Here is a 57,671-nt window from a genome sequence, read left to right on the forward strand (position 1 = left end):
ATACAGTTAAAATTATAAATGCATTTATTTAATATTGCTATACTATGAAAAGATATTTAATATTATTTCTTGAAAAGCTAACAAATATGTGAACATTTCATATAAGCATGATTTAATGGGAGACCTATCACATGAGAGAGATTTGTGATTTATCACGTAATAAACTTAAATTCATTTGAGTGACTAGGCCTTTCTATCAGACATATTAACTCATCCATGTATCATTATGTGTACAGTGTGCTATCTCTTATTTACCTATTGGAACAACCATAAACTCATCCATAGTTTACCTTTTATTAATAGCAGTCCTCACTCACACAATTTCTCATAAAAATCACAACGCTCCAACGTATTTCCAACTTACTTTCACCTATTTTAATTCATAAAAACGACACTTTAATTGTCATTATCCAATAATAGCAAGACGTTATTATTGCAATCTTTTTTATAAAATAATAGAATTATAGTATTGTCATTTAAAGATAAAGTAAGAACGTTTTTATTTTTCAGATTTTTTAAATTATTATGAATATCTAGTTTTAGGAAGGAAATTACATTGAAAAAACAAGTTATTATTTCGGGCCTCATGTTATTTTCACTATTTTTTGGAGCCGGAAATTTAATATTCCCGCCCATGCTTGGCCATACAGCGGGTCAAAATATGTGGATTGGTATGCTAGGCTTTGCCCTTACAGGCATATTACTCCCCTTTATTACTGTTATTGTTGTTGCATTTTATGATGAAGGTGTTGAAAGTGTAGGCAATCGTATACATCCATGGTTCGGGTTTATTTTTGCTGTCGTGATTTACATGTCTATCGGAGCATTTTACGGTATTCCACGTGCTGCAAATGTCGCGTACGAAATTGGTACAAGACACATTTTACCTGTGCACAACCAATGGACTTTAATTATATTCGCAGCAGTCTTTTTTGCCATCGTTTACTGGATTAGTTTAAATCCATCGAAAATCGTTGATAATTTAGGTAAATTATTAACACCGTTATTACTATTAATGGTCGCTCTATTAAGTATTGCTGTCATTTTCAACCCTGAATCTGCACTAAGTGCACCTAAGGATAAATATATAACACATCCTTTCATTTCAGGAAGTTTGGAAGGCTATTTTACAATGGATCTTGTTGCTGCGTTAGCTTTTTCCGTAGTCATTGTCAATGGCTATAAGTTTAAAGGCCTCACAGATCGCACGAAAATATTAAAGTATGTCTGCTTTTCAGGTCTTATTGCAGCCATATTACTTGGTATGATTTACTTTGCGTTGGCATATGTAGGTGCGTCAACAGCTCCAGGAAACTTTAAAGATGGTACTGATATATTGACATACAATTCATTACGCGTATTTGGTTCGTTCGGTAACCTCGTATTTGGAATGACGGTTATTCTTGCATGCCTAACAACATGTATAGGACTCGTCAACGCTTGTGCAACATTTACTAAGAAACACGTGCCTAAGTTTTCTTATAAAATATTCGCACTTGTTTTCTCTATCATAGGATTTTTATTTACAACACTTGGTTTAGAAATGATTTTAAAAATTGCTGTACCATTGTTGACATTAATATATCCCGTGTCTATTGCACTTGTACTGATATCATTTGCTAACATGTTTAGCACATTCAAATTCAGTTGGGCCTATCGACTCGCAACTGTTATTACATTGATTATTTCAATTTTACAAATACTAAATAGTTTCAACTTATTACACGGTGTTATTTTGAAATGGTTTATGATGTTACCTTTAGCAGATATCGATTTAGCTTGGCTTGTACCATTCATTCTTTTGGCAATCATAGGTTTCATCATCGATGTAGTTATACGTCGTCCGAAACAAGCGACAACTTAATAGATGCATAATCTCCTAGTAATGATCGTCGCATCATTACTAGGTTTTTTTGTATGAAAATCTGTATTTATTCATTGATACTAACTGACGATTAATTATTTTAAAATAAATGATTTGTTAAAAAATCCTAGCTGTTATTCAAAAATATTAGTTTTTAAAATTAATTTTGTGAAATTATTCACAAATAAAGCGATTCATAGTATACTCTGATTAACAAATGCAAAGTGAGGATGTCATTGTGAAGGAGAAACATATTAAATGGGATAAAATATTTTATGGAGACGACTGGGTAAATAACGTAGTCGAAACGATAAGAACGAAAGATATATTACAAAGCGTTTATTTAAAACGTTATTTATTACGCGCTATGATGGCAGGATTTATTATCGGTATTATTACGGTCTTCGTGCTATCAGTTAAAGCAACACACGAACCAGATTTACCGCCAGGCATTGTGAATATGGCCAGCGCCATTACATTCAGTTTTGCGTTAGTACTCATTTTATTTACAAACTCCGAACTACTAACCAGTAACTTCATGTACTTTACTGTAGGCCTGTATTATAAAGTAATTAAACCGACTAGAGTATTGAAAATATTTTTATTGTGCTTTGCAGGAAATATTTTAGGTGCTGCTATTTTATTTAGTTTCATGCGTTTTTCAAATGTAATGACGCCAGATATGTTAAATCAGTTATCAGCAGTTATTGAGCATAAAACGTTGTCTACTGGTTTTGTAAGTATATTAATGAAAGCGATATTCGCCAATTTCTTTATCAATATTTCATTAGTTATTGCCATGCAAATTGACGATGTACTCGCAAAAATGTTTGTCATGATGTTCGGTGTTACCATATTCGCCTTTATGGGTTATGAACACGTAGTCTACAACAGTTGCTTATTTATGGGTGGTTTAATTTATCAAGTTGATACATTGCACTTCATACCAGCTATTTCGAATATCGCTGCGGCTTTTATCGGTAACTATATTGGAGGCGGACTCATTATAGGTTTATTCTATGCTTACTTGAATGATCATCATCAATTTTATAAAAATAATTAACTCTATTTGAACAATGCGTTAGTCGATGCCTTTAATATTTAGAAGTGCATTGTCTAACGTATTTTTTTAAAGTTCGTCAATGGTTTTTATCCGATGCTATGAGCATTATCAAATACAAAATGCTCTCTTAAAAGCAGTTATTGACTGAAAATCTACTTCTAAGAGAGCACTTTATTTAATTGGTTAATTTGTTAAAAACTAACAGAAATATAATTACTTAAGAAATCTTGAAATTTCAATTTACGATGTTTATGATAAGTCGCTTATTTCATCTTTAGGCTTGTTATTAGTAAGGAGTTTAATACCACTGACTAACCATAAAGCAAATGTAATTATGTTACCACTTATTACTGCTCCAATAATCAACAATATACCACTCATTTTTTTGTTTTTAGATGCTTTAAACATACCGATTGCACCTAAAATAATTGAAATGATTCCAAATATAAATAGGAATAAGAATAATACAGTGAAAATTGCTGCTGCTGTTTCTGCATCAACTGGGTCAACCTCACCATTAACTGTTGTTGACACATCTGTAGTCATTACACCTGATGCTGCTAAAACCATAAATAGTAAACTAAATACCGTTGCTAAACCCTGAACAACAATTCCTATTATTGTCATTATTTTGATCGATTTTTCCATTGTCTTACTCCTTTATTATTATTTACAAACTTACGTTTGTGTTCTTATATATAAATGTTTAAATTTATATCGTGTTTATTTTAAAAACTATTGTCGCTAAAGCTCATTTACTTTTTGAAACTGGTTAAAAGTTTTAAAGAAAGCATACGTTAATCTTTTTCCACTTCTACATTTTCATCTTCATAATCTGCTTTATGGTCTTTCATATACTTAATTGGATCTATTTCTCTATTGATTTCTGCCTTACCATCTTTTATTTCATATGCGAAATAATACATTTTTTCACGATCTTTATACAATTGAATACCAATAACAATGACTTTACCATCTTTATAAACATGTGTATTACTGTCTTCTTGTTTAATGTCTGTTTTAATAGTGTTTTGTACTTTCGAGGCAATTTTATTCATTTGATTCTGTTCTTTGTACACTTTATCAATATCCTTTTGATACTTTTCACCTTTATTAGAACAACCTGCCAATACAATTGCTAACATTAAAAATACTACCAATATTCTTTTCATCATTTTTCTCCTTAGATGGCTGTCATTTTCCACACACTACAATACTGATAATATGCTTTATCATTGTAATGTTTGAAAAATGTTTAACCAATTGTTATAAACTTAAAATTCGTTTAAATGTTTGACGCAAGATTTTGATTAATTATGATATTAAAGTCTTCTTAATATAAACATCTATTTCAGTGTTAATTTACAACTATTTACTGAAAATTATGCAATAACTATTTGATACCTTTACATTGCTATGTATCTCTAAAAATTGCCTCCTATATATTTATTTAATTCCCAAATATTTAACTATTTATAATTATAGTAAAAAACATTTTAATAGTATATACTTTTCTCATATTTTTTTGATATAAGTTTTAAAAAATAAGTCTATGTGCATCAACTGTATAAAATACACTACAATAACCTTTTCAATTAATGGCAATTTTAAATTTATATCGTGATTTATTAATTAGTTAAACTCATTTATACATGATGTAAGGATACCGATAAGCTAATAGACTTTTTAAGTTGCAAATAATCTTATCGTTTACCTTCTTCTTTGAGTCAAATGTAAAACGAGGTTGGTTTTGCACAGCCTTCTATAACATATATGCTACTCTTGTTCTTTAACATATTTCTCTACTTCTCGAATTTCTTCCATTTCATATTCCATTTCTGGTAAAACACCAAACTTTTTATACATATAGTAGTTTTCCTTTCCAGATGGGCCAAAACCTAATTTAATCCAATCTATATAATCAAACGATACTTTCAAATCACCCTCTCTTGTAAAATCAAATTCACATGATGTCCATGGTTCAAGACCTTCTTCTATAAATAAATCCCTTAAATTCATAAACAAGTAATAAAGATTCATCCATAAATCATCAAATATTTCTTCTGAAATATTATAATCTCTAGATATATCCGTGTAATAATTCAATTCATCGCTACCTGGTTTAGTATAATTAAAAACGACTTCTCCACCTTCATCATCTAGGTAGGCAATTGTATATACCTTTTCCCACTCTACTGGTATCATCCCACTGATCTCATTTGCAATTTCATTGTACATTTGACTTAGTTTTTCTTCGAAAGTCATGTTATCGCCCCTATAGTTCAGCTTCTTCTTGCTCTTTAATATATTGCTCGATTTCTTTAACTTCTTCCATTTCGTATTCCATTTCTGGTATAACTCCAAATTTTTTATACATATAATAATTTTCACGGCCTAATTGATCAAACTCTGTATTTATCCAATCAATATAATCAAATGAAACTTTTAATTTACCTTCGCTTGTAAAGTCAAATTCACATGATGTCCATGGTTCATGTCCTTCTTCTTTAAATGCATTTCTTAACTTCTTAAACAATCTATATAAATCCATCCATAAATCATCAAATACTTTTTCAGAGACATTATACTCTCTAGGGATATATGTGTAATAATTCAATTCATCGCTACCTGGTTTTGTATAATTAAAAATGACCTCTCCACCTTGATCATCTACATAGGCAATTGCATATACTTTTTCCCACTCTACTGGTATCATGCTGCCAATCTCATTCGCAATCTCGTTGTACATTTGACTTAGTTTTTCTTCGAAAATCATATTATCGCCCCTATAGTTCAGCTTCATCTTGCTCTTTAACATAATTTTTTATTTTTTCAACCCAATTTATGGCATATTCTTTTTCAGGCCAAATTCCAAATTTTTTATACATGTAATAATGTTCTCTTCCCATTTGTCCAAACTCTGAATTCGCCCAATCAATATAATCAAATGAAACATTCAATTTGCCGTCTCTTGTAAAGTCAAATTCACATGATGTCCATGGTTCATGTCCCTCTTCTTTAAATAAATCTCTTAGTTTATCAAATTGCTTATATAATTCATATACTGAGTCCATAAATTCTGATCTTGATATATTATAATTATTTAACACGCTCGTATAGTAAACTAATTCATCACTTCTTGGTTCAGTATAATTGTAGAACACTTCTCCGCTTCTTTCATTTACATAAGCCATTGCATATACCTTTTCCCATTCTACCGGTATCATGCTACTAATCTTATTCGCAATCTCGTTGTACATTTGACTTAGTTTTTCTTCGAAAGTCATATTATCTCCCCTATAGTTCAGCTTCTTCTTGTTCTTTAACATATTGCTCGATTTCTTTAACTTTATTAATTTCATATTCCGTTTCTGGTAAAATTCCAAATTTTCTATACTTATAGTAATTTTGTCGACCTATTTGACCAAATTCTGAATTTATCCAATCTATATAATCAAATGAAACTTTTAATTTACCTTCTCTTGTAAAATCAAATTCGCATGATGTCCATGGTTCATGTCCTTCTTCTTTAAATATATTTCTTAACTTTTGAAATTGTTTATACAACTCATACTCTGAGTCCATAAATTCTGATTCCGATATATCATATTTATTTAATACACTAGTATAGTAGTATAATTCATTCCTTCCAGGTTCTGTGTAATAGTAGAACACTTCTCCTCCTCCATCATCTATATATGCCATTGCATATACCTTTTCCCAGTCTACTGGTATCATTCCATTGATCTCATTCGCAATCTCGTTGTACATTTGACTTAGTTTTTCTTCGAAAGTCATGTTATCCCCCCTATATTTTCATTACCGTTAAATAAAAAGCATTAAACAACACTTCTACGTGGATTAATGCTTCTTCAAAATAATATTACTCATTTTAAACCTAAATAAACTAATGAAACTAAAATAACTGAAACTATTGTTACAATAATTGAAATTCTCAATGATTTTTCACATTACAATTTATTCAACTTCTTATATTATAATAATCTTGATAAAATCATATTCAAAATAAATAACCAGCAACTAAATAATATTGGCCTTATTACAACAAAAGCAAACGTTCCCTTTCTAACTCTAATAATCAAATCCCAAACTGCAAATATTATAATGATAAATAAGCTGAGTATGAAAAATGAGATACTTAAGTCACGTGTTTCTGCAGTGATTTGAGGTGTTGACTTTAATGTCATTAATACCGTTAGTACTATAGCTACTATCAAAGAAATAATCCCTTTATACTTAGCTATTTCAATGTTTATACGTAAGCTTTCAACTGAATTATATTCAGATTTATTAACTATTCCACTTGAACTATCTGTAATGTTCTTATATTTTAATAATAATGGTCTGTTCCAAAGATTTCTAAAAGCCATCCATGCATAAAACAAACTCCCCATATACAAAATCACATTGAAATTTGTTAACTGATCATAGCTGTCACCTATAAAAATATAAGTGATACCAATTACTACAAACACAATGGCATAGATGATTATAGGCAATACTACTATTTTTTCAGAATACATCACAGCAGTTAAATATATAATATAATACAGTCCGGCTACGACAATTAATAATAAGAACTCCATATTCGCACCTCAATATTCCATAACTTTTACTTTAATATCGATCTACTTAAATTCTTTCACATCATTGAGTAAAAAATAATGTGTTGAAGTTGATTTTTTATATAAGTATACTCCAATAGTAATTTATAAAATTATTTAGTCATCATCTTCAGTGTTTAATTCAAAAATATAGAATCTACTGTATTGCATAATAAATTGAAATGCCACAAATTGTGCTCCAGCGATAACCAACATACTTACAATAATTATAAACTTGGATTCTACGACATTAGGAACCAATATATATTCGATAATTTTTTCAATATATATAAATAAGCTCAACGCAGTTAATAATAAACCGAAATGTGTTTTAGTTTTACCACCCCAACTTTTTGTTACTTTAGGTAATTTTAACAACGTAAACATTCCGCCAATTACTAATAATAAATAGCTAATTATGATTGAAATCGTACCCATTAACCAATAATTGAATAAATCATAATGGTTTTGTACAGCTGCAAAATAATAAAGGTTACACAGTGCAAATACTACAGTGATAGTAGTTAACACATTTATAATAACTAAAAATCGAGCATATATTTTTTTATATTTCTGTGCGCTTTCCTTTTCGAAATCTATAAATCTAATCCATTGAAGTAAACTAATTACAATAATTATTAATTCTATAATTGTCGTTATCTTTAAATAATTAGGAAACCTTTCATAATTTAAACCAAAAAAGAAAGTCAGACATGAAAAAAGTATCAAAAACAATGATATTAAACTTAAGGCTTGTGCACCTGGCTTTCGAAGAGTATCAATATTTTCTTTAGTAGTCATATCTATCTCCTATACATTATTTTTTAAATAGCATATTACGTATTTAAAGCTATATACTTAGATTCTTTTCGATTAAAAGTTTAAAAACCTAAAATTATCTTTATATTATTATTTGATGAACATCAACTTTACGGTATCTATTGATTTTTCCTTAACCGCCAAAAAAGACTAAACAAAGCTTTATTGTTTAGTCTCACATTAAGATAGTTTATTCTTCTTGCTCTTTAATATATTGCTCGATTTCTTTAACTTTATTAATTTCATATTCCGTTTCTGGTAAAACACCAAACTTTTTATACATATAGTAGTTTTCCTTTCCTGATGGACCAAAACCTAATTTAATCCAATCTATATAATCAAACGATACTTTCAAATCACCCTCTCTTGTAAAATCAAATTCACATGATGTCCATGGTTCAAGACCTTCTTCTATAAATAAATCCCTTAAATTCATAAACAAGTAATAAAGATTCATCCATAAATCATCAAATATTTCTTCTGAAATATTATAATCTCTAGATATATCCGTGTAATAATTCAATTCATCGCTACCTGGTTTAGTATAATTAAAAACGACCTCTCCACCTTCATCATTTAGGTAGGCAATTGTATATACCTTTTCCCACTCTACTGGTATCATCCCACTGATCTCATTTGCAATTTCATTGTACATTTTACTTAAATTTTCTTCAAATCCCATATTAACACCTCTATATATTGTATATTGTTTTAACATTTCGTTTATTATTAATTTCATATCTAACCTTAAATATAGATGGCCTTTTACTATTACCACTATATTTAACTTCCATTTTAATATTTTTCACCTCATTCCCAGAGTTTAAGAACTCTTGCCACTCTTTCTCAAGATTGTACCAATCACCATTTTCCTTAAATGGACGGTTAATAAATTTACTTTGTGCCACAAGGTTATCTATGTCTTTTGAACCACCAAACATTCTAGCAATTAAATGACCTCCATCATCGTCTGGTAATCTATCCTCTCCACCTACAGTTTTTTGCGCATAGTTATTACGATCTCCATCTTTTAGAGAGAGATTGTCTACATAAACTTCTTTTATGCGCCCTTTATGATCAGTCCGATATATGTGACCATTAGGCGTTGTGTATTCAATATTCGCCTTTAGTTTCTTAGGTCTAAGTCTTGCATATTGCTCTCCATATTTAACCTTGGTGTAGTTTGGTGATTCAACATATTTTGATGAATTTATTTCATGGCTACTTACACTATGTTTACCTTCACTTCTCACCATACTATCTTTCGGACCATGTGTCACGTGATTTTGTGGTGTAACAGCACGTTTCATGTTTTGACCCATGTTTCTCAAAGTAGTTGTTTCAGCAAATTTTATACCACCCATTCCCGCTGGTGCAAGTTGTTGTTTAAATGGATGTGCTATTTCTTTATCAAGTCCATTATTCACTATTCGTTTGACATTTTGTGCTTGTTGTCCAATCCAATTTCTACTTTGTTGAACAGTATGAGTTGCTTGACCACGCATGTTACTCAGCATTTGTCCAACATGAGTATTTTGAGCAAAGTTACGAGAATGATTCAACACACTGTTTTTCATCATTCCCATTTTAGGTGAAATACGACTAACTGCTTGTTGCATTGTCTTTTGCAATCCTGTTTTAACTGCAAATTTTTCTCCGCCTTTGAAGCCTAATTTCATTAAACTTTTCCCAGCACCTTTGAGGAAGCCCATACCTGGCAACGGAATAAGTGAAAGTCCTTCCATGATGCGTTCTTCTTTAGATAGCTTTCTTCCAGTTACAATATTTTTTCCTGTGGCTGCATTTGCTGCTGAATAAGCGGAATAAGCACCAATAGCTACTGCTCCAGCAACCGGATTAATACAAGATAAAACTACCATACCAGCTAGTGCTGCAATCTCTATAGCTTCTTCTTTTTTCTTTTGCTCCTCTAGCTCTTCCGCTTCAGCTACTGTCATGTAATCACAAGAAGCACCTTGAGTCATCATTTTTTCAAAATCACTCTTAGATAGTTTCTTATCTTCTTTTTTCATTTCTTTGTAATGCTGATCAATTACTTTTACAAATTCTTGATCCGATTTTAATATTTCATCGATGCTATAAACATCGCTGTCACTTTTCTTGGCATCTCCCTTTGCAATTTTCCCAGAAGCCCCATAGGTATCTCTACCATGACCACCGCCATTTTTTATTAATATATTTTCCAATTTGACATTCGTTATACCTTTGAATGCTTTATCTATATCTTCTATAAATGGCGTGTCAATAATTTCTTTCATTTTCGAATCTAATTGAGATGCATAATCATATAGCTCATTTTGATAATAACCCATTAATTTAGATCCTTGTGGACCTACTACACTACTTGTTAATGATATTGCGCCATCTTCGTCTAAAGAACTGACATCGCTTACCGCATCATCCATTGTTGTATCTACATCTAAGAAGTCTTGCCCCTCTATTGCATCTATTACACTTTGGATAGATGACTTTTCATTGTCATAATCAGCTGTTAGATATTCAATATCTTTTGTCATGTCATGCACCTATCCCTCAATATTATAGTAAAGCTTGGCAAATTCCGTACCCCAATGTTCATCTGCTTCAAAGAACTTTTGTGCTGAATTCATGACGCCACCACCGAGTGTGCTCAGTGGACCTTTGAGACCACTAATGACTGTTGCAGCACTACTATAGCCATTTTCCATAGAATGTGCAGCTTTTTCACTACTGTAATAATTTAATTGCGCTATTTTTCCAAAGTTTTGAGCTATTTCATCATACTTTTGACTAATGCTTTCTAATTCTTTTACAACATGTGCAATCGTTTCAGCTTTAACACTAATTTTCCCACTCAACGTCATTACTCCTCTGTCTTATTAATATGATTTTCATCAGTATTGAATCCAAATAATTCTCGTATAAATGTATTAATGACACCAATATGAACATTCAGCACTTTATCTTTTAATGGGTATCGAATGAGTAGCAAATCATTTTGTTCATAAATGTTATATAAACTTTGTTGAGGGTCACCTTGATGATTGTATATTTCAATTTCTAAAACACGCCCAATCGTATCGATACTTTCATTATTTAAGTTCTCCAATGTTTCATCGTCAATTTGTTTAAAGTCCCAATCATTGGACTTTTCTTGTCTCATTAATAAAGGATATGATTGTACAATCGACCACCATGCAATGTCTTTACTTATAATTCGTATTTGAAACCCATTATTTTTAAACCGGCTTAACAAAATATATTCATCTTTTTCATAGCTAAATGGTGCAAAATACATATCATTAATTCGAATATTTACAATGGCGCTAATATACTCTCTGACTAATGTAGCCACTTTAAAACCTGCATCAGTTAACTTGTCATTCTCTGTTACTAATTCCTTTTCAATTAAAGCCGCTTTAGCTTCTTCAAAATTTGATGGATCAAACAATTCAAAATTTACGAGAGGCAATTTACTACCACCTAAAATTGTTAATTCTTCGTAAGAAAAATAATCTATTCGCTTAACATCTTTCATCATGGGTTCACCCTATCAAGCCCTTGCTTAATTGATAATGTATCGTATTTCGCTAGATTTTGACTTAAGTTATCAATTGCTTTTTGATGGTCAGCCATCGGTTGTACTAATTCTTCTTGAAACTTTGCCATAATGAGTAACACATCTTTCACCTTATTGGCGAACTGTCCTTCCCAATCACTACCTTCGATATACTCAGCGAGCTGTTGCGTTTGCTTTTGACATGCTTCAATATCTTTAGCTGTTTTTGCCGCTAATTGTTTCGCTTGATCAACCTTGCCACCATCTGCTTTAATACCTTTATATCCACCCATATCTTCACCTCAATATTAATTCATTGCTTTATTAAAATATTCACTTGCCTTTTCGCCAGCAATTTCCTTAGCTTTTTGGAGGGATTCTTTATTTTTATCGATATCTTCACCCAACATTTCAAGCTTTTGTTTCATCAAATTTCTTTTTTCAATATATAACGTATTGGGCGCCTTTCCCTTAACAGTTACACTGTCCTTATTAGCACTAGATTTTGCAATTTGTACGTCCTTTGCTGTGCTTTCAATATCATCTAGTGCAAAACTCAAATTAAATTCTAATCGCTTATATTGTTCAGCTTTTCTTAAATATCCAGAACGAACTTCAATTTCATGCGCAATCTCTTCAGCATGCTTTTTAATATCTTTAAATTTCGACTTAACCATTGTTTCAATATCATTAAAATTCATAACATACCTCCCTCCTATTTAATTCATTGCTATTTAAACCATCTAATCTTTTGATAAGCTTGGTTTGCGACCATATATGCTTCATTTTCTTTAATAACAGGTTCTCGTTGAATAAATCTAAATTTAAAGAATTGTTGGTCTGAAATACGAATACCTATACTAAATTGGTTAATCATTTTACGTGCAACATCAATCTGTTTATCATAAGCATCTATTAATTCTTTATGAATGCCGACAAATAAAATGTTCAAGCCAAGTTCTGGTCCTTTTGTAATAAGCTTTTTAACATCATCTTCCGGAATATACGTGCAATCAATAAATGTTTTAAAATCATTGATAATATAAAGTGAATCTTTTTCAAATGGGCCGTCCATTTCTCTTTGTTTTAAGTCTTCAATCATTAGTTGATGAATCGCTTTAATGTCTTCTCTTTCTTCGGCAAAGTTAGCCACTTGATGCCTATAAGCTTTAAACTCTCCACTTGAGTCTGCGATACAAATCGCATATTTTTCATTTAATATGTCAATTTCTTTCATCATAATTTCAGCAATATGCGCAATTTCTCTCGGATTTTCTGATGAAATCATTGCTGGTTCAGTTAATTTAATTTTTTGTAGTGTAACACCTTCATAATCTAATCCAATTGGTAAAGCACCATTTGCAACTATATCCGGTAAGCTTAATGATTCTCTGTAATCTTCATATTTAATTTCATCTGGCATCATAGGAATATCACTTGGTGTTTCACCTTTATAAAATTCTGTCATCGCCGATACTTCATCATTAATTTGATCATTATATGATTTGGTCTCATCATGTTTAAATGGTTGGCCAATATGGAATGATACGTTGTCATCGCTGCTTAACAATGCTCGACCCACTACATCTTTAACCGCAAATTTTTGCTGTCCTACTACGTTCGACACCTCTGATTTATCATATAAAAACATGGCGATACGCGTTTTCATATTAATGTACATTGGTGTTTTCATAGCGTTAGCTCTTGAGGCAGTTAAGGTTACTTGCATGTCTAATGCTAGCCCTTCACGTGTCATTTTAATCATCATATTTTCAAAAACTTCTTGGAAAGGTGAATCTTTTACTGCGTCAAAGTTATCAATAAGAATAAAGACATGCGGAATTGTTTCACCAGTTAATTTTCGATATTCAGAAATACTAGTGACACGATACTGACTTAAAATCTTCTTACGACGATCAATTTCATCATTAAATATACGTATCGCCTTAGCAATCTTGTCTTCTTGATCTACTGTAAAGTAATCAGCGACATGCGGTATGTCTGTGACTGGCATCAAACCATTGGTACCGAAATCGAACAAGTACATGTGTGCTTGATCAGGACGATGGTGTCTTGCAACATCGAAAATAATGTTGTGTAAGAACGTTGTTCTACCATATCCTGGACTTCCGATTAACGCGATGTGACCAGCTTTTTTCAATTGCAATACCATCGGCCCTTGATATTGTTCTTCTGGTACGTCTTTAAGTCCTAATGTTAATTCCACTTCTTTTGCATCATCTGACCATAATTTTCTGAAATCTGTTTCTACTAAATCTTCTTGATATACATTTTCTGGTAATGGTGGTAACCATGGACGCTTAACTTCTTCAATTTCTAATCGTGTTGTAATAGATTCGATATGATCGATAACCGCTTCTAACTCAGTTTGGTTTTCTTTCGTTTCTTCATCTTCAAGTCCACTCAAGTCTTTGTTGATTGCTTGAAGTTGACCATAGTCATTAATCATGTAAATCGTCTTATCTTCAACTTCTAATTTATCGCCTTCGATGTCATATGTTGCACCACTCCATGCAGATTGGAATAATTCATAAATTTCATTATTACCAACTTGTAAATACGCACGACCTGGTAATGTAATGTCTGCTGCATCTGGTGTTTTTAAAATTTCATTACTGTCTTGTCTATCTTGTACTTTTAATGCCAATTTAAATTTAGAGTTAGACCAAATTTGGTCATCAACAACACCCGATGGTTTTTGTGTCGCAAGTATTAAATGAATACCTAACGAACGTCCAATACGTGCCGTTGATACAAGTTCTTTCATAAAATCAGGTTGTTCTGATTTTAATTCGGCAAACTCATCGGAAATAATGAATAAATGTGGCATTGGTTCTGTCGCAACACCTTCTTTAAATAACTTATGGTATTGATTAATATGGTTAACATCATGTTCTCCGAATAAACGTTGACGTTTTCTCAATTCGGCTTTGATTGATGTTAAGGCACGCATCGCTTCATCGCCATCTAAGTTTGTAATCGTACCAACTAAATGGACTAAATCTTTAAATAAGTTCGCCATACCCCCACCTTTATAGTCAATCAATAGGAATGCAACTTCATGCGGGTGAAAATTAATAGCTAAAGATAAAATGTATGATTGGATAATCTCAGATTTCCCTGAACCAGTGGTACCAGCAACTAAACCATGTGGTCCGTGTGCTTTTTCATGTAAGTTCAATGATAAAATGTCATCTTTACCTCTTACACCTAAAGGTACTGCCATCGTTTTGTATGTTTCGTTTTGTCTCCATCGATTAACCACATCAAGCTGATCTACTTCTTTCACGTTATACATCTCTAAAAATGTAATACTATCAGGAATTGCATTTTTCAAATGTTCGACGTGTATCAAATTCGCCAAACGTCGCGCGATATATTCTTTATCGACGTTATCAATATTTTCAGGTGTAAATTTCAATTGAACTAATTCTTTTTCTTTCGTAATCAGTTCGCCTTCAGTACGAGACTTAATATCAATAATGGTATCTACATGCTCTGGCAAACTTTCAATCACATCTTCAACAAAGATTAATGAAATACCATATTCTGATAAATCTTGGTTTACATATTCTAAAATGACATGATCAATAATTAATGACATATCTGTAATGACAAACACTAATTGCGGTGTGAAAATAATTTGCTCATTACTTCTGCTGCGTTCACGCACAGCTTGGATACGTTCTTTAATCATGCTATAAATTGACGTTAAAATTTGGTCACGTGTTCGTTGATTGTAAACAAACCCTCTAATGTTTTGCCCTCTCAATGTCATATGTGGCAACCAACGTGCCCATTTCAATGTTTCAACTTCATCTTCACGTGTCACAAATAGAAACTCTAAATCATGATAACTATGGAACGTTGATAATTGGATTAGCATTTTCTCCAATTCTTCTAAAATGAGATGTCGTGCACCAATATATGCAATCGGTCCATGATTTAAATCATTGATTAATGGTGCTTGTTCTACATCTGTATAAAATTCATACAATTCTTTAGCATCGTCGAATAGTTCATCACGACGTTGGTTAAATTCTTCTTCTTGGTAATCTAATTTGAATGACTTTTCTACATTCGCAATACCTAACTTATAATGTAAGAAATCGTGATGATGTGATGTTTTTTCATATATTCTTGGTGCTTTCGTTTCAACGATATCTTTAATTTCAGCAACCGTTGGATAATGATAATTCAAACTAAAACGTTGTGCTTTAATCGCTTTATTAATTTCTTTAGATTTATTATCCAAATAAGCTTTGTAATCTTTCTCTCGTTTTTCAACATCTTTGTTATACTTTTTCTTTTCAGAGAAATACGTTGTAATACCAAATACTATCGTTACTGTACTCATACCAATCATCATTAAAATATAAATACCAATTGGTCTCACTAAAAAGATGACAACAGTTAAAGCAATCATTACTAATGGCGGTATAATGGAACGCCATATCACTGTATTGTTCTTCTGTATTGGCTGTGGCGGTCTTTCAATCTTAATATCATCGGTCGGTTCACGGTGAATAATCCTTGGCGAACGATGGTACGTATTGTAATCATCTGCCTGTGCATGTGGCATCTCTTGTGTTAAGCGAATTAATGACGATGCCACTGTATTCTGACTCAATATATTTAAACCATCAGCTTGTACTTCGAGCCATATCCCTTCAACATAAATATGATCACCAATGTAAGCTTTGTTCGTTAATTGCTCTTGTAGTTCATAGTTAATATACACATCTGTATTTTTATCGTGCACAATGCGTACGTATTGTGATTCTTGTATTGATTGAAAATCTTTAATAATGATGGCATTCATCAAGCTTTGAATAACCATATCATCATACGCATTTGGCCCAATTGTCATCGTATCTTGAATTGAAGGATAAGCAAATGATGCATAATCAGCTTCTGTATAAAGCTGTAATGTAATGTCATCAAGGTCACCTTTTCTAACAAGCACCTTATTAATAGAAGTATGATTCGCTTGCCAAGTACCTTGATTATTTTGTTCTAAATGAATGACTTCGCCTAACGATTTCAACGTAATATCTGCACGCTCGTCTTCGCTAATAGTATATGTCTTACCATCTCGCAAATTGAGCATCTTCAATTGTTTGTTATATTTTATAATCAATTTATGCATTGTCTTTGCCTCAGTCCTATACTATTTTTTTCTTTCAGCTTCTTGACGTTTTTCTTTATCTTTTTGTGCTTGTTCTTTTTGTTTCTTTTCGTTCTCTTCTTGTTGCTTTAATTTCTCATCTTTCGCTTTTGCTTTCTCTTCTTCAGATTTCGCTTTTTCATCTTTAACTTGTTTTTCTTTGTCTAAAATATCTTGCAATTTATCGTTATACTTTTTCGTTTCTTCAGAACGTTTATCATTCGATAAATCTCCGTTATTTTTAATCTCATTTAATTTATTAATCAACGCTAACTTTGTAATATCGTTATCATCTAAATAAGTGGCAATATTAATCGCTTCATCAAGATGTCCTTGTCCTAATTCCATCCAATATAATAAGTAGTCTTTGTTTGAATTTGGTGTCACGTTATTAAGTAAATTTTCTTTCTTATCTTTTTCTAAACCTTGTTTATTTGTTTGGATATAACTTTTGGCATAAATGTAAAGTGCCTCTTTATCTAATTTTTTTCCATCTAAATCATCATACGTATTTAGTACTTGCGTATAATCATCCTTTACAAATGCTTGGTATCCTTTTTCAATGCGCTCATTATGCTTCATTACTGAAAAATATAAAAAGGCTAAGAATGCAATTAATAAAACACTTAACGTTGTCATACCGATAGCAACCCATTTGAAAACGGTATGCCCTACTTTGCGTACATATGCATAATTTTGACTATAATCTTGTTCTTGTTTCTGATACTGTTCATCTAAAAATGCCGTTAGTAAATCTAAAGTTGCCGCTTCAATAACTTTAGTTTCAAATGGCGTTCCTTTATGTAGTTCTAAGTTTCCTTCAACTAAAGCATCAAATGATTGTTTCTCATTGAATGCACAGATAACCAGTGCTTTATATCTTGTTAAAAATTCAGCTTCTGACACAGGTAATGGATCAACAACATTTTGTAACCCTCTTGTTTTAGCAATTGGTAATCCATCTCTTGTGAAAAATAATTCATCTGGTGCCAACACAAATGTGTAGCGTGTACGATTTACTTCTTCTAAATTTTTGATATTGAGTAAGTAACGTAATTTTTCATTTTTAGTAAATGATTTAATATTATCAAAAGGTGTATGATTGTCATTAATGTCATAATGTATTTGGAAACTGTCACGTAGTTCAGTTAATTCAGCATCTATAAAATATGGAGAATGTTGTTCTAATAAGTACATTAAATGAAAATGTTCTGGTTTAATTGAAGACTTAGGAATCTCTCTCATATCTAAGCGTAATTTTGTTTTAGCTGCTTCTTCAGCATCTAAAGGCGTTAACATATCTTGCATTTCATTTTTAGGGTTATGATTTTTAACCATCTATTTTTCCTCCTATAGTAACTTCAAAATATCTCCATCAGCGATTTGATAATCAATGAGTCGATCATTTTCAACAAGTAATTGACCTTTCGTCATCACTTTAATTTGTGTATTGACATCAAATATTGAAATGTCCAAACTATCCAATACTAAAGCTATTAAGTTTTTTATCGGTAAATATGCTGGTACTGCTAAGTCATATGTGCCGTAATTATAATTAGTAAAATCAAATGTTACTTTTACGTGCTGATTCATTTTTCGTTCGTCTCCCTTTATGAATTGAAAAAATGACAAATCCTAAAGTCAAAAAAGCCCCTACAGACATCAAAATGTACGGGAATATTTTTTTCTCCTGCTTGTTTTGAATATAGGGGCTTTTATCACTCTCCGAAGTCTTTTCTAAGTTAGATTTGGAAAATAACACTTTTTTAGTTTCATTCAAGCGAGTCGAGTGACTCGCTTGATTTTGAAACATATCATTTTTTATTTGTTGTTGTCGTTCTTTTTTCTGCTTAGCAATCGCATCATTAACCGCTTTGCTGTCTTTATTAAATAGCGTTGTATCATATTGATTTAAATCATTATTGATTCGCTTTTCCTCTTCTTGTTGCACATCAATATTAAGTCCGCCATTATTGCTAGATGCTGTTAAAAAAGTTAAAGCAATCACGCTATTCATCAACATTAGATTAATCTCTCTTTCTTAAAGTGTTTTACAAACATGTTCAGTACAAAGCCAATAATCACAAGTACTGTTAATATTACTAGCGCCAAGCCTATAGGATGCTCTGCATTTAAATAATTGAAGAACATGTTATCGATATAAGATAATGGTGAAATTTTATTAGTCACACCTTGTCCAGCCGCTTTCAAATTATTCATAGCTACAAAGTATAGACCCAATGCAGCAATCATTAAGAACATACCGATAGATTTTACCTGTCTTAGTAAATACGTATTAATAAGTACGAAGACCATCATAGTTAAAATAACCATTAAGATGAATTTCGCTCTATAGCCAGCTAATACATGGAACTTATTCATTGCAATTAAACCGACAATTAATCCTTCTACCAAACCAGTTGTACCAATAACACCTGACGTAATGACATTATTCCAAAGATGGTTTTTACTACTATAATCATCTTTAATGAAATTCATTTGTCCTTTGGCACGTTCATAACTATAGAAAATATATGCTGTAATCATTGATAGTAAATACATTAATAATACGAATAATGTCGGTGAAATCACGTCTGTATTACCATTATTAGCTAAAACATTTTCTAAGTTTTTCTTTTGAACCGGATTACTCATAAATGCTTTTAATGCTTGGTTTTGTCTGTCGCCATCTTTAGAATTTTGTAATACTTTTTTAAATTCTTTAGCGAACAACTCATTATCTTTATCGTTTTTAGCCATTTGACGGTTCAAGTCATTCGCTCTTACGCCTAATGCTCGACCTGTCGCATGTAGCTTATTAACATTATTGTCGACTTGATTTAATTGGCCACTAACAGAATCTGCAATTGATTTTGATTCTTGTGTATCTGATAGCAATTGCGTACTCTTTTCAGAAATTCTACTAATTTCTTTATCTAAATTTGAAGACATCGTATTAAATTCATCATTTTTGCCTTTATCAATTTTTGGTTCTTGTGGCTCTTCAGCAAATGTCTTTTTAACGTTTTCTAACTGATCAATCAGCTTAGAAATATCTTCTTTATTTTTTGTTGTATTCTTTTTGTTATTTAAAATGTCATCAATCAGTTTGTCTGAGTTTTCTTCCATTGAATCAATTTGATGTAACACAGCTACTTTATCGTCTTTGAAACTTTCCATGTCATTGATAACTTGGTCAACCATCATATCAATTAAACGTTTATTGTCGAATGGTTTATCTTCTCTGCCTTTTGTATCTGTGTACATTTTATAATGTGCATCAAACCTAGATAATGCACTCAATTGCTGGCTTAATGCATCTTTCGATAAGCGACCATCAAGGTTATGATTCAATGTTACATCCACAACACTCGTTGCTTTCTTATCATTTGGTTCATCTTGACGATTTGCTTGTCCAAATAACAATTGTAAATGCATTGTTTTATCTTTTAAGAAATCTTTCTCAGCATCCTTTTTCAATTTAGCAACGCCATTGACTTCAACTTTATATTCCTTGTTAGATGTATCGAGTTGAACACTTTGATCCTTAATATCATATTTTTTACCATTAATTTTAATGTCGCCTTCAAAATTAAAATGAGGATCTGTTGCAACAGTTAATTGATTAATATCATTACTTTTAATCGTTTCAGTACGTTGCACTTTGACACCATCATTAATCAAACTACTTGTGTCTTGCGCAACTTGGTTATCATAATCTGTTAAATTAATGTGTTCTGCTAACGGTTTTTTCAAATTATATTCGTTTTTATAACGTTTTGCTTCTTTGACAATTGCTTCGTATTTATTAGCTTCATCCTCATTTAAACCTGCAGCTATAAAGTCTTGTTTAGACATGTTATAGATAAATGTTGTATCTGTATCAGGTTCTTTGACAATATCATCATGAAGTTGTTTCTCTAAGTTTTCAGCGAATTGAGCATTGTTCATTTTAATGCTATTTAGCGCATCTTGTAAGTCTTTGTTATTTGCAAGCTCATCTTGTAGTGATTCTGTTAATTGCTTACGATAGTCTTCAATCATACCTTTTGAAAATGGTGACTCTTGTGATTGAATGATTTCTCTTAATTTATCTAAGTTTTCTTTAACAGTTTGTTTATATTCTTCTTTACCTGTATCTTGCATACTTGATTGTTGATCAATTTGGCTGTCCATCTGTTTTAATGCATTGATATAGTTATCAAGTTCCACGCTATCTTTTTGCAATTTATAATCTTGTAACATTTTATCCATCGCTGTATTGTGCTCGTCAAATAATGAATTTTGTTTTTCAATTAAAGTCGAAACATTATAATCTGTGTTCACTCTGAACGTATCTGAATTCGCACTCAATAATGATTTATTGTATGTTTGGAACCATTTTGTAATATCTTTGTTTGCAGAAATTGAATTTACAAGCGTATCTGTAAATAATTCCGGGAAGTCGTTAATTGGATTTAATAAGTAATTCGAGAATTTACTATTCACACCATGTTCACGCGTCATAATAGCGCCAACATTTTTTTGTGCATTATGTAAATTATCAATGATGCTTGTTAAATAAATTTCGACTAAGTTTTTGTTAAAGTCGTTAAGTACATTACTTACAACTTTTTCTGTGTTTTTAGCTACTTCTTCTTTTTGTCCTACAGCTGTTTTATACTGTAGTGATATTTTCGATGGTGTTTTAGCGTCTAATTGCATTGCCAATTTTGAAAAGTTTTCTGGGATAACAATCATGACTTGGTATCCGCCATTTTTCAAACCAGACTCAGCAACGTTTCTTGTTACTGTTTCAAATTTATAGTTTTTCTCATTTGCTAACCTTTTAATAAATGCTTGACCCAGCTCAACCTTTTTACCGTTATATGTCGTTGGTTGATCCTCGTTAACAATTGCGATATGTATTTTATTATTTTTATTACTTACACTTTGGGATCCTTTTTCTGATTGATCTCCATATTTTGTTTGAACAAAAAATATCATACTAACTATGGCAATTATAATAATTAAAGTGACAATTAATGCATAAATCCAATTTTTCTTTTTCATGCTTATTTCCTTTCAGTTGTTTTCTTAAAAAATGATAAGCAAAGCCACATTAGAAAATGTGACTTTGCCAATTTCAGAATGCTTATTGCAAACCGAAATTATTAGAAAGTTGTTGGTCTTGCTCTTGAACGGCATCAGCAGTGCTATTCAATTGTTGTTTAATTTCTTCTAATAATTGTGCAAATTTTTCTACTTTAGGACTAAGTTGTTGGAATTGCTCTTCGAAACGGCTGAAAGCTTGACCTTCCCAGTTCGCTGCAATTTCACCTTGTGCACGTGTTAAATCAGATAAAATTTGACGGATTTGGTCTGAACCTTGCCCGTAAGATTGCGATTTTGCTCTGATTTCCTCTGGACTCATCTTAATCATTGCCATAACTAGAAACCTCCTGAATATTTTAAGTTTATCAAAACTTTTTAGGGACACTATTTTTTGAAAAAGTGCTCCTTACTCAAATAATATATAAATTATTAGTATATGTATATAGTTTTTTAAGTATTTTTAGCTTTTTTTAAATAAATATATTGAATATACCCATATATTTTTAATTAACCATTCATTTTTGTAATATAAATGTGTATACTAAAATTAAATTAAATACATAAAGGATTAAATGGTTATTATGAAGAAAACAATTTTACTGACGATGACAACTCTTACTTTATTTAGTATGTCGCCTAACTCGGCTCAAGCATACACGAATGATAGCAAAACATTAGAAGAAGCAAAGAAAGCACACCCAAACGCACAGTTCAAAGTGAATAAAGACACCGGCGCGTATACTTATACTTATGACAAAAACAACGCGCCAAACAACAATCATCAAAATCAGTCACGTACAAACGACAATCATCAACACGCAAATCAACGTGATTTTAACAACAATCAGTACCATTCTTCATTAAGTGGTCAGTATACGCACATTAATGACGCAATTGATTCACACACACCGCCTCAAACGTCACCAAGCAATCCTTTGACACCAGCAATACCGAATGTCGAAGATAATGACGATGAATTAAATAGCGCTTTTTCAAAAGATAACAAAGGGCTTATTACAGGCATCGATTTAGACGAATTGTATGACGAATTACAAATCGCCGAATTTAATGACAAAGCAAAGACTGCTGACGGTAAACCTTTAGCATTAGGTAACGGTAAAATCATTGATCAGCCTCTTATCACAAGTAAGAACAACTTATATACTGCTGGACAATGTACATGGTATGTCTTTGATAAACGCGCCAAAGATGGACACACGATTAGTACATTTTGGGGAGATGCTAAAAACTGGGCAGGCCAAGCTTCAAGCAATGGCTTCAAAGTAGATAGACACCCAACACGAGGATCAATTTTACAAACAGTAAACGGTCCATTTGGCCATGTAGCCTACGTTGAGAAAGTTAATATTGATGGAAGTATTCTAATTTCAGAAATGAATTGGATTGGTGAATATATCGTTTCATCAAGAACCATCTCTGCTTCAGAAGTTTCATCATATAATTACATCCATTAAATTAATCATGACATCAATAAAAAGCGACCAGTTCGCAGATTACAATTCGTAACACTGCAAAATTGGTCGCTTTATTTTGTATGTTATTCGATTATAAAATATGATGTCTACCTTCAAAATTGCAATAACTTGTCACCTTAAAGTTAACCGACATTTTCAAGAATCATTATGTAATCAAACTATTTTTTGTAGTTTATTAGATTTTCAATAACTTATTAAACATTATTATAACTAAAATTCTATTAATTTAAACAAAATTTAAAATAAACCATTTAATAAAATGTATTGTTCTGATATGATTAACTCATAAATAATTGGGAGGAAGCAAAATGTCTAAAAAGTTAAAAATTATAATTCCTATTATTATTGTCTTATTATTAATAGGTGGAATCGCATGGGGAGTTTATGCATTTTTTGCAAACACACCGAAAAATACATACTTAAAAAGCGAACAACAAACTGCAAAAATGTATAAAGATTATTTTAATGACCGTTTTGAAAACGAAGTGAAGTTCCAAGAAAAGATGAAAGATAATTCATTTTTATCTTCATTAGAATTAAGCGCAGATGCATCAGATGAAATTGTTAAGGGGCTTGGTATTCCTAAATCTGTTGTTAATGCTTCGAAAATTAAAATGTCATATGGACATGATCCTAAAAAAGAGAAATCAATGATTAATCTTGAACCAACAATAGCAGACTCTGCATTAGGGAAATTCCAGTTAGCTGCAGATAAAGATAAGCATTATTTCGAATCACCATTATTTAAAGGAAAATATAGTGTTAATAATTCTGATTTATTATCAACTTATTCAAAACTTACAGGTGAAGATGAAGAAACAGCAAAAGAAAATGGTATTACAAACCAACAACTAAATTTAAATACTCTTTTTAGTAATGCTCAAGCACAACAAAGTGACTACAGCAAAATTGCCGAAAAATATTCCGAACTTATTGTCGACAAATTAGATGACGATAATTTTGATAAAGGTAAAAAAGAAGAAATTAAGGTTAATGGTGAAAAGTACAAAGTTAGACCTGTCACGTTAACACTTAGCAGAGCTGACACTAAAAAAATTACATTAGCTGTATTAGAAGAAGCTAAAAAGGATAAAGACCTAAAAAAATTACTGGAAGAACAAGGTGCTACAAAAGACTTTGATAAGGACATCAAAAAAGCAATTGACGATGTCAAAGAAACTAAAAAGGATGAATTTGCTAAAATTCAATCTAAAATTTATACCGAAAAACATACGATTGTAAAACGAGAAATTACTATTACAGACAAAGAAAATAATAAAACTAAAATCAAAGGTACTAATACTTTAGAAGACGATAAGTTAAAACTAGATTACGCACTTGATTTCGATCAAGATAAATACACGTATGCTGAAGCGAAATATACAATTAAAGGCGTATCTTCTAAGGAAAAAGACAATAAATACAGTGATAAATACGAATTTGGTAAAAAGACAGAATATGATGAATCAAAAATCAAATTAGATAACCAAGAAAAAGTAGATGGCACAAAACGTCAAGATAAAGGTAAAATCACTGTCGCATTAGATAAATATAGCGACGAAAATGAATTCACTTTTGAAAATAATATAGATTCTGACGTAAAAAATAACACTCAGAAATCTACGTTAAATATCGGCATCAAATATGCTGAAGAACCAATTAATTTCATTTTAAAATCTAGCACAAAATTGAAAGCAGATATTGATTTTGATGATAGTGGTGCGAAAGATTTCAATAGTCTATCTTCAAAAGACCGTGAAAAACTTGAAAAAGAAATCGAAAAAAATGGCAGCAAAATGTTTGAATCAATTTTAAAAAAGGCATCTAAATAACTAAAATATAAAAATAAGATTGGAAGGTCATCTTGCCTTTCAATCTTATCATTGGAGGAGTGGTTAAATGAAAACAATACATTTGTTTCGCATCTACCACTCTTTTTTATTGAAAAAGTGGTATTTGATTATCTATTTACTATTTATATTAGCGGCACTCCTTATTACATTAACGACAATCCAACATGTAACAGAAGATGACAATCATTTTAATATAGGTGTCGTAGATAAAGATCAATCAAGTGAAACGAAATTAATCTTAAACTCTATTGGTAAAGGGAGTAACCTAGGTAAAAATGTGAGCATTAAAGCATATGATGATAAACAAGCACATACTTTGCTAAAACAGCAGAAACTTCAAGGCTACTTTGTCTTTGATAAAGGTATGACCAAGGCATTTTATAAACAAGGCGAACTACCAATTTCAGTATATACATATGATCAACAATCCATGAAAAGTGTCGTGCTATCTCAGCTAACAGATTCTGTTTACCAACGTCTTATGCGATCAATGGGTGGCATCTTAGCTTTTCAAGACTTAGCACCGAAAGCATTACATTCTGACAGTATCAATGTTATGACTGATTTGCTGATTACAGGATTAAACCGTTCAGGTGCATTTAACTTAGAACCGATTCATTTATACGATACGGGCAGTTATTATGCAATTACAGGATTTTTAGCAACGGTATTCATCTTTGCACTATCTTTATTTACAGTTTTGAAAATGAATCAAGATACTGTATTGAAAGCGCGATTGAAAATGTTTCATTTTTCTAAAGAGCGTTTGTTAATCATTCGTGCGTTGATTACATGGTTTTATACTATGTTATGGAGTATCGTTGGTGTAGTTTGGATTATGTTCAGTATTCCGAATACCTTTGAATTATATAATTGGCCAACGTTAGCCATTCATTTAAGCTATTATGTTACCTTTTTAATACTGTGGTTATTACTCATCGAACTTTTAACAACAGGCTTGTTGAATAGTATTAGTAAAGTCATATTAGCTATTGTCATCCTGGTGTTATCTGGTTTAACAATACCTACGATTTTTTTACAACATATAGCAAATGGCGTTTTCAATATTCAACCATTCGCGGTTGTAACAAATCAATTGTTAGAAATTATTTTAAACAACTACATTTTAGAACTGCACCCTAGTTTCTACCTTAGCTTCATCGCACTTTTGATAATTAATTTAGTTGTATTGGTTTGGAGGTATCGTCAATGAAGCCTTATTTACAACTTGTTGTGTTCAAGCAATGGTTACAATACATCTTGCTCGTAACAACCATTGTCATCGCACTCGTGCTTATTGGTATGGGTTACCGTGTAGCACATGACAACTTCAAAATACCGATTACCGTTCAAGATTTAGACCAAACCACTGCATCAAAATCATTCGTCAATAAAATTAAACAATCTGACTATGTAACTATTAAAAAAGTCGATGAAGATGAAAGCTATATTGAAGATGATGTTACTAAAAAGGAAGCTATTTTAAGTATGCAAATTCCTAAAGGTTTCTCTCAAAAATTAAAAGAGAACCGTTTAAAAGAAACGATACAGTTATATGGTAGAGATGACTTTATAGGTGGTATTGCTGTAGAAATTGTTAGTAGTTCATTATATGAACAGCAAATTCCTAACATTATTTATGAACACCTTGAGGATATGAAACAGCATCAATCCATCGATGCTATCAACAAGTCCTATCATAAACATACACCTGAATCTAAAATCAAATTTGTGTCGCTTACTAAACAAGCACAACACTCTATTTCAATTAGCTTAATCTTTGCGGTGATTTTATTTGTTAGCGCTGTTCAAGTAGTACTTCATTATCGTTTAAACCAACAAGCAGCATTGCAACGATTATCACAATATCATTTAAGCCGTTTCAAGCTATATAGTACTTATGTAATGACACATACGATCTTGTTATTGTTGGTACTATTGGCAGTTAGTCTATATTTGTCTCAACCACTCAGCTTAATATTTTACTTAAAATCACTGTTACTTATATTGATTTATGAGATAGGTATCGTCTTTATCTTATTCCATATTCAAACAATAAGTCATCGATTATTCATGACATTTATATATGCACTTGCTATGGGTATCGTATACTTGACCATTTTCATGTAAAGGAGCGTAACTGATGATAGAAATTAATAACCTTTCAAAGCGTTACCGTAACAAACAGATTTTCAATCATTTAACCATGTCCTTTGATAGTAATCGATTAACCGTATTACTTGGTGATAATGGCGCTGGAAAATCAACATTACTTCGTATGATTGCTGGTATTGAAAAAGCTAATGATGGAACTATCAACTATTTCGGCGAAAAATGGAATCAAAGACAAATACAAAATCACATCGGTTATGTGCCACAAGACATTGCATTATTTGAACACATGACAGTGGCTGAAAACATTAAATTTTTTAAATCACTTTGTAAAAATCCAATTAACGATACAACTATCAACGAATATTTACAGCAATTAAACTTTGATGATACGTCTGCCAAAGTATCTACATTGTCTGGTGGGAATAAACGTAAAATTAATATATTAGTAGGTTTACTAGGTCAACCTCGAATTCTCATTTTAGATGAACCGACAGTTGGTATTGATTTAAAATCTAGACATGACATCCACCAACTACTTAACATTATGAAATCTAAATGTTTAATTATATTAACTACCCATCATTTAGATGAAGTTGAAGCACTTGCAGATGATATCAAGTTAATTGGACAAGATCCTTTTTATCAACATGTTTTAGAGGACAAGCAATGGGCTTATACCTATTATTAAAACGAAAAAAATCCCAAGTTGCGTATGATATCGTAACTTGGGATTTACTGTATTATCTACTTTGTAAGTATGACGTTGGGTCTACTGCATATTGATTACCGATGCCACCAGACATACGTTGGAAGTGTACGTGAGGTGCTGTTGAATTACCCGTACTACCTGAATATGCAATTTGGTCACCAGCTTTGACTTTATCACCAGCTGAAACAGTTAAACGATTATTATGCATATACCATTGGTAGTTATTACTGTTCGCTTCTTTAATCGTTACTTGATTACCACCACCATAGTTACTCCAACCTGCTTGTACTACTGTACCATCAGTTAATGAGTAAACTGGTGAATTTTCAGGCATTGCATAGTCGACACCGTAATGCGCACCACCACCGTGATATTGTCCATATGGTTGTAGTTGTTTACGACTTGTTAACCAGCTTGCGTCTTTCGCATGACCACTAGCTGTCGCTTTACTTGCTGAACCGCCATTTTGATTAGATGTGCCATTAGGGTAATTAACCTTTCCATTACCATTATGACTGTTATACGCTTGGTTGTTGTTACTATGTGAATAATAGCTCGCGTCTGGGCCTACATTTGATTGATAACCATATTGATTAATGTGTTGTTGGCTTTGACTCGCTGTGTAGTCATTGTTATCTCCTGCTGTTGCTGGATTCACATATGTTTGACCGCTTCCATTGGCATTTGCATTTTTTGGATAACAGTTATAAAAATAATGCGTATGTCCTTGTGCATCTACGAATGTATAGCTATATTCTTTATTATCAAACATTGCTTGATTCCAGTTACCATCAGGTGTGTGATGATAATCCCCATTAGAATCAATTGTATAATAAGTACCATAAGATACGTCTTGTGATTGTGTTGACATTTGTGTATGTGCTTGTTGGGTGTTTGTCGTTTCTGCTGCATCTGCTTGATGCGCCATTGTAAATGTAGCGAAGCCCATCGTTGCAATCGCTGCTGCTGTTAATTTTTTCATGTATAAAACATCCTCCATTAAAGTTAAAGTTAGTTTTCAATTAAACTGTACTGCACATACTAAAAGAATTAGACAACTGAGTAAAGGATTTAATTCTCATTTTCCAACTATTTAATATTCCCGAAATGTTTTACTAAACTCATTACATTGTCATTACAAAATAGCCATACATTGATATTAAAATGACATCTCTCACTGCATTCGTTTAACCTTTTATAAATTTTCAAAATTAACAACTAATCATTCGTCCATGTTCGCGGTTCAACGTTAATGTATGATAGTAATCATCTATCAAATCATATCAACCAAATTCCACTATCAATCGCTATTGATTGTCATTCAACTTTCTAATAGTGATATGCTTCTCAGGCTTAAAAATCGTCATATCTTTTCTATTAATTAATTCATCTGTGAGCTTTAATGCTACTATTTCATTGCTGCCATAATACTTAATATATAACGTTCTTGTAGTTAAATTTATTACGGTCTGATACATCGTATAGTGATTGTCAGCATCATGCGGACGTACAATTCCAATCGGTATATTTACCGCATCTAATAAATAAAATGCATTCATTAAATCCATTTCTTTATCATTGTTTTGAGCAATGTTTGCTTTCATAAATGCCATTCTCACAAAGCGCTCAGTTGAAGTAAATCCACCTGGCAATCCAAATGTACCTGCTTCATTGCCTAAAGGTTCAATCGTTACACCTTCCAATAAATTTGCTGTTGCTGGATAAGGAGAAATATTGATATATTGTCTTAAATTACTATAATGCCAATCTAAGTCTGGATGATTTGTTAAGACACCAATAGGGTTATCTTTTATAACCACTTCACCCTCTTTAAATGAAACTTCGACTGAATGTCCAGTTGCATCGGAAACATGATAATGCAATGGCGGAACTTCACCGATATCATTTAAATATACAGCTACAACATGTATTTGGGATGCTTGTTGTTTCATATCTTTAATGCTTGTTGTATATCCCAAAATCCATGTCACAATTTCATTTTGCGTAATATTCATCGCGTCCGCTTTGTGTGTTGATCCATATGAACTATAACCTCGGAAATATTGTGTTGAAATGGCAACGCCATGTTCATTAACACCATCACCATAAATAAAACCTTCCATATCTGTTCCTGTACCAATAAAGCCATATTGCGTTTGGCCTGTCGTGCCAGTGCGAGATGTCCAACGATAATTTCTAGGCGTCACTGCTGGCGAACCATCTAATGGATAATCATAATCCATCGTGCGTCCAAGAAGTACTTGATTATTTAAAGTTTGTATTGTGAATCCTGTGCACATTGTTCTCACTCCTCTGTACCTTCATTTACTTTAATCACTTTCAAATAAAGCTGTTTCACTTAAACATACTATAAAAAATCAATCATACAAGCAATTAATTGATATTCATTCTCAATAACTGTGGTATGATATGTAAGGAAATCATGACTTATGTGTGAGTGAACGATCATCTATACATCCGTTCACTTCATCTCATGACTTTCTATATTTAATTTTTACAAGGAGTGACATCTGTGAATAACACACAATCTTCACCACGCAGTAATATTATTATTGCGATTATGTTGTCTGCATTAACATATTGGTTGTTTGCACAATCATTTATTAATATAGGACCTCTCGTTGGTCAAACATATCAAACCTCTCCTGCCGTGTTAAATTTATCTATTAGTTTAACTTCCTTCGCCACAGGTATCTTCATGGTGGCTGCAGGTGATATTGCTGATAAAATAGGACAACTGAGAATGACATACATGGGTCTCATAATCAGTATGTTTGCATCTCTTCTATTAATTATATCGGACATCACTGCACTGCTCATCATCGGTAGAATTTTACAAGGTCTATCAGCAGCTATCTTGTTACCTTCAACAGTTGGCGTTTTAAATAATCAATTTAAAGGAGATCATTTAAGACTAGCGATTAGTTATCTAATGATTAGTACTGTTGGTGGCATCGGCCTAGCTGGTGTTATCGGCGGTTTAATCGCCACAAATTTTGGATGGCAAACGAATTTCATCATTAGTATAGTCATTGCTTTCATTGCCATATTGCTTCTAAAAGGCACACCTGAAAAAGTAAATCAACATAGCCATCGTCATCCATTCGATTACAAAGGTATGTCTATTTTCGCTGTTATGATTGGTAGCTTTACATTATTGTTAACACAAGGATTCGAACAAGGTTGGTTTAGTACATTTTCATTCATTTGTCTGAGCATTTTTATCATCACTACGTTGATATTCATCATCATCGAACGTCGACATGAAGTACCTTTTATTGATTTCTCAGTATTACGCAACCGTCCGTTCATTGGTGCATTTTTAAATAACTTTGTTTTAAATAGTGGTCTGGGCGTAACAGTGGTCTTTTTCATATATGCTCAAACACACCTTGGTTTATCAGCTGCGCAATCTGGACTTGTTACATTGCCATATGCCATTGTGGCAGTTGCGATGATTCGTTTAGGTGAAAAAGCAACATTACGTTTCGGTGGCAAATTGATGCTCATCATTGGTCCGTTGTTCCCTGTCATCGGCATCACTATTATTAGCATGACATCACTTCAACCATCACAATATATCATTGCTGTTGTTATTGGGTTTGTCATTTGCGCAATCGGAAATGGTTTAGTCGCAACACCCGGTCTTACAATTGCAATTTTCAGTATGCCTAATGAAAAAGTTGGTTTAGCTACAGGATTATATAAAATGAGTGGCACACTAGGTGGCGCCTTTGGTATAGCACTAAGTACTACAGTTTTCAGTATGTTACAACTAAACTATGCACCAAGTGTAGCTGCAACTGTAACATTTATCGTTAGCATTGTATTAATGATACTCGGCTCATTGTCTGCATACATGATCATTCCAAAAACAGTTAAATCTTAAATATAATAGAAGAATCATGTTTCGAAATATCTGTATCACTTTAAAATGATACGCATCAAATTCAAGAAAATAAGCGAACTGAATAAATAAAGATTCAATTAACGCATCAGTATTAGGATTCACTCTAAAACGATTAATAGTTTTATAAGAAGGTGTTTGATCTTGAGCTAACCACATCATTCGAATACTGTCATGAAGTAATTTCTCTATTCTACGACCAGAAAATACAGATTGAGTATATGCATATAAGATGATTTTTAACATCATTTTTGGATGATAGGGTGTTGCGCCAGGATGATGTCTGAATTCATCGAATTCGCTATCAGGTATCGTTTCAACAATTTCATTAACATATCGCGAAATATCATTTTGAGGAATTCTAACAGAAGTTTCTATTGGTAGTGTAAGTTGGGCAAAGGGTCTTATTTTTTAAAGTATTTCAAAGTAAAATTACATGTTAATACGTAGTATTAATGGCGAGACTCCTGAGGGAGCAGTGCCAGTCGAAGACCGAGGCTGAGACGGCACCCTAGGAAAGCGAGGCCATTCAATACGAAGTATTGTATAAATAGAGAACAGCAGTAAGATATTTTCTAATTGAAAATTATCTTACTGCTGTTTTTTATGGATGTATGTCCCAGCCGCTTACTCTAATTATATTCACTATCAATTAGACAAAATGGCCATTTTCAAATATCACGCGTTGTTTCTGACCTTGAATATATTTATTATAATTGTCCTTTTGAAAATCAGTTAACATTAATTTAGATGTACCGTATTTTAACACTTTTTGCATTGTTTCTATTCTCATTTTTCTAAATAACCATCCATCTTTTAACACAATACGATTAACAGCATCATATGATAATTCTACTGTTTCTTTAATTTCAAATGTCTTGAATGAAATAATCGTGCACATTAAAAACGTATCACCAAAGTAATAAACATCTAAATCATCACGTTTATGTTGTCCAACTAACAAACGACCATATTCGAACTCTTTTTCTGGATATTTCAATTCTAAAAAACTAATAATCTCTTCTTCTTTTAATTTGAATTGCATTTAAAAACATCCTCTCTTAAGTTTTAACAAGCCTTAATTAAAAATTTTTTCAATCACATAGTTCAATATACATCATTTCGTTATGTTTTTTAATACTTTTTTCAAAAAACAAATATTTTATTCTTTAAAATAATGACTTTTGTATTTTTCATCGCAATAAACATTTTAAAATTCTTGTTATCATAATCATTAAAAGTTATTTAACCTTAATAATATATTCTCTCGCCTCAACTTTAATCGCATACTATAGGCGTCTGTTTGTAGACAATAAAAGTCATGCACGTCTGCGTATGTCATCAAATGTTTATCATGATATGATGAATATAATAATCGGGTATATAACTGTATGATTAATTACACAATAAAGAGAAGGAATATAATATGAAAAAAGTGTCAATTAAAGATGTTGCTAGAGAAGCTGGTGTATCAGTTACTACGGTGTCACATATTTTAAATCATAATGATAGTCGTTTTTCCACAACAACGATAAAAAACGTACATGCTGTTTCAGAACGTTTAGGCTATGCCCCTAACAAACATGCAAAACAATTGCGCGGCAGTAAAATTCAAACTATTGGCGTCATTTTGCCTAGCTTAACAAATCCGTTTTTCTCAGCACTGATGCAAAGTATTCATGACCATAAACCATCTGATGTTGATTTATGTTTTTTAACATCTACAGCAACTGATTTGTATGACAATATTAAACATTTAATTGATCGAGGTATTGACGGATTAATTATCGCACAATACATTTCATCCCCGGATGCCCTAAATAACTATCTAAAGAAACATCATGTACCTTATGTCGTACTGGATCAAAATGACCATCAAGGCTATACAGATTTTGTTCGGACGAATGAATATCAAGGCGGACAACTTGCAGCACAACATTTAATAGAACTCGGTCACAACAATATGATGATTGTTGCACCATATGACATGATGGCGAATATGTCGACTCGTGTCGCTGGATTTGTTGATACTTTGCGCGCGAATCAATTGCCCGAACCACAAATGGTCCATACTGAATTATCTAAGCGCGGTGGGCTAACCATTGTTGATGACATCATGGTTCAATCTGCCACTGCAATCTTCGCTATTAACGATGAACTCGCTATTGGCATTTTACGAGGACTAATTGAACATGGCATCAGTATCCCGAAAGATATCTCATTAATAGGTTATGACGATATTGATTATGCCGCGTATGTCACGCCACCTTTGACTACTGTGGCACAACCTATAACTGATATTGGCAAAACATCTTTAACCTTATTACTTCAACGATTACAGCACTTAGATAAAACCATTGATATGATTGAATTACCAACGACTTTAAAAGTTCGTGCAACAACTGGCTATCATCTTTCAAACTAACTACGTATCTTCCGAAATATACTCATCATTGTTATGCCCTTAGCGTTGCTTTAATGCTGAGGGTTTTTAATCATAATTATTTCACTAAGAAATTAAAATAATAATGTATGAATTTTTAAATATGATTTAAACGTTTTCAGTTTTTATGAAAACGCATGCATTTTACAAATAAAAATGGTACGATGGCACTGGTAAAACGTTTTACTAAAAACAAATCGTGAGGTGTATAACATGAGCATTGTTGCATTACTTATCGGGTTAGGCCCCTTAATTGGCTGGGGCTTCTTCCCAACAGTCGCTTCAAAGTTTGGTGGTAAACCTGTACATCAAATTATCGGTGCTACTGTAGGTACGTTAATCTTCGCTATTATTTTAGCCGTAATCACATCAAGTAGCTTCCCTACTGGAACAAATTTACTATTCGCCTTATTATCAGGTGCAGGATGGGGATTCGGACAAATCATTACATTTAAAGCGTTCGAATTAGTCGGTTCATCTCGTGCAATGCCTGTCACAACAGCATTCCAATTATTAGGCGCATCTTTATGGGGTGTCTTTGCATTAGGAAATTGGCCGGGCATTGGTCATAAAATCATTGGTTTTACAGCATTAATCGTTATTTTAATTGGTGCGCGTATGACAGTTTGGAGTGAACGCAAAGAAGCAAGTAACGCCAAAAATTTACGTCGTGCAGTGATTCTTCTGTTAATTGGTGAATTTGGATACTGGTTATATTCAGCCGCACCACAAGCAACTTCTATTGATGGCCTAACTGCCTTTTTACCTCAAGCAATGGGTATGGTAATTGTTGCAGTCATTTATGGCTTTATGAATATGAAAGCAGAGAATCCATTTCGTAATAAAATTACGTGGTTACAAATTATTTCAGGTTTCTTCTTTGCATTTGGTGCCTTAACATATCTTATTTCAGCACAACCTAATATGAATGGTTTAGCAACTGGATTTATTCTTTCTCAAACATCCGTTGTGCTTGCTACATTAACTGGTATTTATTTCTTAAAACAACATAAAACATCAAAAGAAATGGTTATTACAATCATCGGCTTAGTACTCATTTTAGTAGCCGCTTCTGTTACAGTATTTATAAAATAAGGAGTGTAGATGTCATGAAAAAATCAGCTATTTTAAATGAACATATTTCAAAAGCAATCGCGACAATTGGTCATTTTGACCTATTAACAATTAATGACGCTGGCATGCCAATTCCAAATGATCATCGCCGTATCGACCTAGCTGTCACTAAAAACTTACCACGCTTTATTGATGTCTTAGCTACAGTATTAGAAGAAATGGAAATCCAAAAAATATACTTAGCAGAAGAAATAAAAGAACATAACCCTACACAATTGCAACAAATTAAACAATTGATTTCATCGGAAATCGAAATCATTTTCATTCCTCACGAAGAAATGAAAAGTAACTTAGCTCACCCATTAAATAAAGGTAATATTCGTACTGGTGAAACAACGCCCTACTCTAATATTGCATTAGAATCGAATGTTACTTTTTAAAAATTATAACTTGAAAGGAGCATACACATGACCAACAAAGTTGTTATTTTAGGTTCAACGAATGTCGATCAATTTTTAACAGTTGAAAGATATGCACAACCAGGCGAAACATTACATGTTGAAGAAGCACAAAAAGCATTCGGCGGAGGTAAAGGTGCCAACCAGGCTATTGCCACTGCACGCATGCAAGCAGACACAACATTTATTACTAAAATTGGCACTGATGGCGTTGCTGATTTCATCTTAGAAGATTTTAAAGCGGCTCATATTGATACATCATTTATTATCAAAACAACTGAAGCAAAAACAGGCCAAGCCTTTATCACTGTGAATGCAGAAGGACAAAACACCATCTATGTTTATGGTGGTGCGAATATGACGATGACACCTGAAGATGTTATTAACGCTAAAGACGCTATAATCAATGCAGACTTTGTCGTTGCACAATTAGAAGTACCCATCCCGGCTATTATATCTACATTTGAAATTGCCAAGGCACACGGTGTGACGACAGTATTAAATCCTGCACCAGCGAAAGCATTACCTAATGAATTATTGTCACTAATCGATATTATTGTGCCAAACGAAACAGAAGCCGAATTGTTATCTGGGATTAAAGTAACTAATGAACAATCTATGAAAGACAATGCTAATTACTTTTTATCTTTAGGCATTAAGACTGTTTTGATTACGTTAGGTAAGCAAGGTACATATTTTGCTACTAAAAATCAAAGCCAACACATCGAAGCTTATAAAGTAAATGCGATTGATACAACTGCTGCAGGCGACACATTTATTGGTGCATTTGTCAGTCACTTAAACAAGTCGCAAGATAACTTAGCAGATGCTATTGATTTTGGTAATAAAGCGAGCTCACTCACTGTACAAAAACACGGCGCGCAAGCATCTATTCCTCTACTAGAAGAAGTAAATCAAGTTTAAATGAATCAAACACAGCTATGATATGAAGGTTTAGCATATAACATGCAACATTCGTATATCATGGCTGTGCTTTTTTATCTTTATAAAACATCATCTATTAGAAATAATTTTCCACTAAACCTATGCTTGATGACTCATGTTTAGTTATAAATGAAGTGACAATTTTTTGTAATCTTTTTAACTTCCAAATTATCGCATATAAATATGCTATATTAATGATAATAATTATCAATTAACAGGAGGTTATGCTATGTCCAAAGAAGCTGGCCATACATTTTTAGCTAAATTAGGAAAAACTCGTCTACGCCCCGGTGGTAAAGCAGCAACAGATTGGTTAATACAACAAGGGGCATTTTCACAAGATAAACAAGTGTTAGAAGTGGCATGTAATATGTGTACGACATCTATTTATCTAGCTCATACATACGGCTGTCACATTCAAGGCGTTGATATAAATAAGAAAGCATTAGAAAAAGCACAAGAAAATATCTCAGCAGCAGGTCTTGAATCATATATTCAAGTTCAACAAGCGAATGCTGTTAAATTGCCCTTTGATGACAATCAATTCGATATCGTTCTAAATGAAGCGATGTTAACAATGTTACCCATTGCCATAAAGGAAAAAGCATTACGCGAGTACTACCGAGTCTTAAAGCCTGGGGGTATCTTGTTAACACATGATATTGTCATCGTTAATGAATCACATGCCACACATGTAGTTAAATCATTATCTGCAGCAATTAATGTCAATGTCTCACCGCAGACGAAACTTGGCTGGTTAGATTTATATTATCAAGCTGGTTTTAATCATGTACATTATCATACTGGTCCAATGAGTTTAATGACACCAAAAGGTTTAATTTATGACGAAGGTATTGTTGGAACTTTAAAGATTATCAACAATGCTTTAAAAAAAGAAAATCGACCAATGTTTTGTAAAATGTTTAAAACGATGACTAGACTGCGTAAAGATATGAATTATATTACTTTTGTCGCTAAAAAAGACCACTAAATATAATGCCACTAACTGTACTTTGTATCTATGTTTGACTGCTACTTTAATTTCTTTGTGACACTAATCATCTACTTAACAATATCGTTATCGTTGATTAGTAGGTCATCAATTTTGGTTAAAGACTTTTATAAACACTCAAACATTAACACTATACATACTTAGTTAGTGGCATTATTTTTTTCTTAAAATTTTAACATCACGGGATTGGAACAAAAATGTTAAAGGGAGTAGGACAGAAATGATATTTTCGCAAAATTTATTTCTGTCCCTCCCCAACTTTCATTGCCTGTTGAAATTGGTGTTCCAATTTCTCTGTGTTGGGGGCCCGCCAATATAACACTTTAGGGCCTACCATATTAATTTATGTCTCGGGCTCTAACTCTAAAATACTTATAATATATCTTTATAATTTATCTCCATTTGATGCTATCACTTGTTGATACCAATAGAACGAATCTTTTTTCAAGCGTTCCATCGTGCCATGACCATCATTATCTCGATCAACATATATTAAACCATAGTGTTTCTTCATTTCACCGGTTGTAAATGAAACAATATCAATGATTCCCCATGGCGTATAACCGATTAAATCTACACCATCTTGATCAACTGCTTCTATCGCTGCTGTAATATGTGCTTTTAAATATTCAATGCGATAATCATCATGAATATGTCCATCTACCACTTCATCAACTGCACCAAAACCATTTTCCACAATAAAAAGTGGCAACTGATAACGATCATATAACACATTCAATGTATATCTTAAGCCATCTGGATCAATCGCCCAACCCCAATCACTCGTTGCGATATGCGGATTCTCCACAGAATGATTCAAACCACCGTTGACGATGTTGTTTTCAACTGTAGTATTAACATCATGTTTTACAGCCGTAGACATGTAATAACTAAAGCCAATATAATCAACCGTGCCCTGCTGTAAAATACTGTCGTCCCCTTCTTGCCATCCAACATCATATCCTTTTCGTGCCAGCATTTTTTTAGCATAGCTTGGATAATAACCTCTCACTTGAACATCCGGGAAAAAGAAACGTAAACGATTCGCAATTTGTGCTTCCATCATATCTTTCGGATGACACGAATATGGATAAATGGGTACATGTGAAATCATTGTTCCAATCTTAAATTTCGGATTAATCTCTTTACCAAGACGAACCGCTAAAGCACTGGCTAAAAGTTCATGATGTGCTACTTGATACAAGACTTCTTCGGGATTATCATTTTCTGTTAATGCTACCCCAGAATTCGTCCATAAAAAGATAGGATTTGATGTGTCCATCTGATTATTAATTTCATTAAACGTCATCCAATATGTCACTTTATCTTTATATCTTTCAAATACAACACGCGCAAAATGCACAAAATAATCGACAACTTCTCTATTTCTAAATCCACCATAATGTTTCGCTAAATGAAGTGGCATCTCAAAATGTGATAACGTCACAACAGGTTCAATACCTTGTGCAATTAATTCATCAAAGATACGATCATAAAAGGCAAGTCCTTCTTCATTTGGCACATCTTCATCCCCATTCGGAAAGATACGTGTCCACGCAATCGACGTACGTAAACATTTCAATCCCATTTCTTTAAACAAGGCAATATCTTCCTTATAACGATGATAAAAATCAATACCTTCATGATTTGGATAATAGTGATTGGGATCTATAGATTCTGTAATCTGACGTGCTTTGCCATGTGCACCACTCGTCATAACATCAATTACACTTAACCCTTTACCACCTTTATCATATCCACCTTCAAATTGATTTGCGGCAAGAGCGCCACCCCACATAAAATTTTGCGGTAATTTTGTCATTATTACAACACACTCCTAGTTTTTAAATATTTTAAAAATAACATCTTCAGTCGTAATGATTTCATTCATTGTCAGTTCTACTTTTCCTAAATCGGCAGAGTTGCTAATAACGACAATAACGTCAGCATTGTAGCCTTGTTGTTGTATATATTGCTGGTCGAATTGTAACAACGTTTGCCCTGCTTCAACACGATCATTTTGCTTTACAAAGCACTTGAATCCTTTACCTTCCAAGTCAACTGTATTCACACCAATATGAATGACTATGTCCACACCGTCTTCTGATTGAATACCAACTGCATGCTTAGTTGGTACAATCATAGATACTAAGCCATTGAACGGTGCGATTACTTTGGATTCTTCATGAGCTTTGATTGCCAAGCCTTCGCCTACCATTTTCTCTCTAAAAATTGAATCTCTTACTTCTTTAAGTAAAATACGACGACCAGCGATTGGTGCTTTCACTAAAATTGGGGTTGTTACTTTTACTTGCGCTTTCTGTTCTGTTTCTTAAGTATCCACAGCATCATGATTCGTATCTTCTTGATGCTTGGCGTCGTCCATTAACAATTGTAATTGTTGATATACATATTTTACTTCTTCATTAAATACGATAACTAACTGTGTTTCATTTTCATCAACTGACGCCACGCCATCTATTTGTGTTACTTCATTAGCAGTAGAAGGAATTGCATGATGCATATGAATGGTCATGCGTACCGTATCATACGAAACATTAATAATATTTTCGACACCCCCTACAGCTGTAAGGATGTCTTGAGCATAATCTTTATATTTATTGCCCATAAGTATTACCACCTCAACTTGATAGTAGAATGAAAATGTATTTACTTACCTCTAATTATAATTGTACCGGTTCAATTTGTAAACGCCGATACAATTATAATATTTTGTGCTATAATAATTACAGACAAAGTGAAACGAGGACAGAATATTGTTAAAGTATGAACATATTGCTAAGCAACTTAATGCGTTTATACATCAATCTAATTTCAAACCCGGTGATAAATTGCCAAGCGTGACGCAATTAAAAGAACGTTATCAAGTAAGTAAGAGTACTATCATTAAAGCATTAGGCTTATTGGAACAAGATGGTTTGATTTATCAAGCACAAGGCAGTGGTATTTATGTGAGAAATATTGCAGATGCCAATCGTATCAACGTCTTTAAGACTAATGGTTTTTCTAAAAGTTTAGGTGAACATCGAATGACAAGTAAGGTACTTGTTTTTAAGGAGATTGCAACGCCACCTAAATCTGTACAAGATGAGCTCCAATTAAATGCAGATGATACCGTCTACTATTTAGAGCGATTAAGATTCGTGGACGATGATGTTTTATGTATCGAATATTCTTATTATCATAAAGAAATCGTGAAATATTTAAATGATGATATTGCTAAGGGCTCTATCTTCGACTATTTAGAATCAAACATGAAACTTCGTATTGGTTTTTCAGATATTTTCTTTAATGTAGATCAACTCACTTCAAGTGAAGCTTCATTACTACAATTGTCTACAGGTGAACCATGTTTACGTTATCACCAAACGTTTTATACAATGACTGGCAAACCTTTTGATTCATCTGACATCGTATTTCATTATCGTCATGCACAGTTTTATATTCCTAGTAAAAAGTAATACATACATAAAAACGTCTATATTCCAGTTATCAACCGGAGTATAGACGTTTTATAGGACATAATTTCTTTAAAAACAGTGAGAAGTACATTTTCAATCAGAAAATTACTTTTTACTGTTCTTTATATTTACATAATCTAAGAACTTATAGTTTGAATCCTATTGTATAATATTTCTTCGTCTCAAACGTTAAAACACACTAAGATCACTCAGTAATATGATGATCTATACTTTGTATTTTGGTTTTAAGTGTCTGTATCCCCTTATAAAAATAACTACTAATATAATGACACCTACTGTGAATATAATGTCCCAAGGCATTCTACCCCACATGATTGCTTTTACAAGTGGTTGTTCATAAAATGACGTTAGTCTTGAATGCCAATAACCATGTTCTAATGCATCTTTAAGTTGGATATAACCTACTGGCATTAATGTAATGAACACCATACCTGCCAAGCCAACATTTAAAGCCCAACATGATATTTTAATCCATTTTTCAACTTTCGGTGTCCAAAATTCTTTTTTAGTAATATTTTTAAAAACATACAACGCAATTGCAATTGAGAACATACCATACACGCCAGCCATAGAACCATGGGCATGTGCTGCAGTCCATTGCGTACCATGTTCAAAGTAGTTAACTGCTGGTGTGTTAATTAAAAAGCCTAATGCTCCAGCACCAATTGCATTCCACAATCCTGTTGAAGCAAGAAAAATAAATGTACCTTTGTAAGGAAAAGCGATGTCACTTTTCTTATATAAGCGATAGTGTGTGTATGCTTCCCAAATTAATAAACAAAGTGGCACGACTTCTAATGCTGAAAAACAAGAACCCAGTGCAAGCCATATGGAATGATCACCTTGCCAATAGTAATGATGACCCATACCAACAATACCTGTACCTAGTAATAGGATTAATTGAAAATATAATGCACGAATCGTCGTTTCAATGGTAGTTAATTTCATATTAACCATTAAGAAACCAATCAACACTACGGCAAATGCTTCAAATATACCTTCAACCCATAAGTGAACAATCCACCATCGCCAGTAATCTGCAAACGTCACATGTGAATTCGGCATTATAAATAATGATGCAAGATAAAATAACGGAATTGCAATTGCTCCAACAAACAATAGCGTCAATAAGTGACGTTTATCATGATTCGCTTGTACTTTGTTGCGAATAGCTGGTAAAAACCCTCGACAAAGAATGATAACCCATAAGATCATACCTACTATAAATAATATTTGCCAAAATTTACCTAATTCTATATATTCCCAACCAAAGTGCCCGAATAGCCACCAATGAGAATCAATCCAACCTAAAATATGACCCCATTCTCCAATCATGCTGCCCATCACAACTATGATTAAGGCCCAAAACAAGATATCTACTAATACGCCTTGTTTCTTTGGTTCTTTGCCCAATACTTTAGGTACAATGTATATTCCTGCTGCTAACCAAGTCGTAGCAACCCAGAAAATAACTAATTGCACATGCCATGTCTTCGCAATATTAAATGGAAAGAGCCTTTGTATTTCTATACCAAAAAATTTATTCTCTACATAATAATGTGCCAGTAATTCGCCTAATAATATTTGAACCAAAAATAGTAACATGACAACGACTAAATATTTCCCAACTTTTCGCTGACTATCAGTGATTTTACTATCTACTTCAATCTTTGGTAGTTCCCGTTCCGACTCATACGTCGGCTTCATGTCAAATTCATAACGCTTTTGAATATATATAATGAATGCCAAGCCTGCAATCAGTAATGTTACAGATATAGCAGTCCATAAAATTCCTGCACTAGGCAACGTATTCCCTGCATCCACATCGTATGGCCAATTATTTGTATATGAAAATGTTTTTCCAGGTCTATCTGTTGATGATAGCCAAGCACCCCAGAAAAAGAATTGACTTAAATGTTCAACTTTATTTCCTGCGACCATATAATCATCATTTTGAAACTGTTTAATCATATTTTCATTTAACCCTACTTGTTTAGGGTTATTAACAAACTCTTTTTTATAATAATCTTGCAAATATTTTAGACCGTATACTTGTCCTGGCGTTAATACAAGTTGATCTTCTTTTTCAGAATAACGATTAATCCTTATTTCTTTCATCACTTTATCTTTAACTACGGCTAACTCTGCATGATTTAATTTATGAAGTTGCTTATGATAAATATCTTGTGCATAATATTTACGCATACCAATCAGGTAATGATGTAATGCCTCTGCTGTATAATCTGGGCCTAAGTAAGAACCATTGCCTAGGTAGGAGCCATAATCTGTTAACCCATATTTCTCATATATCGCTTGCCCACTGATCAGCTCGCCTTTTGTAACAAGCGTATGACCTTGTTGATCTACTATCTTTGTTGGACGAGGTGCTTCATTTTTAAAAATATACCAACCACCTACTAGTAAAATTGAAAACACAATCACTAAAATCGTTAGTAGCACTTTAACTAAACGTTTATATGAACTTTGCATACTCATTTATAAAATCTCCTCTTAATTGCATTCTTACATATAAGCATACGCCGTTTTTTTATAAAGTGTTGATGACATTAAGTAATTTCAAGAATTTGTCGAAAAATATTTAATTGAAATTTCACAAATGATATAACTTACATTTTAATTCTTAGTTAAATTAATTCATTATATCATTTTTCAAAAGCCGCAATACATAAAACGAACGCCTAAATACCATAAAACCTAGTAAAAAGTAATACATACATAAAAACGTCTATATTCCAGTTATAAACCGGAGTATAGACGTTTTTTTACGATAATAACAATGGCTCAAATTGCTATTATCTTGCTTAGGTTTTTCGTTTTAGAAGAATATTGCTACAAAGACAGGCACAACTGCTACAACAACTACACCAACTAACACTAAAGCTATACTTGCCATTGATTCTTCTACAGGTCCTAATTCTTTGGCTGGTGCTACACCTAATGTGTGACCACTTGTTCCAAGTGCTAATCCTCGGGCAATAGGGTTAGTAATTCGGAAAAGCTTCAAGAATTTATTACCTAGGGCATAAATAATGACACCATTTAAAATAACTGCTAATGACGTTAATTCTTTTATACCACCGATACCAGCTGATACAGGTAACGCAATCGCTGTAGTTGCTGCTTGAGGTAACATTGATAAAATAACATCATTGGCAAATTGTGCTAACTTCGCAAAAGTTAAAATAATTAATAACGCTACAACTGTACCGATACCAATACCTCCGATGATACGGTGCCAATGTTTAACAAGCACTTCACGCTTTTTATATAACGGAATCGCAAAACAGATTGTTGCTGGTTCTAAGAAGAAGTAAATAATGTCTCCACCTATTTTGTAAGTCTTATACGGAATGCCTGTTAAATAGAGGAAGGCCACACCAAATACCATACTGACAAATAGCGGTGCGAATAAGAAGAAACGATTTGTTTTTTCAAATAATATGGTCGCTAAGAAAAATGGTATAACGGATAACAGTATTCCGAAGTATGGTGTGTTTAGTGCTAAGTGGTTAATCATGAGCTTGTGCCTCCTCTATTTTGATCTTTTTTGTGACTTTGTCACCTTTAGATCTCGAAGTAACTTTCATAATAATTTGTGTGACATAGCCAGTACAAATAAGTAATAGTATTGTTGAGACGATTATTAGTCCAATGATTAAAAATGGTGCTTGGCTAATGACACCTAAAGAGTTAACAACTGAGATACCCGCTGGTACGAAGAGTAAGCCAATGTTATTTGTTAGTGTCGTTCCTACTTTTTCGACTTCGCCTAACTTAACAGCACCAGTACATAATAATACAAATAATAATACTAAACCGATTACTGATGCAGGCATAGGAATTGGCATAAATGATTCAATTATTTTCGATACAAAGAGTACTAAAGCAATTACAATGACTTGGTGAAAAAAGTGTGCTGGTTTTGATGCGTCTTTTTGTTGTTTCACGACCATTGCCTCCTACGTTTGATTTAACTAAAGTATAGATGGCTCACTTCGATTTGCGTGAATTTTAGTCCGAAATACAAAATATCATAGGTAAAATGCATAAAAAAAAGGATTACTGTTAAAGTAATCCTATCGACGCTTTAAAATCTTTCATAAATGAACGTCCAACTTGCATCTTGACACCATTTGTCAATATTACCATATAAGTGTAGTTAAACCATTGTTGCACTTCTTTAATGTGTTTAGTGTTAATAATATATGAACGATGAATACGTATAAAATAAGTGGGATTCAATCGTTTTTCATAACGATTCAATGGCTCTGTTGTTTCGTATTTATGATTCGTTGTATGTATGGTTGTAATACCATTATGTGTGCCAATCCCAATAATATTTTGTTGCTTTAACATGTGAATTTTATCGTCAATTTCAACAGGTAAACTTTGATCAAAATTCGCCGACATATCATTCGCAATTGCATTTGCGCTATTATCATCTTTGGCTTTAGTCGCACGAACTTTATTGACTGCTTGTTCAATACGTTTTTGACCAAACGGTTTCAAAATATAGTCTGTCGCATTTAATTCAAATGCCTGTACTGCGTATTGGTCATGTGCAGTTGCAAAAATAATCGCAGGTGGCTCTTTCATCTTTTGAATTTTAGCTCCTAATTCGATCCCATTTTCATCCATTAAATTGACATCTAAAAATATAATGTCATATTGGTTTATCAGTAGTGCTTCCAATGTTTCTTTTACATTTTCTGCCTCATTAATTTCTTCAAAACCACCAATTTCATTTAATAAATATGTTAATTCATTACGTGCTAATGGCTCATCATCTATGATTAATGCTTTCATATTTATTCCTCCTCTTGTCTTTCATAAGGAAGTACACACCAAAAAGTGGTACCGCTCGATGTCGATTCAAATTGTAATGCTGCGGATTTTCCAAATAATCCTTTTAGGCGTAAGTTTAAATTTTCTAAAGCACTACCAGTTCCAGATTCTGATTCTACAGATGTTTCTCCCAACAAATGCATTTTATCTTTAGAAATACCCTGACCATTATCTTGTACAATAATACGTACATGTGTTGCAGTTTCTTTAATCACTGACACGTCAATATCGTTACCTTGCTTTCGATTCGTAAACGCATGTTTGATGGCATTTTCAACTAAAATTTGAATTAAAAATGGTGGTACAAGCACATCGCGATATTTGTCTTCAACATTAATATTGATATTAAATCTTCCTGGATAACGTGCTTGTTCGAGTGATAAGTATGCACGCACTTGACTTAACTCTTTATCTAAAGTAATCGTATGTTGCTTTGAGCCTTGTAAATTCGCTCTGAAAAAATAACTCAATTCTAATAGTAACTCTCGTGCCTTTTCGCTATTTATTCTAACTAAAGCTGAAATCGTGTTAATTGAATTGAAGAAAAAATGTGGACTCACTTGTGCCTGTAATGACTTAATCTCAGCATCTTTCAATAACTTACTTTGCGTTTCGGCTTCACCAAGTTCAATTTGGCTACTAAAAATATTTGCCAATCCTTCTGCAAGTTGACGTTCCACAAAAGTTAAATCATTAGGGTTTGTAAAATACATCTTCAATGTACCGACGATAGAACCATGCATCTCAAGTGGTATCACGATAGCTGCTCTAAGCGGGCAATTAGGATGACTACAACCAATCTCTTCTTTAGTATGAACTTCTTTCAACTTCCCTGATTTCAATACATCTTTAGACAGACTTGTTAATATTTCATTTGTTGGTATGTGATGATCACTACCTGCACCTACATGCGATAAGATTTCATTTTTGCTTGTAATTGCTACGGCAGATACTTTCATTAAATTTTTAATAATCATCGCAATTTGCTGTGCCGATTCTCTATTCAATCCTTCTTTAAAATACGGCAATGTCTGGTTCATCAATTGCAGTACATCATGTGTTTGAACAGCCTTCATTTGCTCCTCTTGCTTTAATGTTGAAATGATAATAGACATAAAAATCGCCGTACCAACGCTATTAACAATAATCATTGGTAGTGCAATTAATGATATGAGGTCAACCGCATATGCTTTGTCGTGGGAAAATGTTAAAATGCTCAACATTTGAATCATTTCCATAACAATTCCAATCATGGCACTTTTCGCAATACTCGGGTAACGCTTGCGTCTTTGAGCTTGTAAGCCAAAATAACCAGCAATTATACCGATAAATATAGATGAGATAAGATAAACTTGTGCATCCGCCCCACCCATATACACTCTGAAAATACCTGAAATAACGCCAACAAATAGACCTACAAAAGGGCCACCAACTAATCCTGCGACACCTATCGTTAATACACGTGTGTTAGCTAAAGATACATCATCATCTAAACGGAAGTACACACTTCCTGACAAACTATGTTGATGATCGATGACGATACCAGTTAAATTAGACATTAAGGCAAACAAACTGAAAATAATACATAATTGCCAACGTGCTTTCCATGTACGTCGACGATTCATTAAGTTTTTAAAATATGGAATATTCATCAACACATAGGCCAAAATAATAATTAAACCTACACGCTCAAGTAATAACATTGTTAGCGATAGCACGATAGCACCTCAGTGAATTATAATTATGTTTATTTTATCATAATAGTGCATGTAAAATTCATGAATAAATTATTAAAAAAACACGATACTATTTAATTACCTATACCATTAAAATTTCATATCAATTCTTATGCTAAGTTGACAATTTTCCTTTTCAAAATAATGACTATCATGTCACTAAATTTCTGTTAAGTATAGCGAAAAACTGCTGACATTACTTTGCCAACAGTTTCTAATCGCGTTATTTATGATACTTTTTTAAATAAAACATGATTCTCTAAATGAACATGCTCATGTGTTAACACTTCAAGTGCTTTTAATCTCTGATAAACGAGTCGCCAAGTACCACATGCCTCTATCGGTGGTTCATAGCTTGATGTTAAATCGCTCATTTTCACTAACAATTGTCCCGTTGCAATGTGATCAGATACTAAATCATCAATCACTGTATTAATATCGTCTACTACTTCACCTTGTTCATATTTAATTAGTTTTGGAAAATCAACATCATCTTCTTTTTGCATATGCTCTAACATGCCATTTTTAAATGTATCATATGTTTCTTTTAACTCGACTAAATATGGATGATTAGGTCCATGTACTTTCGATAATTTCGTCACATAAGGTGTTAAATTTTTAAATTCTTCTCTAAGAGGTTCATGATATGCTGCTTGAATATATTGAATAAGTGACGAAACATTTAAAAATTTAGGGTTAAGCGAACCTGGTGTATTCGTTTGTTCAACGTCGTTGAGACGCTGTAATAATTCGTTCAAATCTACATTTTTCTTTTCTAAGGATGCTGCTTCTATACTTACTTGTCCACCACAGCAAAAGTCTATACCTACGCTTCTAAAAATATCTGCTGCTTTCGGATAATCAGTTACTACATCTGCTACTATGTCATTTTTATTTATCATTATAGATAACCTCCTCATTTCCAGTGTATACAATTTAATGTATTTGAAAATGATAAACGAGGAAATGTCATAATCATGTCATAAACAGCAAAATAAAGCCCTCAAATCATGTTAGTTCACATAGATTTGAGGGCATTTATTATTTATTTTAGCGAGTAAGTCATATGTGCAGTGTTTAACTTAACAATATTTTTGAAGTCTCGCTTCTTAATATCTTTACTAAGTAAGATTTCCACTTCGTTTTCTGACGTTTGGCTTAACATTCCCATAATCATGTCGTCTTTTAGCACGACACTAGCCATACCTTCTTCAAATACATAACCACGATCCAGACCAGTTAAAATGATTTTGTTTTTACCTTTTAACTTCATTGAGATTGAATCCGTTAATGTAATAGCTGTAAAGTATAACGAAATGTTATTAAAGTCTTTTGTGAAATACGGTGTTAATCTATAAAAATCATTATTTAAATGAATTAATGCACTTGTTTCTGCAGTATAAGCATATTTATTACGTTGATTACCAACACGCACTTCAAATACTTCCGTACCTATTTGGACTTCTAAGAAAACATCCCAAATTTTTTCTTTAGGTAAATACGCTTTAATATCTTCTAACATAATGTTAAAACGATATTGTTTATTCGCATTGACACTTAAAGGTACATACATTGTGTGCTTCTTGTTTCGTGAATGTAATTTAAGTCTGACATCATAATGTCCTTCGCCAATCATAAATTCATTTAACGTTAGCTCTGTAACAATTTTATGATTATCAAATTTAAATGCTGTCATTTTCACTTTTGGCTTAGCGATATCAATGCCTTCAAAGTATGGTTCGCCTTCATTGAATTGAATGTTTAATTTACCATCTACAATATCAAAACGGTAGTATTGACCTTGACGGTAACTTTCTTCTACAGTTCTATAGTTGTCTATATCTTTCGCTCTCGCGTAGTGCAACAATGGTCGTAATTTACTCATCACCAATGCATCTACACGTTCTGGAACTGCTTGTATAAAGTCTCCTAGAGCATTAATCCATTGTGGTTGATCTTCTAGTTTAACTTTAAGTGAGAAGCCATTCGTACGAGAAAAACTAAAATGACGATTTAAAAATTCTGCTAAGATTTGATCTTTATGGGCTTCTTCTAAATCTGCATTTAATATTTCTACAGCAATCAATCTCATGACTTCGTAAAAGTCTTCAGGTGAAACATACGCACTACTCATATGTTCACCTTCACGCTTTGTAGCATAATAATACGCTTTATCACTTAACACACTGATTCGATTTGCATTCAAATATGCTTTCATTGTAAATAATTGATCTTCTGCACTCTTTAATTCTTCTGGAAAATAAATGTCATTATCTTTTAGTAATGCTGTTCTATAGATTTTAGTCGGGCTTAAAGTATAGATAATTCTTGAATTTAACAAAGTAACTTCAGGTGCTGTTTCTTTAAACATAGATTGTGGTACACCACGACCATTAACACCTTTCATTTTAATCAATAAGACATCTGAGTGATGTTCATCAATAAATGCTGCTGCATCCTTTAAAGTCTCTTTGTTTATATAGTCATCGGAGTCCACAAATAATACAAATTCACCTTCTGCTTGTTTTAACGCCACATTTCTAGGTTTACCTGGACCACCAGAATTTGTTTCGAGTTGACTTACTTTCAAGTTCAATTTATTACGATACTTTTCAACTATTTGTAACGTTTGATCTGTTGAACAGTCATCAACTACAACCACTTCAAATTCAGTTTTCGGAAAATCTTGTTTCGCAAGGCTATTGAGTAATTCTGTTATATACTTTTCTGAATTGTATGTTGGAACTATTACTGAAAATTTCATCATTATACCTCTCCCACTTTGACTACTATATAAACTTAGCTACCAAATAAATTTCTGACTAAACGCTCACTTGATCGACCATCTTGATATTTAAAATGTTTATCTAAGAATGGAATGACTTTTTCTCCTTCATAATCTTCATTGTCCAAGGCGTCCATTAATGCGTCAAATGATTGCACAATTTTACCTGGAACAAATGATTCATATGGCTCATAAAAATCACGCGTCGTAATATAATCTTCTAAATCAAATGCATAGAAAATCATTGGCTTTTTAAATACTGCATATTCATATATTAAAGATGAATAGTCACTAATTAATAAATCTGTTATGAACAGTATATCATTAACTTCTCTAAAGTCAGAAACGTCAACAAAATATTGTTTATGTTTGTCTGCAATATTAAGTCTATTTTTCACAAATGGATGCATTTTAAATAATACAACCGCGTTATTTTTTTCGCAATATCTTGCTAAACGTTCGAAATCAATTTTGAAAAATGGGTAATGTGCTGTACCATGACCACTACCTCTAAATGTTGGTGCGAAAAGAATGACTTTCTTACCTTTAATAATTGGTAATTCATCTTCCATCTCTTGTTTGATCTGTGTCGCATAAGCTTCATCAAATAGTACATCAGTACGTGGAACACCTGTAGGCACTACATTTTTCTCTTTAATACCAAATGCTTCAGCGTAGAATGGAATATCGGTTTCAGATGATACATAAGCTTTTGTATAGCTACGATGATTTAATGAATCAATAAATGGTCCACCCTTTTTACCTGTACGACTAAAGCCAACTGTTTTAAAGGCACCAACGGCATGCCATACTTGAATAACTTCTTGAGAACGTCTAAAACGCACTGTATAAATCAATGGGTGAAAGTCATCAACAAAGATGTAGTCTGCCTTCCCAAGTAAATATGGCAATCTAAACTTGTCGATGATGCCACGTCTATCTGTAATATTCGCTTTAAAAACAGTGTGAATATCATACTTTTTATCTAAATTTTGACGTAACATTTCGTTATAGATGTATTCAAAGTTTCCAGACATCGTTGGTCTAGAGTCTGATGTGAACAACACCGTATTCCCTTTTTTCAAGTGGAAAAATTTCGTCGTATTAAATATCGCTTTAAAAATAAATTGTCTTGTATTAAATGATTGTTTGCGGAAATACTTACGTAATTCTTTATATTTACGAACGATATAAATACTTTTAACTTCCGGAGTCGTTACAACAACATCAAGGACAAATTCATTAACATCGCTAGAAATTTCAGGTGTAACAGTATAAACCGTTTTCTTTGAAATGCCGCCTTTTCTAAATTCTTTTAGGTAAGTCTGCAATAAGAAATTGATTTTACCATTTTGTGTTTCTAATTCGTTGTATTCTTCTTCTTGTTCTGGCTTTAGATTTTGATATGCATCATTAATCACATCTGGGTTTAACTGTGCAATATAATCAAGTTCTTGCTCATTCACTAATAAGTACTTATCTTCAGGTAAGTAATAACCATTATCTAAGATAGCTACATTGAAACGACAAACGAATTGATTCCCATCTATTTTGACATCATTCGCCTTCATTGTACGTGTCTCAGTTAAATTTCTTAATACAAAATTACTATCTTCTAAATCTAGGTTTTCACTATGTCCTTCAACGAATAACTGAACACGTTCCCAATAGATTTTATCTATATATATCTTACTTTTAACCAACGTTAATTCATCCTTTTCTATTTACATAATCCATTTTAATACTGTTTTACCCCAAGATGTAGACAGGTCTGCTTCAAAAGCTTCTGTAAGATCATTAATTGTTGCAATTTCAAATTCTTGACCTTTTAACAACGCTAATTTATCTACAATATCTGGGTATTGAATGTATAAGTCTACAACATCTTGGAAATCTTTTGAACCACTTCGACTACTACCAATCAACGTTAGTCCTTTTTCCAATACTAGACGTGTATTGACTTCTACTGGGAACTCACTTACACCTAACAGTGCAATGCTTCCTTCTGGTGAAATATAATCAATCATTTGATTTATTGCTGATTGGCTACCACGCCCACCAACGCACTCAAATGCATGATCAAATGTTAAGCATTCAGGTATTTTATTAATAAAGAAGACATCATCAACAAATGAGAAGTGACTCAATTTATAATCTGTTTTACCAAAGACATATATTTTAGACTCTGGATATAATTTACGTAATAAAATGGCTGTAATGTAACCTAAGTTTCCATCACCCCAAATACCAAATGTATTTTTATTTGAAATAGATTTCTTTTCAAAACGACGAATAGCATGCAAACTTACTGTTACAAGCTCTGTATATGAAATAATACTTAAATCAATATCATCAGGTAGTGGTACAGCTCTATCATGATTTAGCAACACAAAATCTTGCATAAACCCATCATGTCCACTTGATCTGAAGTAGCTCGATTTTAAATAGTTTTCAGCAATGACATCGTCTTTTTCTGTCGGCGTATTCGGTACCATAACTACTTTTGTACCTTTATTAAACACACCTTTACTGTCAAATACGACCTCACCAACACCTTCATGAATTAAAGACATTGGCAATTTCTTAGATAAGACATTCTCATCACGGCTACCAGTATAATATCTTTGATCGGCAGCACAAATTGACATATATAAAGGACGTACAATGACATAGTCACTGTAAATATCTACGTTGTTATACGTAACTTCAAATTGTCTAGGTGCAACTAATTGATATACTTGATTAATCATCGGCAATACCACCTCGAATAATAGCATTCGCTACTTTTAAATCGTAAGGTGTTGTTACTTTAATGTTATATAACTCACCTTTTACAAGTCGAACCGGTTTGTTTGTTTCTACAATAATCTTACAAGCATCAGATAAAATACTCTTTTGCTCATCACTCAACTGTGCATAGCTTTCTTTTAATAAATTAATATTAAACGATTGAGGTGTTTGACCTTGGTACATTTCATTACGCACTGGAATTGCATCAATCGTTTGATTATCTTTAGATGTAACAATCGTATCTATAGCATCAATCACTGTATCTACTGCACCGTACTCTAAAGCAGCTTGAATATTTTCTTTAATAATGCGATGCGTTAAAAATGGTCTAACTGCATCATGTGTCACAATGACATCGTCATCGTTAATACCATTTGTTGATTCAATATGTTTAACGATATTCATAATTGTATCGTTACGATCGCTACCACCTTGAATGACTTCAATTCTTTCATCAGAAATTTTGAATTTTCTAAGTGTATCTTTCGTATGCGTCATCCATTGTTGTGGCGTCGCGATAATAATTTTTTCAAAATCATTAATTAAAATAAATTTTTCTAATGTATGGATTAAAATCGGTTTGTTGTCTAAATCTAAAAATTGTTTAGGTAAAGGTACGTTACCCATTCTTGAGCCTATACCTCCAGCTAGAATACCAGCGTATTTCATAAAATACTTCCTCCATTCAACTATATCTATATTTAATTATTTAAATTTCGTTGCATTTTTCAATTGAAAACTCATTTTAAAATCAAAACTCTAAATGTCTGTGTATTACTTAAAATTATACATATTTTGCTTATATTTTAGCATATTTTGTTTAAACCTATATTACATTATATCAGACGTTTTCATACACAAATAATAACATACAAGCAAACATTTCGTTTATTATTTATATCACTTAACTAATTAATTTATAATTTTTTATTGTTTTTAAGTTATCACTTAAAAATCGTTTGGCAAATTCGTTGTGACGCGTGTCCATCTTCTAATGAACAGAATTTCTGATAAAATACCGTTCGTGCTTCAATATACTCATTTGCAGTCTCATCGATTTGTTTTAATGCATCAATGAGTGCTGTTTGATTTTCAACAATTGGACCTGGCAACTCTTTTTTATAATCCATGTAAAAACCTCTAAGCTCATCGCCATATTTATCTAAGTCATACGCATAGAAAATTTGCGGACGCTTTAATACACCGAAGTCGAACATGACAGATGAGTAGTCGGTAACTAACGCATCGCTGATTAAGTATAAATCCGAAATGTCTTCATAATCTGAAACGTCTTTCACAAAATCATCATGTTCATCAATACGTGTCACAACTAAATAATGCATGCGTAATAAAATGACATAATCATCATCCAGCGCTTGACGCAAATCTTCTATATCAAAGTTAACATTAAATTGATATGAACCTTCTCGAATCGCTTCATCGTCACGCCAAGTTGGCGCATACATAATCACTTTTTTATCTAATGGAATATTTAATCTTGTCTTAATACCGTTAATATATTCAGTATCATTGCGTTTATGTGATAATTTATCATTTCTTGGATAACCTGTTTCCAAAATCTTATCTCGACTAACATGAAATGCATGTTGAAATATCGATGTCGAATATGGATTAGGTGACACTAGATAATCCCAACGTTGGCTTTCTTTTTTAAAGCCATCTTGGTAATTTTGAGTATTTGTTCCTAGCATTTTAACGTTACTAATATCCAAACCAATCTTTTTCAATGGCGTGCCATGCCATGTTTGTAAGTAGGTCGTTCGCGGTGATTTATATAACCAATCTGGTGTACGTGTGTTAATCATCCACGCTTTCGCTCTTGGCATCGCTAAAAACCATTTCATTGAAAACTTTGTAACATATGGTACATTGTGCTGTTGGAATATGTGTTCATATCCTTTTTTCACACCCCATATTAATTGGGCATCGCTATGTTCAGTTAAGTATTCATATAATGCTTTGGGATTGTCGCTGTATTGTTTACCATGAAAGCTTTCAAAATAAATTAGATTCTTGTTTGGCAATTTTGATAGTAATTTAAAAGTCGTATATATACTGTGTTCTATCAATTTTTTAATTGTAGTTTTAATCATGTCGTACCTCCGACGTGTTTTTCTAATTATATTAATACGTATGAGCAAGCTCATTGTAACCATGCCTATTATAGCATTTCATCATAAAATACATTTAACCATTACACTTGTCGTTAATTATCATACGAAATACATGATTAATGTACCACTTTAACATAACAAAAAATCGTTATCCATTCATAACGTATGTGTTTACACATTTATGAATTAGATAACGATTGGATTGATTATTTTATTTTACAAAATGACAATTCAATTGGAACAGGCTGGGACATAAATCAATGTTCTATGCTCTACGAAGTTATATTGGCAGTAGTTGACTGAACGAAAACGCGCTTGTAACAAGCTTTTTTCAATTCTAGTCAGGGGCCTCAACAAAGAGAATTTCGAAAAGAAATTCTACAGGCAATGTAAGTTGGGGTGTGGGCCCCAACACAGAAGCTGACGTAAAGTCAGCTTACAATAATGTGCAAGTTGGGGTGGGACGACGAAATAAATTTTGCGAAAATATCATTTCTGTCCCACTCCCTTATGCATGAAAAATCAAAAGGCTATTCTCATTGTATAGTCCTGCTTCTCATCATGACATGTTGCTCACTTCATTGTCAGAACCCTTCTTGAAAACTATGCCTTATGACTCATTTGCATGGCAAGTAATATATGCCAACATTAGCGTCTAAACAAATCTTTGACTAAACGTTCACTTGAGCGACCATCTTGATATTTAAAATGTTTATCTAGGAATGGCACAACTTTTTCAACCTCATAATCTTCATTGTCCAAAGCATCCATTAATGCATCAAAGGATTGCACAATTTTACCTGGAACAAATAATTCATATGGCTCATAAAAATCACGTGTCGTAATATAATCTTCTAAGTCAAATGCATAGAAAATCATTGGCTTTTTAAATACTGCGTATTCATATATTAATGATGAATAATCACTAATCAATAAGTCTGTAACAAAGAGAATATCATTGACTTCACGATAATCTGATACATCGATAAAGTATTGTCTGTGTTCACGTGAAATATTGAGTCTATTTTTTACAAATGGATGCATTTTAAATAATACAACCGCATTATTTTTTTCACAGTATCTTGCTAAACGTTCAAAATCAATTTTAAAAAATGGATAATGTACCGTACCGTGACCATTACCTCTAAATGTCGGTGCGAATAGAATAACTTTCTTACCTTTTATAATTGGCAATTCATCTTCCATCTCTTGTTTAATTTGTGTTGCATAAGCTTCATCAAATAGTACATCAGTACGTGGTACACCTGTTGGTACAACATTTTCTTCTCTAATTCCAAATGCTTCAGCATAAAATGGAATATCGGTTTCTGATGAAACATATGCTTTCGTGTAACTACGATGGTTTAATGAATCGATAAACGGACCACCTTTTTTACCTGTACGACTAAAGCCAACTGTTTTAAAAGCACCAACGGCATGCCACACTTGAATAATTTCTTGTGATGGTCTAAAGCGAACCGTATAAATTAATGGATGGAAATCATCGACAAAAATATAATCGGCCTTACCAAGTAAATATGGCAATCTAAACTTGTCTCTCCATTTACGTCTATCCGTAATATTCGCCTTAAATACTGTTTGAATATCGTA

The 57,671-nt window shown here is 32.6% G+C and carries 51 protein-coding genes and 3 pseudogenes (1 of these 54 only partly in view); 14 read left to right on the forward strand and 40 right to left on the reverse strand.

Translation table 11 applies throughout. The features are described from left to right. Nucleotides 1-556 precede the first annotated feature (556 nt). Both brnQ2 and IDG45_RS02650 read left to right on the forward strand, forming a co-directional pair. Nucleotides 557-1,864, forward strand: coding sequence for a branched-chain amino acid transport system II carrier protein BrnQ2 (gene brnQ2 / locus IDG45_RS02645; RefSeq protein WP_206171545.1), 1,308 nt, complete (start codon nucleotides 557-559; stop codon nucleotides 1,862-1,864). A 238-nt stretch (nucleotides 1,865-2,102) separates the two neighbouring features. Further along, nucleotides 2,103-2,927 carry a formate/nitrite transporter family protein gene (locus IDG45_RS02650; RefSeq protein WP_000659770.1) on the forward strand — a complete coding sequence of 275 codons (825 nt, stop codon included), beginning with the start codon at nucleotides 2,103-2,105 and terminating at the stop codon, nucleotides 2,925-2,927. Nucleotides 2,928-3,176: 249 nt separating this feature from the next. On the opposite strand, the gene IDG45_RS02655 is transcribed toward IDG45_RS02650, so the two are convergent. The 20 genes from IDG45_RS02655 to esxA form a co-directional block, all read right to left on the reverse strand. Continuing rightward, entirely contained in the window at nucleotides 3,177-3,575 is a 399-nt protein-coding gene (locus IDG45_RS02655; protein ID WP_000415670.1) for a DUF4064 domain-containing protein, read from the reverse strand. A 149-nt stretch (nucleotides 3,576-3,724) separates the two neighbouring features. Then, nucleotides 3,725-4,099: a DUF4467 domain-containing protein gene (locus IDG45_RS02660; protein ID WP_000822167.1), complete on the reverse strand. Its 375-nt coding sequence runs from the start codon at nucleotides 4,097-4,099 to the stop codon at nucleotides 3,725-3,727. Between the two features lie 604 nt (nucleotides 4,100-4,703). Then, on the reverse strand, nucleotides 4,704-5,192 hold the full coding sequence (locus IDG45_RS02665) for a TIGR01741 family protein (RefSeq protein WP_047213116.1): 489 nt from the start codon (nucleotides 5,190-5,192) through the stop codon (nucleotides 4,704-4,706). Between the two features lie 10 nt (nucleotides 5,193-5,202). Next, nucleotides 5,203-5,703, reverse strand: a complete 501-nt coding sequence (locus IDG45_RS02670) for a TIGR01741 family protein (RefSeq protein WP_000575674.1) — start codon at nucleotides 5,701-5,703, stop codon at nucleotides 5,203-5,205. Nucleotides 5,704-5,713: 10 nt separating this feature from the next. Continuing rightward, nucleotides 5,714-6,214: a TIGR01741 family protein gene (locus IDG45_RS02675; RefSeq protein ID WP_000142129.1), complete on the reverse strand. Its 501-nt coding sequence runs from the start codon at nucleotides 6,212-6,214 to the stop codon at nucleotides 5,714-5,716. A gap of 10 nt (nucleotides 6,215-6,224) precedes the next feature. Beyond that, on the reverse strand, nucleotides 6,225-6,725 hold the full coding sequence (locus IDG45_RS02680) for a TIGR01741 family protein (RefSeq protein ID WP_000142070.1): 501 nt from the start codon (nucleotides 6,723-6,725) through the stop codon (nucleotides 6,225-6,227). Nucleotides 6,726-6,922: 197 nt separating this feature from the next. Beyond that, nucleotides 6,923-7,534: a DUF5080 family protein gene (locus IDG45_RS02685; RefSeq protein ID WP_000394918.1), complete on the reverse strand. Its 612-nt coding sequence runs from the start codon at nucleotides 7,532-7,534 to the stop codon at nucleotides 6,923-6,925. Nucleotides 7,535-7,669: 135 nt separating this feature from the next. Further along, complete coding sequence (locus tag IDG45_RS02690) at nucleotides 7,670-8,353, reverse strand: DUF5079 family protein (RefSeq protein ID WP_000208419.1); 684 nt, start codon at nucleotides 8,351-8,353, stop codon at nucleotides 7,670-7,672. Between the two features lie 208 nt (nucleotides 8,354-8,561). Then, nucleotides 8,562-9,053: a TIGR01741 family protein gene (locus IDG45_RS02695; RefSeq protein ID WP_029549792.1), complete on the reverse strand. Its 492-nt coding sequence runs from the start codon at nucleotides 9,051-9,053 to the stop codon at nucleotides 8,562-8,564. A gap of 10 nt (nucleotides 9,054-9,063) precedes the next feature. Then, nucleotides 9,064-10,908, reverse strand: coding sequence for a DNA/RNA non-specific endonuclease (locus IDG45_RS02700; RefSeq protein WP_031927788.1), 1,845 nt, complete (start codon nucleotides 10,906-10,908; stop codon nucleotides 9,064-9,066). 9 nt (nucleotides 10,909-10,917) lie between these two features. Further along, the gene (gene esxD / locus IDG45_RS02705; protein WP_000175722.1) at nucleotides 10,918-11,235 is read right to left on the reverse strand and encodes a type VII secretion system extracellular protein EsxD; all 318 of its coding nucleotides are present in this window, start codon (nucleotides 11,233-11,235) and stop codon (nucleotides 10,918-10,920) included. Further along, nucleotides 11,235-11,909, reverse strand: coding sequence for a DUF5081 family protein (locus IDG45_RS02710; protein WP_000655880.1), 675 nt, complete (start codon nucleotides 11,907-11,909; stop codon nucleotides 11,235-11,237). Before IDG45_RS02710 ends, esxD begins: the two co-directional genes overlap by 1 nt. Next, complete coding sequence (gene esxB / locus IDG45_RS02715; protein ID WP_000509668.1) at nucleotides 11,909-12,223, reverse strand: WXG100 family type VII secretion effector EsxB; 315 nt, start codon at nucleotides 12,221-12,223, stop codon at nucleotides 11,909-11,911. The genes IDG45_RS02710 and esxB overlap by 1 nt, the downstream gene beginning before the upstream one ends. A gap of 15 nt (nucleotides 12,224-12,238) precedes the next feature. Continuing rightward, on the reverse strand, nucleotides 12,239-12,631 hold the full coding sequence (gene esaC, locus IDG45_RS02720; protein WP_001010288.1) for a type VII secretion substrate EsaC: 393 nt from the start codon (nucleotides 12,629-12,631) through the stop codon (nucleotides 12,239-12,241). Between the two features lie 29 nt (nucleotides 12,632-12,660). Then, entirely contained in the window at nucleotides 12,661-17,100 is a 4,440-nt protein-coding gene (gene essC / locus IDG45_RS02725; protein WP_000549270.1) for a type VII secretion protein EssC, read from the reverse strand. A 21-nt stretch (nucleotides 17,101-17,121) separates the two neighbouring features. Beyond that, on the reverse strand, nucleotides 17,122-18,456 hold the full coding sequence (essB, locus tag IDG45_RS02730) for a type VII secretion protein EssB (protein WP_000240338.1): 1,335 nt from the start codon (nucleotides 18,454-18,456) through the stop codon (nucleotides 17,122-17,124). Nucleotides 18,457-18,468: 12 nt separating this feature from the next. Then, the gene (esaB, locus tag IDG45_RS02735) at nucleotides 18,469-18,711 is read right to left on the reverse strand and encodes a type VII secretion protein EsaB (RefSeq protein ID WP_001071606.1); all 243 of its coding nucleotides are present in this window, start codon (nucleotides 18,709-18,711) and stop codon (nucleotides 18,469-18,471) included. Continuing rightward, complete coding sequence (essA, locus tag IDG45_RS02740; RefSeq protein ID WP_000928935.1) at nucleotides 18,683-19,141, reverse strand: type VII secretion protein EssA; 459 nt, start codon at nucleotides 19,139-19,141, stop codon at nucleotides 18,683-18,685. The genes esaB and essA overlap by 29 nt, the downstream gene beginning before the upstream one ends. Then, complete coding sequence (gene esaA, locus IDG45_RS02745) at nucleotides 19,141-22,170, reverse strand: type VII secretion protein EsaA (protein WP_206171547.1); 3,030 nt, start codon at nucleotides 22,168-22,170, stop codon at nucleotides 19,141-19,143. The genes essA and esaA overlap by 1 nt, the downstream gene beginning before the upstream one ends. Before the next feature lie 82 nt (nucleotides 22,171-22,252). Beyond that, the gene (gene esxA, locus IDG45_RS02750) at nucleotides 22,253-22,546 is read right to left on the reverse strand and encodes a WXG100 family type VII secretion effector EsxA (RefSeq protein WP_001240826.1); all 294 of its coding nucleotides are present in this window, start codon (nucleotides 22,544-22,546) and stop codon (nucleotides 22,253-22,255) included. 247 nt (nucleotides 22,547-22,793) lie between these two features. Between esxA and IDG45_RS02755 the strand changes: the two genes are divergently transcribed. From IDG45_RS02755 to IDG45_RS02775, 5 genes are all read left to right on the forward strand, one after another. Then, nucleotides 22,794-23,687 carry a CHAP domain-containing protein gene (locus IDG45_RS02755; protein ID WP_000751201.1) on the forward strand — a complete coding sequence of 298 codons (894 nt, stop codon included), beginning with the start codon at nucleotides 22,794-22,796 and terminating at the stop codon, nucleotides 23,685-23,687. A 329-nt stretch (nucleotides 23,688-24,016) separates the two neighbouring features. Then, entirely contained in the window at nucleotides 24,017-25,540 is a 1,524-nt protein-coding gene (locus IDG45_RS02760) for a DUF6583 family protein (protein ID WP_046462931.1), read from the forward strand. Nucleotides 25,541-25,607: 67 nt separating this feature from the next. Then, nucleotides 25,608-26,774, forward strand: coding sequence for an ABC transporter permease (locus IDG45_RS02765; RefSeq protein WP_031927792.1), 1,167 nt, complete (start codon nucleotides 25,608-25,610; stop codon nucleotides 26,772-26,774). Continuing rightward, nucleotides 26,771-27,691: an ABC transporter permease gene (locus IDG45_RS02770; protein WP_000806140.1), complete on the forward strand. Its 921-nt coding sequence runs from the start codon at nucleotides 26,771-26,773 to the stop codon at nucleotides 27,689-27,691. Before IDG45_RS02765 ends, IDG45_RS02770 begins: the two co-directional genes overlap by 4 nt. Before the next feature lie 13 nt (nucleotides 27,692-27,704). Beyond that, nucleotides 27,705-28,364 carry an ABC transporter ATP-binding protein gene (locus tag IDG45_RS02775; protein ID WP_000570070.1) on the forward strand — a complete coding sequence of 220 codons (660 nt, stop codon included), beginning with the start codon at nucleotides 27,705-27,707 and terminating at the stop codon, nucleotides 28,362-28,364. Nucleotides 28,365-28,416: 52 nt separating this feature from the next. On the opposite strand, the gene lytM is transcribed toward IDG45_RS02775, so the two are convergent. After that, entirely contained in the window at nucleotides 28,417-29,367 is a 951-nt protein-coding gene (gene lytM / locus IDG45_RS02780) for a glycine-glycine endopeptidase LytM (RefSeq protein WP_000736802.1), read from the reverse strand. Between the two features lie 325 nt (nucleotides 29,368-29,692). Next, a complete protein-coding gene (bsh, locus tag IDG45_RS02785; RefSeq protein WP_000337382.1) occupies nucleotides 29,693-30,685 on the reverse strand; it encodes a bile salt hydrolase in 993 nt (330 codons plus the stop codon). A gap of 233 nt (nucleotides 30,686-30,918) precedes the next feature. On the opposite strand from bsh, the gene IDG45_RS02790 reads away from it, so the two are divergent. Then, nucleotides 30,919-32,295, forward strand: coding sequence for an MFS transporter (locus tag IDG45_RS02790; RefSeq protein WP_168784211.1), 1,377 nt, complete (start codon nucleotides 30,919-30,921; stop codon nucleotides 32,293-32,295). A 75-nt stretch (nucleotides 32,296-32,370) separates the two neighbouring features. On the opposite strand, the pseudogene IDG45_RS02795 reads toward IDG45_RS02790, so the two are convergent. From IDG45_RS02795 to IDG45_RS02805, 3 genes and pseudogenes are all read right to left on the reverse strand, one after another. Then, nucleotides 32,371-32,721, reverse strand: a pseudogene (locus tag IDG45_RS02795) (transposase); the annotation flags it as partial. Nucleotides 32,722-32,965: 244 nt separating this feature from the next. Continuing rightward, nucleotides 32,966-33,358, reverse strand: coding sequence for a hypothetical protein (locus tag IDG45_RS02800; RefSeq protein ID WP_001159764.1), 393 nt, complete (start codon nucleotides 33,356-33,358; stop codon nucleotides 32,966-32,968). Between the two features lie 49 nt (nucleotides 33,359-33,407). Beyond that, nucleotides 33,408-33,589, reverse strand: a pseudogene (locus IDG45_RS02805) (NADH-quinone oxidoreductase subunit L). A gap of 150 nt (nucleotides 33,590-33,739) precedes the next feature. Between IDG45_RS02805 and rbsR the strand changes: the two are divergent. The 4 genes from rbsR (at nucleotide 33,740) to rbsK (ending at nucleotide 37,212) form a co-directional block, all read left to right on the forward strand. Beyond that, a complete protein-coding gene (rbsR, locus tag IDG45_RS02810) occupies nucleotides 33,740-34,738 on the forward strand; it encodes a ribose utilization transcriptional repressor RbsR (protein ID WP_000757898.1) in 999 nt (332 codons plus the stop codon). Between the two features lie 231 nt (nucleotides 34,739-34,969). Continuing rightward, nucleotides 34,970-35,851, forward strand: coding sequence for a ribose/proton symporter RbsU (gene rbsU, locus IDG45_RS02815; RefSeq protein ID WP_000029193.1), 882 nt, complete (start codon nucleotides 34,970-34,972; stop codon nucleotides 35,849-35,851). A 14-nt stretch (nucleotides 35,852-35,865) separates the two neighbouring features. Continuing rightward, nucleotides 35,866-36,270, forward strand: a complete 405-nt coding sequence (rbsD, locus tag IDG45_RS02820; RefSeq protein ID WP_000747850.1) for a D-ribose pyranase — start codon at nucleotides 35,866-35,868, stop codon at nucleotides 36,268-36,270. 27 nt (nucleotides 36,271-36,297) lie between these two features. Next, nucleotides 36,298-37,212: a ribokinase gene (rbsK, locus tag IDG45_RS02825; RefSeq protein ID WP_000182735.1), complete on the forward strand. Its 915-nt coding sequence runs from the start codon at nucleotides 36,298-36,300 to the stop codon at nucleotides 37,210-37,212. A 97-nt stretch (nucleotides 37,213-37,309) separates the two neighbouring features. Here the strand turns inward: rbsK and IDG45_RS02830 are convergent, their stop codons facing one another. Then, nucleotides 37,310-37,444: a hypothetical protein gene (locus tag IDG45_RS02830; RefSeq protein ID WP_001789470.1), complete on the reverse strand. Its 135-nt coding sequence runs from the start codon at nucleotides 37,442-37,444 to the stop codon at nucleotides 37,310-37,312. An 18-nt stretch (nucleotides 37,445-37,462) separates the two neighbouring features. On the opposite strand from IDG45_RS02830, the gene IDG45_RS02835 reads away from it, so the two are divergent. Further along, nucleotides 37,463-38,224, forward strand: a complete 762-nt coding sequence (locus tag IDG45_RS02835) for a class I SAM-dependent methyltransferase (RefSeq protein WP_000031259.1) — start codon at nucleotides 37,463-37,465, stop codon at nucleotides 38,222-38,224. A gap of 406 nt (nucleotides 38,225-38,630) precedes the next feature. Here IDG45_RS02835 and IDG45_RS02840 read toward each other — a convergent pair whose 3' ends face one another. Then, nucleotides 38,631-40,067 carry a 6-phospho-beta-glucosidase gene (locus tag IDG45_RS02840; RefSeq protein ID WP_206171549.1) on the reverse strand — a complete coding sequence of 479 codons (1,437 nt, stop codon included), beginning with the start codon at nucleotides 40,065-40,067 and terminating at the stop codon, nucleotides 38,631-38,633. 15 nt (nucleotides 40,068-40,082) lie between these two features. Beyond that, a pseudogene (locus tag IDG45_RS02845) lies at nucleotides 40,083-40,874 on the reverse strand (PTS sugar transporter subunit IIAB). Nucleotides 40,875-41,022: 148 nt separating this feature from the next. Here IDG45_RS02845 and IDG45_RS02850 point away from each other — a divergent pair. Then, entirely contained in the window at nucleotides 41,023-41,727 is a 705-nt protein-coding gene (locus tag IDG45_RS02850; RefSeq protein WP_000922329.1) for a GntR family transcriptional regulator, read from the forward strand. A gap of 225 nt (nucleotides 41,728-41,952) precedes the next feature. Here the strand turns inward: IDG45_RS02850 and IDG45_RS02855 are convergent, their stop codons facing one another. From IDG45_RS02855 to tarK, 12 genes are all read right to left on the reverse strand, one after another. Next, on the reverse strand, nucleotides 41,953-44,244 hold the full coding sequence (locus IDG45_RS02855) for a nitric-oxide reductase large subunit (protein ID WP_050482633.1): 2,292 nt from the start codon (nucleotides 44,242-44,244) through the stop codon (nucleotides 41,953-41,955). A gap of 340 nt (nucleotides 44,245-44,584) precedes the next feature. After that, a complete protein-coding gene (gene lrgB, locus IDG45_RS02860; RefSeq protein WP_000607067.1) occupies nucleotides 44,585-45,286 on the reverse strand; it encodes an antiholin-like protein LrgB in 702 nt (233 codons plus the stop codon). Next, nucleotides 45,279-45,722: an antiholin-like murein hydrolase modulator LrgA gene (gene lrgA, locus IDG45_RS02865; RefSeq protein ID WP_001792906.1), complete on the reverse strand. Its 444-nt coding sequence runs from the start codon at nucleotides 45,720-45,722 to the stop codon at nucleotides 45,279-45,281. Before lrgA ends, lrgB begins: the two co-directional genes overlap by 8 nt. Nucleotides 45,723-45,834: 112 nt before the next feature. Further along, nucleotides 45,835-46,575, reverse strand: a complete 741-nt coding sequence (locus IDG45_RS02870) for a response regulator transcription factor LytR (RefSeq protein ID WP_000645454.1) — start codon at nucleotides 46,573-46,575, stop codon at nucleotides 45,835-45,837. Between the two features lie 2 nt (nucleotides 46,576-46,577). Next, complete coding sequence (locus IDG45_RS02875) at nucleotides 46,578-48,332, reverse strand: sensor histidine kinase (RefSeq protein ID WP_000950281.1); 1,755 nt, start codon at nucleotides 48,330-48,332, stop codon at nucleotides 46,578-46,580. A gap of 245 nt (nucleotides 48,333-48,577) precedes the next feature. Beyond that, nucleotides 48,578-49,252 (reverse strand): iron-sulfur cluster repair di-iron protein ScdA, encoded by a 675-nt coding sequence (gene scdA, locus IDG45_RS02880; RefSeq protein ID WP_000608831.1) that lies wholly within the window; start codon nucleotides 49,250-49,252, stop codon nucleotides 48,578-48,580. Between the two features lie 143 nt (nucleotides 49,253-49,395). Then, nucleotides 49,396-51,117 (reverse strand): poly(ribitol-phosphate) beta-N-acetylglucosaminyltransferase, encoded by a 1,722-nt coding sequence (tarS, locus tag IDG45_RS02885; RefSeq protein WP_000975345.1) that lies wholly within the window; start codon nucleotides 51,115-51,117, stop codon nucleotides 49,396-49,398. A gap of 32 nt (nucleotides 51,118-51,149) precedes the next feature. After that, a complete protein-coding gene (tarL, locus tag IDG45_RS02890) occupies nucleotides 51,150-52,838 on the reverse strand; it encodes a teichoic acid ribitol-phosphate polymerase TarL (protein ID WP_000240920.1) in 1,689 nt (562 codons plus the stop codon). A gap of 21 nt (nucleotides 52,839-52,859) precedes the next feature. Further along, nucleotides 52,860-53,885, reverse strand: coding sequence for a ribitol-5-phosphate dehydrogenase (locus IDG45_RS02895; protein ID WP_000610198.1), 1,026 nt, complete (start codon nucleotides 53,883-53,885; stop codon nucleotides 52,860-52,862). After that, nucleotides 53,878-54,594, reverse strand: coding sequence for a D-ribitol-5-phosphate cytidylyltransferase (locus tag IDG45_RS02900; RefSeq protein WP_000872486.1), 717 nt, complete (start codon nucleotides 54,592-54,594; stop codon nucleotides 53,878-53,880). Before IDG45_RS02900 ends, IDG45_RS02895 begins: the two co-directional genes overlap by 8 nt. 275 nt (nucleotides 54,595-54,869) lie before the next feature. Beyond that, nucleotides 54,870-56,039 carry a teichoic acid glycerol-phosphate transferase TarF gene (gene tarF / locus IDG45_RS02905; protein ID WP_000598268.1) on the reverse strand — a complete coding sequence of 390 codons (1,170 nt, stop codon included), beginning with the start codon at nucleotides 56,037-56,039 and terminating at the stop codon, nucleotides 54,870-54,872. Nucleotides 56,040-56,708: 669 nt separating this feature from the next. Beyond that, nucleotides 56,709-57,671, reverse strand: partial view of a teichoic acid ribitol-phosphate polymerase TarK gene (gene tarK, locus IDG45_RS02910; RefSeq protein WP_206171551.1) — the 3' portion only. The gene runs 732 nt beyond the window's last position; only the last 963 of its 1,695 coding nucleotides appear in the window; its start codon lies beyond the right edge, outside the window; the stop codon is at nucleotides 56,709-56,711.

Origin of the sequence: Staphylococcus sp. EG-SA-10, from assembly GCF_017151945.1 — a bacterium.
Lineage (GTDB): Bacteria > Bacillota > Bacilli > Staphylococcales > Staphylococcaceae > Staphylococcus > Staphylococcus aureus.

Coding starts and splice junctions, on each gene's coding strand:
- IDG45_RS02655 (WP_000415670.1), bottom strand. CDS start 3,575: ATGGAAAAATCGATCAAAATAATGACAATAATAGGAATTGTTGTTCAG.
- IDG45_RS02660 (WP_000822167.1), bottom strand. CDS start 4,099: ATGAAAAGAATATTGGTAGTATTTTTAATGTTAGCAATTGTATTGGCA.
- IDG45_RS02665 (WP_047213116.1), bottom strand. CDS start 5,192: ATGACTTTCGAAGAAAAACTAAGTCAAATGTACAATGAAATTGCAAAT.
- IDG45_RS02670 (WP_000575674.1), bottom strand. CDS start 5,703: ATGATTTTCGAAGAAAAACTAAGTCAAATGTACAACGAGATTGCGAAT.
- IDG45_RS02675 (WP_000142129.1), bottom strand. CDS start 6,214: ATGACTTTCGAAGAAAAACTAAGTCAAATGTACAACGAGATTGCGAAT.
- IDG45_RS02680 (WP_000142070.1), bottom strand. CDS start 6,725: ATGACTTTCGAAGAAAAACTAAGTCAAATGTACAACGAGATTGCGAAT.
- IDG45_RS02685 (WP_000394918.1), bottom strand. CDS start 7,534: ATGGAGTTCTTATTATTAATTGTCGTAGCCGGACTGTATTATATTATA.
- IDG45_RS02690 (WP_000208419.1), bottom strand. CDS start 8,353: ATGACTACTAAAGAAAATATTGATACTCTTCGAAAGCCAGGTGCACAA.
- IDG45_RS02695 (WP_029549792.1), bottom strand. CDS start 9,053: ATGGGATTTGAAGAAAATTTAAGTAAAATGTACAATGAAATTGCAAAT.
- IDG45_RS02700 (WP_031927788.1), bottom strand. CDS start 10,908: ATGACAAAAGATATTGAATATCTAACAGCTGATTATGACAATGAAAAG.
- esxD (WP_000175722.1), bottom strand. CDS start 11,235: ATGACGTTGAGTGGGAAAATTAGTGTTAAAGCTGAAACGATTGCACAT.
- IDG45_RS02710 (WP_000655880.1), bottom strand. CDS start 11,909: ATGAAAGATGTTAAGCGAATAGATTATTTTTCTTACGAAGAATTAACA.
- esxB (WP_000509668.1), bottom strand. CDS start 12,223: ATGGGTGGATATAAAGGTATTAAAGCAGATGGTGGCAAGGTTGATCAA.
- esaC (WP_001010288.1), bottom strand. CDS start 12,631: ATGAATTTTAATGATATTGAAACAATGGTTAAGTCGAAATTTAAAGAT.
- essC (WP_000549270.1), bottom strand. CDS start 17,100: ATGCATAAATTGATTATAAAATATAACAAACAATTGAAGATGCTCAAT.
- essB (WP_000240338.1), bottom strand. CDS start 18,456: ATGGTTAAAAATCATAACCCTAAAAATGAAATGCAAGATATGTTAACG.
- esaB (WP_001071606.1), bottom strand. CDS start 18,711: ATGAATCAGCACGTAAAAGTAACATTTGATTTTACTAATTATAATTAC.
- essA (WP_000928935.1), bottom strand. CDS start 19,141: ATGTTGATGAATAGCGTGATTGCTTTAACTTTTTTAACAGCATCTAGC.
- esaA (WP_206171547.1), bottom strand. CDS start 22,170: ATGAAAAAGAAAAATTGGATTTATGCATTAATTGTCACTTTAATTATT.
- esxA (WP_001240826.1), bottom strand. CDS start 22,546: ATGGCAATGATTAAGATGAGTCCAGAGGAAATCAGAGCAAAATCGCAA.
- IDG45_RS02755 (WP_000751201.1), top strand. CDS start 22,794: ATGAAGAAAACAATTTTACTGACGATGACAACTCTTACTTTATTTAGT.
- IDG45_RS02760 (WP_046462931.1), top strand. CDS start 24,017: ATGTCTAAAAAGTTAAAAATTATAATTCCTATTATTATTGTCTTATTA.
- IDG45_RS02765 (WP_031927792.1), top strand. CDS start 25,608: ATGAAAACAATACATTTGTTTCGCATCTACCACTCTTTTTTATTGAAA.
- IDG45_RS02770 (WP_000806140.1), top strand. CDS start 26,771: ATGAAGCCTTATTTACAACTTGTTGTGTTCAAGCAATGGTTACAATAC.
- IDG45_RS02775 (WP_000570070.1), top strand. CDS start 27,705: ATGATAGAAATTAATAACCTTTCAAAGCGTTACCGTAACAAACAGATT.
- lytM (WP_000736802.1), bottom strand. CDS start 29,367: ATGAAAAAATTAACAGCAGCAGCGATTGCAACGATGGGCTTCGCTACA.
- bsh (WP_000337382.1), bottom strand. CDS start 30,685: ATGTGCACAGGATTCACAATACAAACTTTAAATAATCAAGTACTTCTT.
- IDG45_RS02800 (WP_001159764.1), bottom strand. CDS start 33,358: ATGCAATTCAAATTAAAAGAAGAAGAGATTATTAGTTTTTTAGAATTG.
- rbsR (WP_000757898.1), top strand. CDS start 33,740: ATGAAAAAAGTGTCAATTAAAGATGTTGCTAGAGAAGCTGGTGTATCA.
- rbsU (WP_000029193.1), top strand. CDS start 34,970: ATGAGCATTGTTGCATTACTTATCGGGTTAGGCCCCTTAATTGGCTGG.
- rbsD (WP_000747850.1), top strand. CDS start 35,866: ATGAAAAAATCAGCTATTTTAAATGAACATATTTCAAAAGCAATCGCG.
- rbsK (WP_000182735.1), top strand. CDS start 36,298: ATGACCAACAAAGTTGTTATTTTAGGTTCAACGAATGTCGATCAATTT.
- IDG45_RS02835 (WP_000031259.1), top strand. CDS start 37,463: ATGTCCAAAGAAGCTGGCCATACATTTTTAGCTAAATTAGGAAAAACT.
- IDG45_RS02840 (WP_206171549.1), bottom strand. CDS start 40,067: ATGACAAAATTACCGCAAAATTTTATGTGGGGTGGCGCTCTTGCCGCA.
- IDG45_RS02855 (WP_050482633.1), bottom strand. CDS start 44,244: ATGAGTATGCAAAGTTCATATAAACGTTTAGTTAAAGTGCTACTAACG.
- lrgB (WP_000607067.1), bottom strand. CDS start 45,286: ATGATTAACCACTTAGCACTAAACACACCATACTTCGGAATACTGTTA.
- lrgA (WP_001792906.1), bottom strand. CDS start 45,722: ATGGTCGTGAAACAACAAAAAGACGCATCAAAACCAGCACACTTTTTT.
- IDG45_RS02870 (WP_000645454.1), bottom strand. CDS start 46,575: ATGAAAGCATTAATCATAGATGATGAGCCATTAGCACGTAATGAATTA.
- scdA (WP_000608831.1), bottom strand. CDS start 49,252: ATGATAAATAAAAATGACATAGTAGCAGATGTAGTAACTGATTATCCG.
- tarS (WP_000975345.1), bottom strand. CDS start 51,117: ATGATGAAATTTTCAGTAATAGTTCCAACATACAATTCAGAAAAGTAT.
- IDG45_RS02895 (WP_000610198.1), bottom strand. CDS start 53,885: ATGATTAATCAAGTATATCAATTAGTTGCACCTAGACAATTTGAAGTT.
- IDG45_RS02900 (WP_000872486.1), bottom strand. CDS start 54,594: ATGAAATACGCTGGTATTCTAGCTGGAGGTATAGGCTCAAGAATGGGT.
- tarF (WP_000598268.1), bottom strand. CDS start 56,039: ATGATTAAAACTACAATTAAAAAATTGATAGAACACAGTATATATACG.